The following is a 57671-nucleotide window of genomic DNA, read 5'->3' as shown; positions in this document are numbered from 1 at the left end:
AGAAAAAGAAGACAAAATTTTACAGCTAGAATACGAAAAAGACATAAACAAACTGCAGGCATCAGAAGAACACCAGCAAAAAATAATTTGGCGCTTAAGTGCATCAATTGCCTTTATTTTAGTCATCGTGTCGCTATTTTTATTTTACCGCCAAATGCGCCAACGTAAAAAATACCATGCTATAGCATTAACCGACTACCTAACTAACAGCTTAAATCGGCGTGGCATTTTGCAAAAAGCAAATGAGTGTTTATCCCAGCAGAGCCTAGCAATAGCCATCGTCGATTTAGATTACTTTAAAGCTATTAACGACAAATTTGGCCACGATATAGGAGATTTAGTACTTATAAAATTTGCTCAAGCAGCAAAAGACACACTAAGTACTAACGATAAGTTTGGGCGCTATGGCGGCGAAGAGTGGCTATTTGTTTTAAAAACGCAAAATCGCGATAAAATAAACAACTTTTTTGAAAGTCTTGAAAATAAGTTAGCGCAGTACTGTAGTCATATTGAGGCATTGCCAAGTAAAACACACGTTACCTTTAGTGCTGGCGTGGCAATAAGTGATGCTAAAAGCGACTCACTTAGCGAGCTAATTAAACGTGCAGACCAACAACTCTATAAAGCAAAAGAAAATGGCAGAAACCAAATAGCAATCGCGTAAATATACGTTATTAGTCACCTTCAATAATCATTTTTTTTATTTTTATCGCTTTTTCAAAGTGATCTAACTTATGGGTGTGTATCCACCACGTAGCGGCTTGCAACAGCAGCTCAGGATTGTCGTTTTTATTTGCAAAAAAAGCGTAAAAAGAAAGGCCTACGTTTTCGCCTTTGGCTGCTATTTTTTTATCGCATACAGCTATAATTTTTGCTTTTAGTTCTTCCTGCATACATACCTTATTTAATTGTATTTTAATTATCTAAATATACCGTTTAAAAAACTAACTATTAGCTGTAAAAGACTTCTATCAACAAAACTATGATCCTCAAACTCTTTATTAGGCGTATTTACTTTTGTAGCTTTACATTCTTTATCTAGCGGCTCATTTTTATGTATATTGGTTTCATAAGCTATATCAGCTTGCTCCATACATTGTGCAGAGCCCGCATAAGGCTTTGCCACACAGCCAGTTAAAAATATACACAATGAAAATACAATTAAAAACGCTTTCATATTCAATCCTATTTTACGCACCCTTGTGCTTTAAATTATAGCTGTAAGTTTGCTTACTTAGTCGGCTATTAAAACAAGTAGATCAATAAAAACACACCAACTTCATCAAAAAAAGTGTCGCCTTTAGCATCCTTTTTTATTTGAGCGCTTACACATTCATTGTAAACCTCTGAGCTTGTTTTAGCGCCATTTAGCTCAGTCATTTCTGCCTCTTGTATGCATACACGTCGTTCAGAATGCACGGCTGTACTACATGCACTTAATAACGCGCACAGTAATAATGCTGTAGTGGGGCTTTTTAAGTTCATCCTTAAACTATCCTAATATCTAAAGTTTTATAAAAATATAGGTAAGGCAAGTATGTACAACTTGTACCTAAATAATGCGCTACTTTACCATCTCAATAAAATACCCAACCAGTAAAAATATGTAAGCTTATGTAGCGTCAAAAGCAATCACCTCTTTTAATCTGAAAAAATTGCAGCTGTTTATGTGTAAAAGTTACAGAGCAACTCCATCCAAACCAGCCAAAAGTACATTAAAGTCAATTATATCAACATATTAAGATTTGGCACTGCGCTTGCTTTTAAAAGTTTATAAAGCAATTACAGCAAGGAAAGAGTTATGAATATTTTTGAAGCGCTACGTCACGACCACGATAAACAACGCGAGTTAGTAGATGCCCTTATTCAAACGCACGGCGATACGCAGCAGCGCCACAAGCTAATGGGCGAGCTAAAAACCGAATTAGAAGATCACGCAAAATTTGAAGAGCGTTATTTTTATAACCCACTTATGTTTGACGATCTAACGCACGAAAAAGCACGCCACAGCGTTGCTGAGCACCATGAAATTGACGAATTAATTGAACAACTTGAAGACACCGAAATGAGCTCATCGGCATGGTTAGTTGCTGCTAAAAAATTGCACCATTTAGTGCATCATCATTTAAGTGAAGAAGAACATGAAGTATTTCAATTAGCGGGTAAAGCCCTAACCGAAGGACAAAAAGAAAGCCTAGCTAAACAGTATAACGATGCCATGCATTAGTTATTAATTAAACCGACTTCCATACACTCCCTTGTGTACTTATTGGTTATAAGCCGTATGGCTTATAACCATTTTTTTTGCTGCGCTACTTAATGGTAAATTTAACGTCTTGCTCGCGTAACACATACAGTGCAAAACACGCTGCCCACATTGGCCACGCTGTAAAAAACAATAAGTTATTAAAGCCATCAATATACTGATTATAAGATGAAAGCGTAGAAAGGCCGTGCATTACAAATATAACGCCATAAGTAAGGCGCTTTTTAATACCCGCTAAAAAAGCCAACACTAAAATAAGCTGTAACGCCCCCAGTACATAAGCAACCACATCTGTAGAGCCGCCAATACCATAAAAATGCTCAAAAATTCGTGCGCTATGCCCAGGGTTAACAAACTTATCAAACGTCCACATAATCATTACAATAAACACGCCTAGGCGTAGCGAAAAAAGCGACCACTGCAAACGATTTTGAAAGTCAGTACCTGTTGTACCAGTCATAAAATTTCCTTAAAACTAAATAATTTAATGTTGAAACTAGCAAGACCGCTCAACACATATTTTATTTCATCTTAATGTATAATTTTTTAATAAATTCGGTGCCCTGCTTTTGGTTTGTTTGCGTATAAAACCGCTATTTATAAATTAAGACCTATTATGGCAATAACTAACTACAGTATTTGTAAAACAAAAACATAGTGGCTAAAACTGAATAACGCTTTTGAGCAATGTGCTAAACTTTTAACGTTTCATTCTAAAAAACAAAAAGAATTAATATTTACTGAAAGTTATTCACAAAGCTGCAGGTCTTTATTGCCACATTCACACTAACCAAAATGAGAACCCTTTTGAAACATTCATATTTGGCACTTTTTATAGCCGCTTCACTCACACCTAATTTTTATGCTCATGCGGCACAATCTACAGCTAATACCGACTCAATTGAACGTATTGAAGTAGCAGGCCAAACGATTAAATCTCAAGGGCTTTCTGTAAAAGATGCCACTATTAACGGCCCCTTCGGCGACAACCTTGCACTGCAAGACATAGCACGCTCAGTAACGCCTATTTCAAGCGAGTTGATAGAGCAACTAAATATTACTACCCTACAAGACGTACTAGCCGTAAGCCCAAACACATACTCTGCAAGTGGCTTTGGTGCACCCAGCTTACCTACTATTCGTGGCCAACTGGGTGAGCTTTTTCAAGATGGTACACGCCGCCAAGCAGGTAATAATGGCTTTGGCGTGCCGTTATCGTTCAACTCTATAGAACAAATAGACGTAGTAAAAGGCGCACCGCCGGTTTTATTTGGTTCAAGCCAACGTAACGGTGGTTTTGTAAATTTACACTCAAAGACTGCTTCTACAGATGAAAGTAAAGGTAAAGTTAAGATCTCAGCGGGGCGATGGGATCAATACAGTGCCCAAGTAGATTACACTGCCCCCATTATAAAAGATAAAGTGGGCCTTAGAGTAAGTTACGAGCACCTTGATGAAGGCAGCTACTACGATTACTCAGGCACTAAAAGCGACAGTTTATTTGCTGCGCTTAGAATTTTGCCGGATGATAAAAGCAGTTGGGATATTAACTTTGAGCTATACCAAGTTGAATTTACCGACAACGCAGGTATTAACCGCCCTACCCAAGCCTTAATTGATGATGGCCTTTATATTACTGGCCAAGGCGTGCAAGCCAATGGCAGTACCGTACCAGCAGCGGGTTCAATTGTTTCGCCTACTGGGCAAGTAAAAATAGATCGTAGCACCGTACTTACCGACCCTGATAACCAAAACGAAGCAACCACTTATTTAATTCACAGCATTTATAAGCGCGAGCTAAGTGCTAATGCCTCACTTAAAAACATTACATACTTTCAGCATTTACAGCATGAAGAAATAGCCCAAAACAGTTTTGTAGAAATTATAGACGGCGCCGATACAGCACAAAACCGTACTGAGCTTACTTACCGTTGGAATAGCGACCAACAAACAATTTTTGCTTTTGACGTACGCTACAACAAAGTACTTGGCTACAGCCAATTTACTACCGAGGCCGATTTACCTATTGATTTAACTGGCCCACTTTCAAACCGCCGCATTCCCTTAACCGATGCACAAAAAGCACGTTTAGTAGAGCTAAGACCAGGTGTATTTGTATCGCCTGGTGGTCAATACGATTTAGATAACGATGGCAGCGGTGACTTTAACTTATCAGACACCACCGACTCACGCTCATGGCAAACCGGGCTTGCTATTCAGCAAGACTCTGATTGGGGCGATAAACTTCATACCAGTGTGGGTTACCGCGTTGACTTTTACGATGTAGAAGCAAACGACCCTATTGCACCACAAGGTCAAGTTGCCGCAAGCGACAGCATTAACGAAACCCTTCATTCAGGCCAAGTTAGCTTTAATTACAAATTAAATAGTGATTACACCACCTATGGTGCAGCAAGTTATAACGAAGCCACATCAAACAGTATGGCTGGCGGCACATCGCTTGGCGGCGATAACACAATTAGCGCACAAAATTTTGCTACCGAAAACACCTTAGTTGAGTTTGGCTTAAAGTACGCCCCAACCGACAGAGACTGGTACGCTGATGGCGCGGTATTTAGCCAGCGCCGTAGTTTACGTAATCGCGACGGCAGCAATACAGGTATTCGTACCACAGGTTTTGAAAGCCAAGTATTTTACGATGCTTACCCATATTGGCTAAGTGCGGGCTACAGCTACATAGATGCTCGCTACGACAACTCTGCAAGCAGTCAAGATTCTGCTCAAGTAATCGATGCATTTGATAATTCGCGCCCAGATATTATTGCAGGTACGGGCGTTGGCGCGCCAAGTTTTACCGCATTTGCACCTTCAAACCGCCAAGTTCAGGGCATTCCTGAGCAATCATTCAGTTTTAATGGAAATTATTCAATTAATTCGAAATGGCAAACGGGTTTTTCAGGTCTATATACAAAGAGTTACCCATTAGACTTTTTGGCAACAGTTAAAATTCGTGATCAATACACGTTAAACGTTAATACTAGCTATGCTTTTACGCCTAGTACTAAGTTGCGATTAGATGTAAACAACGTCACTAATCAAAAAAACTGGCGCCCAGTATTTGAAGGTGGTTATTTTGGCGCAACATTGGCATTTCCTGAATTGCCGATAAACGCAAAATTAACACTAACCCATAATTTTTAGAGCGGTTTGAGAGAGAACATGATTAAAAAACTATTTTTGGTATTGATTGCAGCAGCGGCTATAGGCTTGTTCTTTCACTTTAATTTACACCAGTTACTTACGCTTGAAGGCTTAAAAGGGTCGATGGATCAATTTAGCCAATATAAAGAGCAATCACCATTGTTGGTTTTTGGTGGCTTCTTTTTATTATACGTAGTGGTAACGGCTCTCTCATTACCGGGGGCGGCTATATTAACACTGGCCGCAGGTGCATTATTTGGCTTAGTTGAAGGCTTATTAGTTGCCTCGTTTGCCTCTACTGTAGGTGCTACGCTTGCCTTTTTAGTATCGCGTTACTTACTGCGCGATACAATTAAACAACGTTTTCCTGAGCGCTTAGACGCTATTGACGCGGGCGTTGAAAAAGAAGGTGGCTTTTACTTATTTACGCTTAGATTAGTGCCCGTATTTCCGTTCTTTTTAATTAACTTATTGATGGGTGTTACCTCAATTAAAGCATGGACCTTTTACTGGGTAAGCCAAATAGGCATGCTGGCGGGTACATTTGTATTTGTAAACGCAGGTACGCAACTTGCGCAAATTGAGAGCTTATCAGGCATTTTATCGTTAGATCTTATTTTATCGTTCGCTTTATTGGGTGTGTTCCCATTCATTGCTAAAGGAATCCTAAACGTGTTTAAAAAACGTCGCGTATACAAAAATTACACTAAACCTAAAAAGTTCGACCGCAACATGATTGTTATTGGCGCAGGTGCTGGCGGCTTAGTTACAAGTTACATTGCAGCAGCAGTTAAAGCCAAAGTAACCCTAATTGAAGCCGGCGAAATGGGCGGCGATTGTTTAAACTACGGGTGTGTGCCAAGTAAAGCCGTTATTAAAAGCGCTAAAATTGCTGAGCAAATTCGCCACGGTGAACACTACGGCTTAGAAAACGCAACACCGCAGTTTTCGTTTAAAAAAGTAATGGCACGAGTACACCAAGTAATTGCCGACGTAGCACCACACGACAGCGTTGAGCGCTACACAAACCTAGGCGTAGATGTTGTAAAAGGCTACGGTAAATTATTAGACCCGTGGACTGTAGAAATTAAGCTTAACGATGGCGGCACACAAACATTAACAGCCCGTACTATTGTTATTGCCACTGGCGCACGCCCATTTGTACCGCCACTTCCTGGTATTGAAGAAACTGGCTATGTAACAAGCGATACGTTATGGACTAAATTTGCTGAGCTTGAAGAAGCCCCTAAAAAGCTTGTTGTACTTGGCGGTGGACCAATTGGTAGTGAACTTGCACAAAGCTTTGCACGCTTAGGCTCAAATGTTACGCAAATTGAGATGAGCGAACGCATCATGATCAAAGAGGACCTAGAGGTGTCTAAATTTGCACATGAAGCGCTAACCGAAAGCGGCGTAAACATTTTAACCTCGCATCAGGCACTACGCTGTGAAGAACGCGATGGCAAAAAGTTCATTGTGGTAAAACATAATGATACCGAAATCGATATTGAATACGATGAGCTACTATGTGCTGTGGGCCGAAGCGCTCGCCTTAAAGGTTACGGCCTTGAAGAACTCGGTATTGAAACTAATCGCACTGTAGTCACTAACGAATACTTAGAAACGCTATACCCAAATATTTTTGCCGCTGGCGATATTGTAGGTCCGTATCAGTTTACGCACGTAGCCGCTCATCAGGGTTGGTACGCAGCAGTAAATGGCTTATTTGGTAATCTTAAAAAGTTTAAAGTAGATTACCGTGTTATTCCGTGGACTACGTTTATTGACCCAGAAGTAGCACGTGTTGGCTTAAACGAGCAAGACGCTATTGATAAAGGCATTGACTATGAAATCACTCGCTTTGAATTTGAAGAGCTAGACCGCGCCATTACCGACAGCGCCACCAAAGGCTTTATTAAAGTAATTACACCCAAAGGCAAAGACAAAATACTCGGTGTTACTGTGGTTTCTGAGCACGCTGGCGATTTAATAGCAGAGTTTGTACTGGCAATGAAACACGGTTTAGGCCTTAACAAAATACTAGGCACTATTCACAGCTACCCTACTTGGGCTGAAGGTAACAAGTACGCAGCAGGCGAGTGGAAACGCGCTCATGCACCTGAGAAAGTACTTAACATGCTTGAAAAATACCACACATGGCGTAGAGGCTAATATGTTTAAAACACCTTTAAAAGCGCTATTGTTAGGGTCTGCTTTGCTTGCAACATCGTTTGCAAGCAAAGCTCAAAATATGCACGACAGCTGGAATACATTATTAAACAACCATGTTGTAGCTATTAATCATGGCCACAGCACAGAGGTTGATTATTCAGCAATAAAAGCTAAGCACAGCGAGCTTAAAACCTATTTAGATTCGCTATCGGCTGTTACGCAAAATGAGTTTGATACATGGGAAAAACCTAAGCAGCTGGCGTTTTTAATTAACGCATATAACGCCTTTACTGTTGAGCTTATATTAACAAAATACCCAGATATTAAGTCAATTAAAGATTTAGGCAGCTTTTTTAGCTCACCATGGAGCAAAGAGTTTGTGCCATTACTTGGTAAAACTCGCAGCCTTGATGATATAGAGCATGGTTTAATACGTGGCAGTGGTAAATACAACGACCCACGTATTCACTTTGCTGTAAATTGCGCGAGTATTGGTTGCCCTGCACTACGTGAAGAAGCGTATACTGCTGATACATTAGAAGCACAATTACAAGAGCAAACAGTCCGCTTTTTATCAGACATGACTCGTAATATAGTGCAAGATAACACGCTAAGTGTGTCTTCAATATTTAAGTGGTACGGCGATGATTTTGAACAAGGCTTTAAAGGTGCAAATACGCTGCAACAGTTTTTTATGCAATACCCTAAAGCACTAAAACTGATACCCGCTCAGCAAAAAGCGCTTAAAAATAACGACATGAAAGTTAAGTTTTTAGATTACGACTGGGATTTAAATGCTCGCCAATAAATTTTGGCAAACATTATCGCGATACAGCTTTTGCTGTGTCGCGTTTTGCATTTGCCTTGTTATTAGCTTCAAAAGCCTAGCAAGTACACAATTACAAAGCCGGTGGCAGCAAGTTGAAAGCTTAGGCAAAGACCAAAGCGTATATTTTTATGCGTGGGGCGGCGATGCGCAAATAAATGCGTATATTCAATGGGCTGCGCAGCAAGTAAAAGCCAAATACAACATAAACTTAGTACATGTAAAGCTAAGCGATACCAGTGAAGCAGTAAGCCGCGTACTTGCCGAAAAATCAGCAAACAATAACGATAAAGGCAGCGTAGATTTAATTTGGATAAACGGTGCTAACTTTGCCACCATGAGCGAGCACTCATTATTACTTAAACAATGGGCTAATAAGTTGCCTAATTTTAGCTACACCGACCCTAGCAATAATCCCGCTGTTAATTTTGATTTTGGAATACCCACTAATGGAATGGAAGCACCTTGGGGTCAAGCTTCACTCACCTTTTACTACGACAGTTTAGCAATTGACGGCACTGCAAATAACACACTACCAATAACCCTAAACCAATTACTTAGCTGGAGCGCACAAAACCCAGGGCGCTTTAGTTACCCAAAGCCACCTGATTTTTTAGGAATGAGCTTTTTAAAATACGCGCTTGTTATGCTACATCAACAAAGTGATGAAACACTTAAAGCGCAGTTAAATCAGCCTGCTACTGCACAAAACACAGCCCAAGTATTAAACCCATTATGGGACTTTTTAAATAAACTGCACCCAACACTTTGGCGCGATGGCAGCCATTTTATGCAAAGTGGGGCACAAATGCGCCGCTTAGTAGGCGACACAGAGCTAAGCATAGCGTTTACGTTTTCAGCGCCCGAAGTCCCCGCCGCCGTTAAACGTTATGATTTACCAAAAAGCATTCGTAGTTATGCAATGCAAGATGGCAGTTTAAGTAACACCCACTTTGTAGCCATACCTTATAATGCAAGCCATCAGCAAAGTGCGAAATTAGTGGCTAATTTTTTATTAAGTCCAGAGGCGCAAGCTCAAAAACAAAAAGCGCCTATATGGGGCGATAAAAGTGTACTTATTCAGTCAACGCTAACACCACAGCAACAAGCCTTATTTAAAACAACTCAGCCGCATCCAAGCGCGCTGCCTTTGAATAGTATTAAACGCACGCTAAGTGAGCCACACCCAAGCTGGGTAAACGCTATTATGCAAGGTTGGCAAACACGTTTTGGAATAAGCCAATGAGTGTTGTTTCAAATAAGTTAGCAGCAAGCCCAACGCTTAAACCACATAAAAGCGCCGATATGTTTAGTAAATTAGTTAAATTAAGTCCACGCTTTTTACTGGCATTACTAATTTTGCCGGTAATAGGCGGCCTAATTAGCGTGCTACTGCCCGCTTTTGGCTATGCGCCAGTACTTGAGCATACAACACTTGGCCTACATGGCTTTACTATGCTTTTGCAAACACCCGGCCTAACACACATGGTTATGCTAAGTGTTGGCACCGGATTAATAAGTACCTTACTTGCCTTTATCATTACGTTAATGATTTTAGCGGCATTTTTTAATAGCCCGTGGCTTAACCGTATTCAGCGTTTACTGAGCCCAATACTCGTAATACCCCACGCAGCAGCGGCTATTGCGGTTGGTTTTTTAATTGCTCCTTCGGGCATGATCTCGCGTTTAGTATCGCCTTGGTTTAGTGGATGGGAACTTGCGCCTAACGGCATGTTTCCGCATGACTCGTTTGGTATTAGTATAATTTTAGGCTTAACCCTTAAAGAGCTGCCTTTTTTACTGTTAATGGCGCTAGGTGTGCTTGCCCAACCTGAGCTTGGTAAAAAACTGCGCCAACAGCATAAAATAGCGCTTAATTTAGGCTACTGCCCTATGACTGCTTTTTTTAAAGTGATACTGCCAAGCCTTTACCCATTACTGCGCCTACCCATTTTAGCCGTATTGGCTTATGCCAGCGCAAGTGTAGAAATGCCACTTATTCTGGGGCCAAATACACCACCCACCTTGGCAGTCGCTATTATGCACTGGTTTAACGATGTAGATTTAAACCTGCGTATTAAAGCCTCTGCAGGGGCATTATTGCAGCTTGTACTTACTGGTGGTTTACTAGCTCTTTGGCTTGGAGGCGAAAAAACCATAAAAGCATTATTTAGTGATTTACTCACCAATGGCGAGCGAGAATATGGCGGTGTTTATTGGCAAAAAATAACGACCGTATTAACAGTATTTGTAATTGGCTTTATTTTGCTCTCGTTAATTGGCTTAATTATGTGGTCGGTTGCCGGATTTTGGCGTTTTCCGGCGGCACTGCCCGATCAGCTCACGCTACTTCACTTTAAAAGTGCGCTAATGCAAATGCAAAGCCCGCTTTATAATACCCTTGCTATAGGGCTAGTTACTACGTTATTTGCCATTATTATTACCCTTTTGTGCTTAGAGTCAGAGCAGTTAAGTGCAAAACCCATGTCGCGCTTTACCAGCTTAATTATTTATTTACCGTTGCTTGTACCAAGTATTGCGTTTTTATTTGGCCTAGTGTGGCTGCAACAACTAGTAAATAACCAAGCCGCGTTTTTTAATGTGGTATTTACCCATTTATTGTTTGTATTGCCGTATGTGTTTTTATCGCTTGCGAGCAGTTATAGGCGATTAGACCCTCGCTTTGCTCATGTAGCAGCAAGCCTTGGCGCAACACCCTGCAAAGTGTTTTTACAAGTAAAATTACCCCAGTTATTTGCCCCTATTTTAATTGCGGCCGCACTTGGTTTGGCCATTAGTTTTGGCCAATATTTGCCGACTCTTTTAGCCGGTGGCGGGCGCATAGCAACCATCACAACCGAAGCGGTTACCCTTGCAAATGGCGCAAGTAGGCGGACCAGTGCAGTGTATGCCATTATGCAAATGGCATTACCACTAATTGGCTTTATACTGGCGTGGGTTTTACCTAAGTACTTTTTTAAAAGCGCACATCGCTAACCTATAAATTAAAAGGTTTTTAATGCAGTCATCTTTAGAGATTAAAAATTGTGAGCTTTATCGTCAACACGAGCAATTACTAAGCTTAAACGAGCAGGTAAAAGGCGGCGAAATACTTACTATTATGGGGCCATCAGGCAGTGGTAAATCAAGTTTATTAAACTGGCTTACCGGCACATTACCCAACGGCTTTAGCGCAAATGGCGAAGTGTGGCTTAACGGTAAAAATATTAATAATTTACCCGCACATTTACGCCACATAGGTGTGCTTTATCAAGATGCGTTATTATTTTCGCATTTATCGGTAAGCGGTAACATTGCCTTTGCTATGCCTAAAGGCAATAAAAAACAGCGCCTTGAAAAAATAGAGCACGCCCTTGAACAAGTAGGATTAAAAGGCATGGCTAATCGCCACCCCGACAACCTCTCTGGTGGGCAACAAGCACGCGTAGCTTTACTGCGTATGCTATTAAGCGAGCCAAAAGCTATTTTGCTTGATGAGCCATTTAGCAAGCTCGATATCCAATTAAGAGTAGATACCCGCGAGCTGGTATTTAGCCAAATACGTGAGCATAAACTGCCCGCTATTATGGTAACCCACGATCATAGCGATGCAGAAGCCGCAAACGGCAAACTGATCACCTTAAATTTAGCCAAATAAATACACGCACAAAAAGCACAAGGCACTAAGCATGTTAGACAAATACATAACCCCGGTAATAAAGCCACTGTTAACCCCTGTTGTAGCGTTAATGCACAAGCGTGGTATAACGCCCGACCAACTCACTGTGGTCGGTTTTTTAATAGGGCTATTAGCTGTGCCATTAATTGCGTTTGAAATGTGGTACGCAGCGTTAACTGCTATTGCTTTAAATCGTATTTTAGATGGGCTTGATGGCGCATTGGCACGTCATGCAAATTTAAGTTCAAGCGCTGGCGGTTTTTTAGATATTACCCTCGACTTTTTATTTTACGCGGCAATTCCGCTTGGCTTTATTTTGGCAAACCCCGAGCAAAACGCCATTGCAGGTAGCATATTACTGGCCACTTTTATAGGCACAGGCTCAAGCTTTTTAGCCTTTGCCATAGCCGCCGAAAAATTTAAGCTCGAAAAACCCCAGTTTAAATACAAAAGCTTTTACTATTTAAATGGTTTAACCGAAGGCACAGAAACCATAGCGCTGTTTATCGCCTTTTGTATATGGCCGCAGCACTTTGCAATAATGGCAAGTATTTTTGCCACTGCGTGCGCTATTACTATTTTTACACGTATACATGGTGGTTATAACACGCTTAAACGCCAAGAGGCCGATGAGGTTACACAAGCCAATGAGTAATGAAATTTGGTGGCGTTTAGGGTTCTTTTTTAGCATTTTAGTTATTATGATGCTGCTAGAATCGCGTATGCCCGCACGTAAATCGCCTATAAAAAGTAACACCCGATGGTTTGCTAATTTTGGACTCGTGTTTACTTCATCACTAATTGCCCGCTTAAGTGTACCAATAGGCTTAACCGCCGTAGCGCTTTATAACCAAGAGCACGGTATTGGTTTATTTAATCAAATAGCCACACCAAGTATTGTTGCTATTATTTTAAGTATGCTACTGCTTGATATACTTATTTATTGGCAGCACCGGCTGTTTCATCAAGTGCCTATTTTGTGGCGTTTGCATCGCGTTCACCACGCCGATGCCCATGTAGATACCAGCACAGGTTTGCGTTTTCACCCTATCGAAATTGTACTCAGCATAGTTATAAAATTAATTGCCGTTACCGCTTTGGGCGTACCTGCTATTGCTGTATTAATATTTGAAATAGCACTTAATGGATTAGCGCTGTTTAACCACGCCAATATACGTTTACCCAATGCAATAGAAAAACCACTTCGGCTCATATTAATGACCCAAATACTGCACCGCATTCATCATAGCCAGCGCGTGAGCGAAACCAATTCAAACTATGGATTTAGCGTTATTTGGTGGGATAAACTGTTTGGTAGTTACAAAAATGAAGCGCAAAAAGCCGATAACGACATAGATATAGGCTTAAAAGAATACCCAAGCCAAAAACAAAATGCCTCACTTTGGGGTTTGCTAATAATGCCGTTTAAACGTAAATAAGCTGCCGTTTCAAGTGGCTACAATACTATTTAAATAAACAATAAATTAAGGGGTAAATGCGTATTAAATTTACACATTTACCTTATTAAACCCCGCCAAAGCCTTCCCCCCCTAAAATTTAATCTTAACAAGCTAAACACTTTAAAGGGTTTACTAACCTATTGAATGCTATACCACTTTCACTTTTTTTAACTTTCGTTTTTTGTAAAAAAGCAAAATTACACGCCATATAGTTAGCCTAATACGGGTAAATCATCGCAATTAGCGCTAAATGTAATTGCTGTAGGTCACTTTAATATTTACCGCTTAAGTAAAATATTAATAGATGTATTAAAAATGCAACATTTCAAATAATGTAAGCTGTTAAATTTATTAGCGATTTAGTTAATAACTCCAATTGGTAAACTGGTCTTACCGTAAACTAAATGTAAATAAAACACACAAATATGTTGACCATTTACGTAGTGCGCAATATTATTTGTAAGCGCTTACAAAAACACACGACAAATGTAAGCGCTTACAAAAATAAATATGGTTCTTTTTAATAAGTTTAAACACACATTCTGACAACAATCTGTGAAACCGGGGTTCAGCTATGAACATTGAAAAAACACACATTGCTCGCTTACTGGCTGCTATTTCGTTAGCGTCTTTAGCTGGCTGTGGTGGCGACTCAGCCACAACATCTAATTTTGAAAATATCGACGCTTCTGAGCCAGTTTCAGATTGGCAACTAGTATGGAGCGACGAGTTTGACGGCTCTGCCATTGATACTAATAAGTGGAACTTTGAATTAAACTGCGATGGCGGTGGTAACAACGAAAAACAATGTTACACCGATAACGAAGAAAACGCCTTTATACAAGACGGTGTGTTAAACATTGTTGCCCTACCCGCGACAGAAGGCGCTGAAAAGCCCTACACTTCTGCGCGTTTAAATACCCGTTACAATGCTGACTTTACTTATGGCCGCTTTGAAGTACGTGCAAAGCTCCCTTCGGGGCAAGGCAGCTGGCCTGCGTTTTGGATGCTACCAACCGATGAAGAATACGGTACATGGCCACGCTCAGGCGAAATTGATGTTTTAGAATCAGTAAACCTAAAAACCGCTGACGAAGATGGCGGTATTGAATCAAGCATTCATGGCACATTGCATTACGGCCGTGCATGGCCAGATAACAGCTACACAGGCCAAGAGTACAAATTTCCTGAAGATAGCAACCCAGCAGATGACTTTCATACTTACGCAGTAGAGTGGCAAGAAGGTGAAATACGCTGGTACGTTGATGGCTACCTATATGCCACACAGCGCCAATCAGAAGTATTATATAACTCCAAAGGCGAAGCAGCAGGTTTGAAACATCGCGGTTGGTTTGCAGAGTATTTTGAACAAGGTTCTGGCGAGCTAGAAACTCATTGGGATAGCGCTCCTTACGATAAAGACTTTCACTTACTGTTAAATTTAGCAGTAGGCGGCGACTGGCCTGAAAACGTAAATGAGTTAGGCGTAGATGCCAGCGCATTTGAAAACGGCCAAACATTTGCAATTGACTACGTACGTGTTTATCAATGTGCATCAAACCCAGATACCGGCAAAGGGTGTGAAACTATTCGCCCAGGTTACGATAGCCTAGACGATGCCCTGCTAGAGGGCGAAGCGCCTATTCCTAGCCCGCCATCTACAGGTATTGCTACACCGTTAACTATTTTTGGCGACAGCTTTAACCCTAACTGGCCAGCATGGGATTGTTGTGGTGGCTCTACACCTGCAATTGTAAGTGATGAAGAGCAAGGCGACGTTGTTGAATTTACAATAGGTAGCGAGCCTACAGTGGTTGGTTTTATTAGCCGCGATGCGTTTATTACTGATGAAAACGGCGCTGCAACGCCTTTTGATGCTTCACCTATGCTAGAAGAAGGCTACGTACGCTTTAAAATGAAAGTAACCAGCGCACCAAGCGTGCCAGACACACCTTGGTTTGTAAAACTTGAAAGCACAGAAGCCTCAACCGATGCTGATATGCCGCTTACAAGTAGCGTTGAAGGCCAAGCACCTGTAGTAGGTGAGTGGCAAACCTATACGTTTTTACTTTCTGACCTTGCTGACTTAGATTTAGATATCAGCGCAATTGACGTACTTATGGTATTTCCTGAGTGGGGCACGGGCGAAGGCGCAACCTTTTTAATTGACGACGTTGAAATTACACAAGACAACCTAGGCGCATCACCAGAGCTGACTATTTTTGAAGATGAGCAAAACCTAGCATGGCCAATGTGGGATTGTTGTGGTGGCTCAACACCTATCGAAGTGGTAGATGATGAAGCGCACGGTGTAACCGCTGAATTTAGTATTGGTGCAGAGCCTACAGTAATGGGCTTTAACAGCCGTACTGAAGTAGGTGGTGCAGGTGAGTCATTTGATGCAAGCAGCATTTTAGATGAAGGCGTTATACAGTTTGACTTAAAAGTAACGTCAACCCCAAGCGACCCGTCAACTGCGTGGTTATTTAAAGTAGAGGCAAATGGTGCAACTTCATTTGCAGAACTTGAACTAACGCAAAGTGTTGAAGGTGTAGCGCCAGTGACTGGCGAGTGGCAAACTTATACATTTAAGTTATCAGATCTCGCAGGTGCAGGCCTTGATGTAAGTGCAATTGATGTACTTATGATTTTTCCGGCATGGGGCGCAGGTGAAGGCGCGGTTTACCGTGTAGATAACGTTAAAATTTACAACCCTAATGCAGCGCCCGTTGCCTCTGGTGAGCTAAACGTATTTACAGATACAGTCGCCGATCAGTGGAGCATATGGGATTGCTGTGGTGGTTCAACACCTACTACAGAAACCGACGATGATCAGCACGGCGCAGTGGCTCAGTTTAGCATTGGTGCAACACCTACTGTAATGGGCTTCTTAGCCGATGAAGACGTATCGTTTGATGCATCAGCCCTGTTAGAAAATGGCGTTGTACAGTTTGATTTAAAAGTAATAACAGCACCTTCAAACGTGGATGCACAATGGTTATTTAAAATTGAATCAATTGGCGCTTCAAGCGCAGTAGAGCTGGCATTAACGCAAAGCAATGAAGGGCAAACACCTGTTACAGGCGAATGGCAAACATACACCTTCCCTATTCAGGAACTATTTGATGCGGGCTTAGATATTAGCGCTATAAACGTGCTCATGGTATTTCCTACGTGGGATATGGGCAACGGCGCATTATACCGCATAGATAACGTGATTATCGCGAATCCATAAAAACACACTACAATAGGCGCATGGCGCCTATTGCTACACAACAACATTTTATAAAGCAGAGCTATTATGAACACATTCAATTTTAAAAAGAGCCAACTTGCGGCTTCTGTGTCTCTTATCATTGCTGCAAGCACGTTAAATACGGCCATTGCTGCCGAAGCAGACACTGCAGCATCTCCTGATGTAGAAGTTATTGAAGTAAAAGGTATTCGTGGTTCACTTATTCGTTCTATGGATATGAAACGTGATTCATCGGGCGTGGTAGATGCCATTTCAGCAGAAGAAATGGGTAAATTTCCAGATACCAATTTAGCAGAATCATTACAACGCATTACCGGTGTATCGGTGAGCCGTGCAAACGGTGAAGGTAGCCAAATTACCGTACGTGGTTTTGGCCCAGAGTTTAACTTAATTACGTTAAACGGCCGCCAAATGCCAGGCACAGGTTATACGCGTTCGTACAACCTTGAAAACATTGCCTCAGAGGGCGTAAGTGCGCTAGAAGTATTTAAAACAGCGCGCGCCGATGTACCAAGCGGTGGTTTAGGTGCTACAGTTAATATTTCTACTGCGCGCCCTTTTCAAAAGCCAGGCCAAAATTTTTCAGCCACGGTTAAAGCAAATCACGACTCATCAAACGAAGCCGGTGATGATGTAACCCCGGAGCTTTCGGCTGTTTATAGCAACACATTTGCAGATGACAGATTTGGTTTTGGTTTTTCGTTTTCGCATCAAGAACGCGACTTTCAAAAACAACGCGCCAATATTCAAGGTTGGCAAGCCAATGTTGATTTACCTGAATTAGATAGCAGTAACGTTGTTGATAACCGTACTGACCCATCAGGTAACTACTACTTCCCTAAAGACATGAACTACTCTATTGAAGATGTAGAGCGTGAACGTACTAACGGCCAAGTTACTTTTCAATTTGAACCGGTTGATGGCTTTGTAGCCACCTTAGATTACACAGCAAGTAAAGCGGTTACGGGCTCTGAAAGTATTGGTTGGGGTATTTGGAACGACTTTGGTAGCAATATTAATGGCTACGAGCTTGATGAAAACGGCACCGCTGTTTATGCCGATATTAGCGGTAACGATGCCTCGTTTACAGCTAACAAAGGCACCACAGAAGTAAAAGCACGCTCTATTGGTTTAAACCTAGAGTGGGAAATTAACGACACGTGGCACGTTGAACTTGATTACCATGACTCTAAAAATGAAACCGATAACGGCGCCGATGACGGGCTAGGCAGTACCGGCCAAGTGATTTTAGGCTCTGATCAGCTAGCAAATAAAATTTACGATTACCGCACAGGCGAAATTCCAAGTGCTCAAGTTAACTGGTTAAACGGCACAAGCGAATTAACGCCAGGCGAAATTGACTCTAACTTTAGCCAATTTACGCACTCGCCAGGTGAATCAAACATTGAGCAATTACAATTACATACCACTTGGTACAATGAAAACTTTGATATTGGCCTAGTTAAAGTAAAATTTGGTGCATCGCGAACTGAGCAAAACACCGGTGGTTACACTGCATGGAGTGGTTTAGTGGGTGGCCCTGGTTTTAACCCATCGTACACAGAAATATTCCCAGATAGCATGTTTACTCGCCACGATACGTCGGGCCTTTTAGATCAATTTGATGGTGGCGGCAGCAACTTACAACCAGGTTACTACTACACCTACGATTTTGACGAAGCAGTGGCTCGCCAAATGGCTTACCTAACTTCTGATGTAACCGGTGGCGATGCATACGCAGCCAATGCTTACATGGATGGTATTGATAGCGAAAGCTACGTAGAAGAAATTACAAACAGCTTTTATATTCAATCAAGCTGGGAGTTTGATGTAAGCGATTACTACGTAAAAGTAAACGCAGGCCTGCGCTACGAGCAAACAGATGTAACCAGCACAGTACGCCAGCGTGTTGAAGAACAAGTAAACTGGATCAGCGCCTCAGAGTGGATAATGCAATATGCAGCCGGCGGCGATGATAACTTCTTAGAGCAGCAAGGCGATTACGACATATTATTACCGTCAATCGATGTAAGTGTTGATTTAACCGAAGACGTTGTAGCCCGCGTATCATGGGGTAAAACTATGTCGCGTGCACCACTGGGTGATTTAGCCGGTGGCCGTAGCTTAACAGGCAGCCCAAAACCTGGCTCGCGCACGGGTAGCCAAGGTAATACAAATTTATTGCCGTTTGAATCAACCAATCTCGACTTATCCTTAGAGTATTACTACGCAGAAGGCAGCTACGCCTCTATTGGTTACTTTAAAAAAGACGTAGATAACTTTATTCAAACCACCATTACGCAAACCACGATTGAAGGCCTATACGACATTTTAAACGGCCCACGTTACTTACAAGCAGTTAGCGATATTGAATCGCGCGGCGAGCAAGCAACCACCGATGCTATTTTTGCGCAAATGATTAGCAATGGTTATGGCAATGCGAATGGCGTCATTGAGCCAAATAGCGATGACCCACTTATGGTATGGAACATAAGCCAACCACAAAACACCGACAGCAAATCGGTAGATGGTTTTGAAGTGGCTGTTCAGCACTTAATTGGCGAAACTGGTTTTGGTGTAGGTGTTAACGCCACGTTTGTAGATGGCGATGTAGAATTTGATAGCGAAAGCCTAGACCAACAAGCTCCGCTTACAGGTTTAAGTGACTCTGCTAACTTTCAAGGCTTTTACGAAAAAGACGGCCTATCAATCAAAATTACTTACGCATGGCGCGACTCGTACTTAATTGGTGTAGGCCAAGCACAAGGCTCAGCCGATGCACCACCGCAATATGCTAAAGCCTACGGCCAATGGGATATGAGCGTTAACTACGATGTAAACGAAAACGTAACGGTATTTTTTGATGGCATAAACTTAAACAATGCCACCGAAGAAGGCTACGGCCGTTACGAAGAGCAATTTTTATTTGCTAATCAGTACGGCCCTCGTTACTCAGTGGGTGCTCGTTACACGTTTTAAACTATTCCCTAGTTAGAATAGTTAAGCCGCTTGTTTCAACAAGCGGCTTTTTTATAACGCTTTTATTTGCTCAAGCAATACATCAGTTGTCCAATCAATGCCTTTATATGCCACATCGGGTTGGTAAAAGTCTCCTGCCCCATGTAGCGCATAATACAGTGATTGTATTTTGTTTTAACCAAGCCTAATTGCAATTACCACAAAACAACTAGTCTATTTTTTAGGCAAAAATCTAATGCATATTTTACTAAACTGCAAAGTTAAGATGGGTGCTTCGTTTATTTTTACCTAAATGCCAGCTCTAGAGATTGCTTAATGCTTGAGTAGACGAATCCATTCATCGGGGTTTGCTAAAATAAAGTCATAAGTATCTTCATTATCTAAAGTGATTGTTATGGCATCGCTTGTTAGTGGTAAAATGCCTGCGCCTGTCCCTGCTGACTTTTCAATTTTTACGATTGCGCTTCGTGTAAAAGTATAAGGCCCTAAACCAGCACTTTCATTGTATGGCTCAAAACGTACTTCACCTTGCGTTACATAAAATTTACCATCGGCTTTTGCAACACCACTTTGATACGTAGCGGTAGATGATTTGAGTATTTTATTGTTCATTCGGCTTTCCTGCTAATTAATTTACGTCAATAAAATGTATACACTTAGTAAGTTATATAGCTTTATACTTTAAGGGAATTAATTTGTACCCAAAAAGCAAATTATGATAACACCCATTTTATTTAGCCTATTAGGATCTAGGCTTCGAAAAATACAAAGTTTGGATGGGTATCTTGTTAATTCTTTCTCTGAATTTTTTTAACTAAAGGTACTATCGCTAAAGCTAGCAATACGGCAAGAAACAAGCTCACAAGCGTATTACCAAACACCCATCTAAAAAAGATCCCTGAGAGAGACAAAACAAAAGCTGACCAAAGCCATGGATTTATATTCTGCATACTATCTAGAGCACCTAATAACACCCTACTTAGGGGCGGAAACACATGGGCTATAATTTGGATCGAAGCGACGCAGCCCATGTGTATGCATCCCAGCGAACGAAGTGAGTGTGTTGATTAGGTTGTTAGGTGCGTGCATATTTAAACCACTACTCTAGGGGCTTTACCATGAAAGCCCAAGTATAGTTTTTTGAGATTATCTGGCACGAGAGGCCAGCCACGCTCAATACCTTCTTTTGTACCTTTCCAGAATAAGTGCTCTGCATAATATACATCTATGTATTCGGATTCTGCTTTGGTTGCAGTATCTAGTTTTTCGCTCATGTACTGCAACTGTTCTAATGCCTCTTCTAAATTACCTTGGTTAAACAAAATGGTTGTCAAATTTGCGAACTCTTCCATTAGGAATGTGAGTGCCCATTTTCATATTTTTCCATAAGAGGCACAACGTCAGGAAATTTAGTGCGGATTTCTTTTAAGAACTGTCTTATCTTTGAACTGGCCATTGATTTCTCAGAAGCACCTAACGCCGTTTTAAGCGGCATATTACAGTTGGCTAAAATAAGTGAGGAACGAACAAAAAGCCAACTGTAATTTGTCCGACTTGAAAACCCATGTTAGGTGCGGACACTTTTCTTACTTTTATCCCAAACGATACGAAAATCTCGAAATGATGGTCTAGTTACCTTTACAATCACGCTTTTATTTTTGCTAGCGTAAGCGCCAACTATATCGGCAAAAACTAAATCTGATTTGCAACCTATATAAACTTCTTTAAGCAACATATCACTATCAAATTCTTTAAAGCGCAAACCTTGACTAGCTATTGAATCATTAGTGTTTTGGATTATTAAACGCCTTTCCTGCTCGTAACTCCAATGGCTAAACTTGGTAGTTAACAATTTCTCATTACAATCGGCTTGATTTAAGGTTTCTTTTACAAGGCGCTCTGAAACATATTTAACTTTCCGAAGCTTTTTTTCATCAATTTCGAATCCTAGACAAACACCTTTATGATTGTCAGCATAGTGAGCCCATTGAACAGGATTGTACTTATCTTCACTAAAACAGAGCAAACCATATTTTTCCGAAATTTTAGACTTTTCAAAATTCACGGCCTTGCGAACAACTTCATCTCGTAATTCAATGCCTAAAAGCTCAAATGGATCATTTACGTTTGAAAAATCGGATATTTTCAAACGCTCGTTTTTGAGGTTCTCAATTCCGTATTTTGCAGATGTGAAGTAATAAAATAGCATAGCTAATATCGGCACCTAACAACTTTGTCTACGACATTTGTCGTTTTATAAACCGACAAATGTCCCTATATTACGATGCTTTTATCTTAGCCAGCAAATAACCACCTGTAAACAATTAGTTAACTACAAAGAAATCTCCATTAATGCAGTAACACACTAAATTGGGGGAGATCAGTAATATCCGACAATGCATAAATCACTGCACATTTTTAGAGCAACTTTTATAAAAAGTTAATATCGTAAAATCGTTTTTTAACGCGGGTAATGGGTTATTAAAACGCTTAGGTTTTAACGTTTTGAATACGGCTGGTATGGCAGTTAAATATTACAACACGCTTAAAGTAGTGTTATGAGCACTGTGAAATAAAAAAAGCGCTACAAATATGCAGCGCCCTTATTACTTAATGGTTGTTGTGTTTAAGTTTGAATTGCTTTATTAAAAAAAGCCGAGTGGATCTTCGCTATAGCTCACTAATAAATTTTTAGTTTGTTGGTAGTGATCGAGTGCTAGTTTGTGTGTTTCGCGCCCTATACCTGATTTTTTATACCCACCAAATGCAGCATGTGCTGGGTACATGTGGTAACAGTTGGTCCACACTCGGCCAGCTTCAATTTTGCGCCCCATGGTATAAGCACGGTTCATGTTTCGGCTCCACACCCCTGCGCCTAAGCCAAATTCTGAGCTGTTGGCAAGTTCGAGTGCTTCGGCTTCATCTTTAAAGGTCGACATAGAAATAACAGGGCCAAAAATTTCTTCTTGGAACACACGCATGTCGTTTGTACCTTTAAGCAGTGTAGGTTGTATGTAATAACCACCGTTTAAATCGTCATTTAGCTGTTCTACGTTTCCGCCGGTGAGTACTTCAGCGCCTTCTTTTTTACCTATGTCTATGTAACTAAGTATTTTATCAAACTGTGCTTTTGAAGCTTGAGCGCCCACCATGGTTTCGCTGTCGAGTGGGTTACCACGTTTAATTTGTTGGGTACGTTCGAGTATGCGCTCAATAAATTGCTCGTATATATCTTCTTGAATAAACAATCTTGATGGACAGGTACATACTTCGCCCTGGTTAAAGTAAGCAAGTACGGCGCCTTCTATGGCTTTTGATAAAAACGCGTCGTCTTTTTCCATTACATCATTAAAAAATATATTGGGCGATTTACCGCCAAGCTCTACCGTTGACGGAATAATGTTTTCAGCAGCACATTTTAAAATATGTGAGCCGACAGGTGTAGAGCCTGTAAATGCAATTTTAGCAATGCGTTTACTTGTGGCCAGTGCTTCGCCTGCTTCTTTACCAAACCCATTTACAATATTGAGCACGCCTGCAGGCAGTAAATCACCAATAATTTCCATTAAAACTAAAATAGATGCTGGAGTTTGTTCGGCTGGTTTTAGTACCACACAGTTACCTGCAGCAAGAGCTGGTGCAAGTTTCCATGCGGCCATTAAAATAGGGAAGTTCCACGGGATAATTTGCCCAACCACACCTAACGGTTCGTGAAAATGATACGCCACCGTGGTTTCGTCAATTTCGCCAATACTGCCATCTTGCGAGCGCAGGCACCCTGCAAAGTAGCGAAAATGATCGGCCGCGAGCGGAATATCAGCCGCGAGTGTTTCGCGAATGGCTTTACCGTTATCCCATGTTTCGGCAACAGCTAGTAGCTCTAGGTTTTGCTCAATTCGGTCGGCTATTTTTAAAAGTATATTACTGCGCTCGGTCACCGAGGTTGTGCCCCACTGCTCTCGCACTGCATGCGCTTTGTCGAGTGCTAGGTTTATATCATCTTTGTCGGAGCGAGGTATTTGGCAAAATACCTTACCATTTACTGGGCTTATATTATCAAAGTATTGGCCGTTTACAGGTTTTACCCACTCCCCGCCAATGTAATTACCGTATTGTTGTTTAAAATTTACGAGTGCGCCGTCGCTACCTGGATTTGCGTATATCATGTGTGTGCTCTCTTTATTGTTGTTAGCTAAAGGTCGAACATTTATATAAAACAAAATGCTTTATATTTAATCAGTGTTGTTTGACATTAGCCTAACGAGCACCTAAAAACTTGATTAGCTGTCCACAAAAGTTGTCTGTGAGTCCACACTAATAAAAAACTAAAGGATTGATATGCACACATCTCAGTTAAACAAAAAACGCCAACAACTTGATGTTTTAATAGAAAATAAAGTGACATTTGCAGCAGATAACAGCGAGTTGAGCATTTACGACACGTACCAACGCGCACAAAAGGTGGCACTGCATTCAAAGGAGTTACTGTATTGTGCCATGCTCAGCGGTAAAAAAGTAATGCACGTAGAAAGTAGCCAATACCATAAAGCATTTTTACCCCACGAGTCGTTTGTATTAGCGCCAGAGCAAGGTGTATTAATTGATTTTCCACAGGCATCAATGCACGCCCCAACCACATGTTTAGCAATTGAAATAAGCAAAGATAAAATAAACGCTGTGGCAAATGCGCTTAACATGCAGCAAAGCTTTGCACACGATGGCGGCTTATTCGAGTATGTTCCGCAATTGGTGCATAGCCAACATAATAGCCAAACACAGCAATTATTAGAGCGCATGGTGCATTTATTTAGCGAACAAGGCGCACAGCGACATTACTTAATTGACTTATCGTTAAACGAATTGATCACCCGGTTGTTACAACAACAAAGTCGCGACTTATTACTCGCTAATAGCGATAAACCACGCCTTAAAACAAAAATAAGCGATGCACTGCTTTATATTGAAGAGCACTTAAACGAAACGCTCGACATAAATACCTTGTGCAAAATAGCCTGCATGAGCCGCAGTAAGTTTTATCAGCAGTTTAAATTGGCATTTGGCACTACCCCAGCCCTTTGGCAGCAACAATTAAGGCTTAAAAAAGCCCGCAATCAATTACTGCAAGGCCATGCAATTAGCCAAGTGTGCTTTGATGTTGGGTTTAATAGCGCGAGCCACTTTAGTCGTGTATTTAAACAAACCTTTGGCATTGCGCCTAAAGAGTGCCGGCATTAAGGCTAAAACCTTATTTTTTACTTTGCTAACGCCCTGAATATGTTAGTTTATTAACATGAGTATTGAGTAAAGAATTGGTATGAGTAAGCAAACCCGCTGGACCCTAAAAAGTATTGCTAAAGAGTTAGGTGTATCTAACGCAACAGTCTCTAATGCGTTTAACCGCCCTGATCAGCTATCGGCTAAACGCCGAGACGATATTCTTGCAGCGTGCAAAACCTTGGGCTATTACGGGCCCAATAAAGCCGCGCAATCGCTTCGCAGTGGTACATTTAACATTGTGGCGTTAGTGCTGCCCGATAGCGTCGAATATATGGTTTCAGACCCTGTCGCCAGTAGCTTTATGCGGGGTGTAACCTCGGTGCTTGAAAAAAACGGCATTAATGTTTTATTGTTTTCAGGTAATAGCGATAACCTTAACAGTGTGGTCGACTTTGTTGATGGCTTTATTTGTTATGGCCGCCCCCGTAATAACGCATTAGTAGAGCAGTTAAAAACGGTCTCTAAACATGTGGTAACTATTGATTTTGATATAGCCCGCAATGCCTCAGTAAATATTAATAACGAGCAAGCAAGTTACGAAATAGCCAAGCATGTTTTAAAAAATCAAAGCGATAAAGTCGCTATTTTAGGCTTAAGATTACTTGATGAAAACGTATTGTGCCGCGTATATGAGCACCACGAATTTGAAACGGGGCAATCTATTTCGCACCAACGCTTACGGGGTTATCAACGTGCTTTAAATGAGGCAAATATAACCGTAGCTGATGACCGCATTTGGAATATACCTGAGAGCAGCGAGCGTTTTGCTAACATTGCCGCTAAAGAGGTGTTAAGTGCCTACCCCCGCCCAAACGTTATCATTTGTATGAGTGATTTAATTGCCCTTGCCACCATGCGAGAAGCGATAAAACAAGGCATAAAAATAGGTGAAGAACTGCGTATTGTCGGCTTTGATGGAATAGACGAAGCCGCTCGTTTTGTGCCGCGCCTAACCACTATTCATCAAAACAGCCAAGAAAAAGGCGTAATGGCCGCCGAACTATTTATATCTAAAGAAGAAAAAATATGTGATGTAAGTTACGAGCTAGATATTGGCGCAAGTGGTTAATAGGTTATGTTAAAAAGGATTGGGTAAACAAAAGCCAAGCTTTTGAGCTTGGCTTTTGTTTTAATAGCCTGTTAGGCTAACAATGCGTTTAAACTTATCGTTGTTTCTTCATCACCATTTACTTGAGTAATAAGCGCGTCTCGCGTTTTAAGATTAACACTTAATGCAATAGACTTATCTTCTAGTTGCCACGTTAAACAACATATTCCCTGGGTGCCGTGAGCACTAAACTCTCCTGCAAAAGCGGGGTGTTCATTACGTAATTTAATGAGCTCTATTAAACCTTTTACTACAGGTTTATTGAGTGCGTGCTCAATTGTTTCAGTATTTAAATACGGACGATTAATGTCACGGCCCACATTGGTACGCGCAAGTAAATCCATATCGTTTTCGCAGGCAAATAAACCGCCGTAGTACACTTGCGGCACACCGGGGGCAAAAAACTGTATGGCACGCGAAATCAAATAATCTAAATCGTTAGCGCCTAATGCATTATAATACGTGCAATTTACTTGGTATAAATCAACGTTACTGGCAGCAGCACCTGTAGCTTGGCGGCTTTGGTTGTTACTGTTGGCATGCATGGTTTCTACAAGGGTGTCTATTTGCTGTGCATTTAATAGCCCTGGCTTGTCGCCCATTGGGCCAGCATCAATAATGCCTATGCCGTCGTGCGTATCAAGTACCGTTAAACAGTTGCGTGGTGAAATTTGTAACCATTTAAGTAATGCATCTACATCGTTATTAAATAAGCTATGTAAAATAAGCGGCGGTAATGCAAAGTCGTAAACCATGTTTACACGCTTTGCTACTTCTACTTGTGTTTGGTAGTGGCTATGAATTTCAGCAATGGTTTCCATGCCAAGCTCGTTTGCTTGCTTTGACAAGTTATCTAGGTAGCCAAAGGTTTCGTCTAGCATAAAACAGTTTGTACCGGCTTGTTTAATTGCGTAACCCGCTGCATCTAAACGAATAATATTTACGTTATTTTCAGAAAACTTAGTTAATACGTTATTTAAATACGCAATACCCGCTTCAACTTTTACGTTTATATCAATTTGGTTATCGGTAAACGTGGTCCAAAAGTCATACGTTTGACCATCGCCACACTGCATTGGCGTAAAACAGCTACCGGGGCGCGGGCGATAAATTGCTTGTTGCTCAGCTTCGCTCATACCATTTGGAAAAACGTCTTCTTTTGTTAAAAACAAATCCCAAAACTCTGATTGCTTACCTTTAGCTAGCACATCTTGAAACTGATAAGACTGCGCCGATACATGATTAACGATTAAATCAGCCATTAGATCATGGTTTTCACCCAGTGCTTGAATATCAGCCCATGTACCAATGCGAGAATCTACTTCGCTGTGATCAATCGGGTCAAAGCCCGCATCGCTTCCATCAATAGGATTATAAAAAGGTAAAAGGTGCACACCACCAAATACGCCCTTCAAAGGACCTTTTAACAATGTTGTAAGTGCGTTTATATCTTGACCTGTGATTCGATCAGCATATGTGATCAATTGAACTTTATTCTTCATCATGTGTGATTACCAAGTTGAAACTTAATCGATTAAGATATATCTTTAACTAGCACGTACAATTTTACAAGTAATTTTTAAATATTTTACATACAAAAGTTGTGGCAACGGTAATACTAACTAGAGTAAGTGATTGAGTTATTACTATAACTTGAGCCACAACGAGGAAAAATCACATGACGAATTTACACACACACTCGCAAAGCGACCCAATGCAGCGCATACGAATACTCACTTACATGATGTTTTTTATGTTTGCGATGACCTCAGATGCAGTAGGTATGATCATCCCTGAACTAATCACAGAGTTTGGTTTAAGTATGACCCAAGCCAGTGCTTTTCATTATGCACCTATGGCACTCATTGCCTTTAGTGGCTTGTTTTTAGGCTTCTTAGCCGACAGCCTAGGCCGTAAACAAACCATAATGCTGGGCTTACTTATTTTCTCGCTCAGCTGCTTTTTGTTTGCCTTTAGCAATAGCTTTTCGGTGTTTTTAATTTTGCTGTGCTGTATAGGGCTTGCCATTGGTTTATTTAAAACCGGCGCACTAGCGCTACTTGGCGATATATCTGCAAGTAACGCAGAGCACACTAAAACCATGAACAAAGTAGAAGGCTTTTTTGGTATTGGTGCCATCGTTGGCCCTGCGCTGGTAGGCGTACTGCTTACTCAAAACGTGAGCTGGACTTACCTGTACATTATTGCCGGCGTTATGTGTTTAATTTTAGCGTTAATGGCATGGCGCGCCGACTACCCAAGTGTTGTTAAAAGCACAGAAAAGCCCGCTTCACTTGCCACCACCATGAAAATGATTAAAAACCCGTACGCACTTGGTTTTTCGTTGGCTATTGCATTATATGTGGCTACCGAGGTTGCTATTTACGTGTGGATGCCAACACTTTTAAAAGATTACACAGGCTCGTGGCCTTTACTTGCAACCTACGCACTTACTATATTTTTTGTATTACGTGCTGCTGGGCGCTTTATTGCTGTATGGCTTTTAAATCACTTTAGCTGGCAAGGGGTCATGGCTTATTTAAGTTTAGGCATCGCGCTGTGTTATGTAGGCACTTTGGTAGGCGGTGTTGATTGGGCGGTAGGCTTGCTTCCGCTTTCGGGTTTATTTATGTCGATGGTTTACCCTACTTTAAACTCTAAAGGTATATCGTGCTTTCCTGTTGCACAACATGGTGCAGTAGCGGGTGTTATTTTATTTTTTACCGCGCTTTCGGCCGCACTTGCGCCTTTATTTATGGGCATGATAAGTGATTACTTTGGCCACGTACGCTACGGTTTTTACTTAGCTACCGGCTTTGCTGTGATCTTATTTTTAGCCATGCTTTATAACTTTTACCGCGACCCTGCGGCAAAAGCATTAACTAAAAATGCATAAATGGCTGCTCAAGCCAGAATAAAAATACCTTTAAAATCAATATAAAAACAAAAAAAGTGCAAATTACACACAAAAATAATTTGCATATTGTAAAAACTTTGTTATTTTTACTTAATCGATTAAGTAAAAATAACAAACTCACACAACACAATGAGGCGTTAACATGACAACACACCACACACCTTTATATTTAATCAGTGCCTTAGCACTTGCAGTAAGTCAAGGCGTTCATGCACAAGACGAGCAAGAAACCAAAGTGCAAGCTAAGCAAGGGCTTGAAACAATTGTTGTTACCGGTGTACCTCGCCGCACAACTATTATGGCATCGAGCTCATCAGTAAGCAGTTTATCGCTTGAGCAAGTTGAGGTATCAACGCCACGCTCAACGGCTGAAGCATTTAGAATTATTCCGGGTGTTCGCGCTGAATCAACAGGCGGTGAAGGTAATGCAAATATTGCAGTGCGTGGCTTACCTGTAGCATCGGGTGGCGCTAAGTTTTTACAACTGCAAGAAGATGGTCTGCCTGTAATGCAGTTTGGTGATGTTGCCTTTGGTAACGCCGATATTTTTATGCGCCTTGATAACACAGTGCAAACAATCGAATCAATTCGCGGTGGCTCAGCCTCTACATCAGCCAGTAATGCACCTGGCGGCATAATTAACTTTATTTCTAAAAACGGCGAAAACGAATCGGGTAGCGTATCTACTACTGTTGGCCTAGATTACGACAGTGTACGCACCGACTTTGAATACGGCACCTATTTAACCGACAGCGTGCGTTTTCATGTAGGTGGTTTTGTACGCCAAGGCGAAGGCCCGCGCGAAACAGGCTACACATCAAATAAAGGTGGCCAAATTAAAGCAAACCTTACTAAAGATTTTGAAAACGGCTACGTACGCCTTTATTACAAACACCTAGACGATAAGAGTGTTGGCTACCTTCCTATGCCAATGTACTCAAATGGTGATTCTATTGCCGGGTTTGATGCGCAATCAGATACACCGCATTCAGCATTATTTACCAAAACAGTGCGCCTAAATGGCGAAAACCAAATTAGCAGTGGCGATTTACGCGACGGCATGAACCCTAAAGTGGATGCGGTAGGTTTTGAAGCTGTATTTGATTTAGATAACGATTGGCGTATCGAAAACCGTTTTCGTAAATCGTCAATTAGCGGCAACTTTAACTCGCTTATTCCTGCTGAGGTTGGCAGCGCATCGTCTATTGCACAAAGTATTGGCGGTGTAGGCGCAACACTGAGTAACGCAAACACAGGCGAAGCATTTAATAATGAACTTGCCATGCGTATTCACACTTTTGATGTAACGCTTAATGACTTTGGCTCTATTGTTAATGATTTTAAACTAACTAAATCGTTTAGCGATGACACTAGCCTAACCTTTGGTTACTTTGCCTCAACGCAAAACATTGCTATGTCGTGGTTATGGAACTCGTACTTAATGGAGCTTAAAGGCGACAATGCGGCACTTTTAAATGTAACTGCAGCCGATGGCACTGAGTATTCAGAAAATGGTTTATATGCATACGGCACGCCTTATTGGGGTAACTGTTGTCAGCGCGATTACGACACCGAGTACGACACTCGCGCACCGTATGTTGCGTTTTCAACAAAACTTGGTGATGTAAGCATTGATGCAAGTGCCCGCTACGACAGCGGTGAAGCACGCGGTAACTACGCAGGTGCCGTAACCTCAACAGTAGATATGAACCGCGACGGTACTATTTCTATTCCTGAGCAAAACGTAGCAGGTATTGATATAGCTAATGCAAGCCCAGTAAATTACGACTGGAGCTACTCGTCTTATTCTGTAGGTGCTAACTATCAAATTGACCCAAGCCTAGCGACGTTTGCACGTATTAGTAAAGGCGGGCGCGCAAATGCAGACCGTTTATTATTTGGTAAAGTACGCAGCGACGGAAGCGTAGCTGATGAAGATGCAGTAGATGAAGTAAACCAATTTGAGATTGGTGTGAAAAAACGCTTTGATTCGTTCTCGGTATTTGCAACAGCCTTTTACGCAGAAACAGAAGAGCAAAACTTTGAAGCAACATCGCAAACCTTTTTCGACCGTGAATACGAAGCAAAAGGGATTGAGGTTGAATCAACTTACTTTATGGATGCATGGGACTTTAGAGGTAACTTTACTTGGACCGATGCTGAAATTGCAAAAGATGCGCTAACCCCTGAAGTTGTAGGTAACACTCCACGTCGCCAAGCGGATTTAATTTACTCACTAATGGCGCGTTACAGCTACGATAACGGCGCGGCAGGTGTAAGCTTTATTGGTACAACCGATGCTTATGCACAAGATAACAACGACCTTAAGTTTGACGGCTACACGCAAGTAAATGCGTTTGTAAGCTACGACTTATCAGAAAACTTAAACCTTGCGCTTAATGTAAACAACCTATTCGATACAGTAGGTATTACAGAAGCCGAAGAAGGCTCAGTACCAGAAAACGACATTATTCGTGCCCGTACTATTAACGGCCGCACTACGTCGGTTACTTTAAAATACGCTTTTAACTAAATGTGTGTATTGCGCTGCAGTGAGTCATCGCTGTAGCGCCTTTTAAAGTATGAATAAATAACACCCTTCATGTTTTAGCCCAGCTTTGCTGGGTTTTTTAGGATATTCCAAATGACCAAACTCCTGTGCTTAGGCGAGCTTTTAATTGATATGCTGCCACAAGATGCTCATAACTCAGCGTACTTACCCATCCCTGGTGGTGCACCTGCTAATGTTGCTGTTGGCTATGCAAAACTTGGCGGTGAGGCTGCATTTTGTGGTGGTAAAGGTGACGATCATTTTGCCAATCAATTAAGTAATGCACTGGCGCAATACAATGTAAATACAGACTATTTATTTACCATTGCTGGCTCACAAACCGCCATGGTAATAGTAAGCCTTGATGAAACAGGCGAGCGCAGTTTTGGCTTTTATCGCCATAACACAGCCGATGTACTTTTAACCCAAGCGCATTTAGCGCAAATAAATTGGCAAAGCATAAGCACCCTGCACTTTTGCTCAAACACCCTAACCGATCCAGCCATAGCTAGCACAACGGTTAAAGCGCTAGAACTTGCTAAAACACATAATAAGCTCGTTAGTTTTGATGTGAATTTACGCTACAGCTTGTGGGAAAACACCCATGATATAGCCAGCAATGTAAAGGCCTGCTTCGCTTATTGCGACATAGTTAAACTTTCGCGTGATGAACTTAAATTTTTAGCAAAGCATAGCGAAACAACGGGCGAAGATTACATTCAAATGCTATTAAATACCGGAGTTAAACTGGTGTTTTTAACCGACGGGCCTGAGCCTGCTACGGTTTACCACAGCGCATTTATACTTAACGAATCGGCACCAAAAATAAACGCAGTAGATACAACAAGCGCGGGCGATGCCTTTATAGCGGGGGTTTTATACTATTTAAATAACTTAGGGAGTAATTTATCACTAGCAGATAAGTTAAATGATGAAACCAGCATAAAAAACGCCCTGCACTTTGCCCTTCAATGTGGCTCTAAAGCCTGTTTAGCTAAAGGCGCTTTTCCGGCATTACCAGTGCTAGCTGATGTAATATAAACAGTTAAAGCCCCAAATAGCGGGGCTTAACCTAATTTATAATTATTGCTTAATAAAAGTAACGCCTTGAGGTGCTTCACCTTGTGGTAAACGGGTTGAGTGCATTTGCGATAATAGCCATTTGTCACCCACTTTTGATACAACCACGCTTTCTAACCAATAAATGTCACCGCTTTTATCGGCGTTTTTAAAGTTGGCTTTATTCCAGTAATTAATAAACGCAACATCTCCTTCTACACGCGAATTTATAACACTAAAATAATTAGTTCTTATGTAATCAGCGGGTTTAACAACATTTACAAAGTCATCAATAGTCCACACTTCACCGTGCTCTAAAAGCAAGAATGAATCGTCAACAGCCGCGCGCATTTTTGCGTGATCAAAGTTAGAAACAGCTAAAAATAAATCGCTCACGGGCGTAAATATGGTGTTGTCTTTTGCATGTATTGATGTAGAAAATATGAGTAATGCAAAAAGGGCAAGTACGTGTTTCATTGTTATTATAATGTATAGTTTTATTAGTACTAAGGAGTGTATTTTAATTAAGCAACATTAACAATTAAAATAAAGCAAATTCAAAAACTTATTAACGCTCCTATATAAAAAAGCACTCTATAAGAGTGCTTTAACTTAAACTTTTCAATCAAGCTATTCATCTAGCCAATCGATGGCGGCGGTGGCGTTTTCGTAGTATTGCACCTCACCCGATATAAACCAGTTGCCTATTTTAGCCATGCGGGCTTGCCACTCTTGATTGCCATAAATAGCAATTTTATTAAATTCTTTTGAGTGTCTTACGCCAAGCTTTAAATCATCCCACGCGGCGCGAAGCTCCCAACCTTCTAGCTCGCTGGCATCAATAAGCACGTTTGCTATAGGGTGTTTAACCTCGCCAAGCGCTGAGTCGATCATGGGGGTAATGACTTTATAGTCGTCGTGGGTTAGCGTTCCTACAGCTTTTAGTTTTAAAAAAAATTCTCGGCCTGCGCGTTCAATACCAATAGATAAACCATGTGTTGTGTGTACCATGTTGCTCTCCTTAATCGAGTGCGCTTATGTTATTTACAGCCTGTGTGAGTGGGTTTAATAGCGAAAGCTGGAGTTAATTAAAGCCTATAAAGTGAAATTATTCCCTTTAAAAAATAAAAACCCCAAAAATACCCATCACTTACTGAGTTAAACTATAAAACTACACCGTATTAAGTTAATTAGTACTGAACTAAATCAAACAATACTGCTAAATAATGCTATTTGCTAAGCGTTTTGTACGCGCTCTATTTGCTTATCTACATCTGTTAAGTGCCCTAATTTAAGCCACACTTTTGCACCTTGCTTACCTGCGGTTATATTAAGCTCACTATTAATAGGCAGCCTTAACCAACTGTGTTTTACTAATACATCTGTTTGCTCACTTATATCGCCTTCAAGCACGAGTAACTCAGCACCACCATTTGCACTAATTTGCATGTTGGCGTCTGCCTCAAAATGCAATAAGCTCACATCTTCAAAGTCATCTTTATAAAGTGGGGTTATGGCAAGGCCTTTAAATGTCTCGTGTTGCACGCTGCCCATATGCTGTGTTTGTAAGCGTACGTGGGTTCTATCTTGTGGCTGAAATTGCCAAAGCTTTACAAATATTATGCAGCCTTCATCGGAGCCTGGTTTGTGCTTCGATTGCGGTGGGTTACGAATATAAGAGCCTTGTGGAAAATCGCCATGCTCATCTTGAAATACGCCTTCTAGTACTATAAATTCTTCGCCGCCTGTATGCACATGAGGCGAAAACTCGCTCCCTGGTGCATAACGTACAATGCTTGTAGCACGGGCTACTTCTGCGCCTACTCTATCAAGTGGGCGCCTATCAACGCCCGCCATTGGCGAAGGGTTCCAATTAAGTTGCTCACTATGAACAACGACTCTCTGGGTAAAATCGGCGGCTATTTTCATTTTATTACCTTTAATATTGCATAGTGTGAGGGTAAATTTTATGCATAAAAAAAGCGAGCTTAATAAGCTCGCTTATTTAATTTTTAACGCTTTACGCTACATCTAGCTTTTTATGCTTAGAGTGTACAAACACTAAACCTACTAAGCCAATAACAACCACAGCGGCACCAATTGGTTTACCTAAGTCGGCCGATAAATTAAAGCCAATAGCAGCAGTCATAATGTACGAAAGTGTTACGCCAGTAGCGATAACGGCAGGTATACTGGTGATCCAGTGGAATGCACGTCTATCAAATAAGTACTTAGTTGCAAGCCATAGCACACTGGTTGAAAGCAGCATGTTTGAAAATGCAAAGTAGCGCCAAATAACCGAGAAATCTAATTTAGTCATAAAAAAGGCAATCGTTAAAATTGGCACAGCCAGTAATAAGCGATTACGTAAGCTTTGCGGAATATTAAACGCATCAACCACGGTTAAACGCAGTGAACGGAACGCCGTATCGCCAGAGGTAATAGGGAACACCGCAACAGCAATAATGGCCATAATACCGCCCATTACGCCTAAGTAACTATTTGCTACATGGTTAACCACTAAACCTGGGCCACCTTGATCAAGCAATGCTTTTAAGCCTGCGTAACCTTCTGGGAATGCAGCAATACCCGCAAGTGCCCATACACAACCTACAATGCCTTCACACATCATTGCGCCGTAATATACTGGGCGTACGTATTTTTCGTTTGTTAAACAGCGGGCAATAATAGGCGCTTGGGTAGAGTGAAAGCCACTAATAGCACCACAGGTAATGGTAATAAACAGTAACGGCCAGGTTGGCAGGCCATCAGGGTTTGGCTCTAAAAAGTCATGCGCGTGGTCGGCTTCAAAGTAGGCTAAAAAGTCGCCTGCAACTGGTAAGTGTGGCGCATCTAGTAATAACGCACCGGCTATTAATGTAGTCATTACAATCATTAATAAGCCAAATAGCGGGTAAAACTTAGTAATAATTTTATCAATAGGTAGCAGCGTTGCTAAAAAGTAGTACGCTAAAATAGCCAAAACCCAAAAAGTATTATTAGCAAAAAAAGTGCCTTCAAATACATCTAAATTACTTAATAAGCCTGCTGGGCTCATAATAAATACAACGCCCACAAAAAACAGCAGCATGGCTGTAAATATTAGCATAAAGCCTTTAAACACAACGTTGTAATAGTGCCCTGCTATTTCTGGTAAGCTTTTGCCATCTTCTTTAATGCTCATCACACCTGAGAAGAAGTCGTGTACTGCACCGCCTAATACGTTACCAAGCACAATCCACACAAGTGCTACCGGTCCGTACAGCGCACCTAAAATTGGGCCAAATATAGGGCCTACGCCCGCAATATTTAAAAACTGAATTAAAAATGCACGCACAGGGTGAATGGCTACATAGTCAACACCTTCGCTAAAGCGTTTTTGTGGTGTATCAACTGTTGTATCCATACCTGCTTGTTTTTCAACAAACGGGCTATAAAACTTATATCCCAGTATTAAGATTGTTATGCAGATAAAAAAGATGATCATAAAGCACGTTTCTCTTTTTGTATTTGGAGTATAGAGCGCCTAATTGCCGCCCCGCCTTTCAATCCATGAATAATCGACGAACATTAACAAAGTATTAATCCCCCCGCTATAAGACGAATAGCTAATACACAAGGGTCTGTAGACCTTTCAAGGTTAAATTTGCAGCAGCCAGTTTGGTATTTAGGCAAGGCAGAGCCTATGTGGTGTGGTTATTCCCCATAAGTAGGCGATAACGCAGCATTAATGCCAAACAGGCGCTGCCCTTCGGGTTCTGCCTAGGGGCTATTTACTCTTTGTTGCCTACATGGATGTAGGTAAGGGGTGTGAGCAGGACGCGGAAGCTTTGCTCGGTTTTGACTTATTCTTACATGGATGTAAGCCATTAGGATAACGCAGGAGCAGTTATCGAGCCCACTAGGTTACAAACCTCGCGCCGCGATTAAACCGCCCCTAGTTTGAACAAATTGCAAACTGCAAAGGTCAACAGACCCTATTTAAGCCACTTTTTATGCACCTTGCTCAACACTTAATCTAAACGGCTTCATTAATAAAAATTAAAGCAAAAAAAAGCGGCTTTACTATAAAAGTAAAACCGCTTACACACACAATGATTGGGTGTAACTGTGATTTTTTACGTTACGCTGGGCTCATAAACTCGTTAATTTGTTCATGAGTAAGTGTAGGTGTAGCACCGGCACTTTCGGCCACCATAGCACCTACTGCACACGCAAAATCAACAGCATGTTGTGCACAATCGCTACTACAAAGCTGATAAATTAACGACCCTAAAAACGAATCCCCCGCGCCTACTGTATCCACAACGCTAATTAAATAACCTGAGTTATAGTAATTTTCGCCTTTAATGGTTAGTAGTGCACCGTGGCTGCCTTTAGTTACACATAAGTATTCGGTGTTAGTTTGCTGTGCAATAAACGCTAAGTTTTGCTCAAGTGAATGGAACTTGCAGCCCATTGCTTTGGCAATTTCATAAAGCTCTTCATCGTTTAATTTGATGAAGTCGGCTTTATTCATTAAATCTACTAATGTGTCTAACGTGTAGTGTGGCGCACGTAAATTTACGTCAAACACTTTAAAGTTAGCTACATCAACTAATTGGTTTAATGTGGCAAGTGAGGCTTCGCTTCGGCCAATAAGGCTGCCAAATACAAATACATCACTGGCTTTTACTTTTTCAATAAGTGAGTCTGTAAGCTCAATGTTATCCCACGCAGTGTCGGCAACTATTTCGTAGCTGGCTGAGCCGCTTTTATCTAAGGTAACTTGTACTGTGCTGGTTTTTTTGTCGTTATTAACGCCAATGTATTCGCAGCTTACGCCTTTGCTTTTAATTTCGCCTAGTAGCTCAGTACCCAGTTCATCGTTACCTACAGCGCTTATCATGTCGGCTTTAATGCCCAGTGAGTTAATACGCACACACATGTTAAGCGGCGCGCCGCCTAAGCGTTTATCGTTTGCAAAACAATCCCATAGTACTTCGCCAAAGCAACTTACGCTTACGTCTTTACCTTGTTTAGAATCAATTAAAATGCTCATTATTAGTTACCTTTAGGCTCAAGCACGTTATTCATAATTGCTTTAATTTTGCTAGCCGGTGCGTATAGCGCTTCTACATTGTTTTTGTAGTGAGACGTAAAGGCACTTTGCGTATTTAAATCGCCAAATAAGCTTGTTAGCGATAAAAATGCAAGGTCATCAGTCGCCGTTTTAGCCGCGGCTTCATGTAACTCGCTTTGCATTGCATCGATGATTTCAAGCTTATTGCCTTGCTCATCTTCGCCTTTATCGCTGTAAAAACACCATGCAGCAATAACCAGGGTCGCAAGTGATACATCACGGCCATGGGCTAGATTTTCGTTAATAGTGGCAATTAAAAACTTAGGTAGCTTTGCTGCGCTTTCTGAACAAATGCGCGATAAGCTGTCTTTAATGTTTGGATTAGCAAAGCGCTCAATTAGCGTGTCTTTGTAGATTTCAAGATCAATGCCTTCTAATTTCTCTAGGTTAGGCGTTACTTCTCTATCCATAAACGCACGTAAGTACTTTGCAAATAAAGGATCTGATACTGTTTCGTCAATTGTGCCGTAGCCATGTACAGAGCCTAATAAACCCAGTACCGAATGGCCTGCATTTAATAAGCGTATTTTCATGGTCTCAAAAGGTGTTACGTCACTTACAAATTGTGCGCCAACGCTATCCCAATCTGGGCGTCCGCAGCAAAATGAGTCTTCAATTACCCATTGAGTAAACGACTCACAGGTAATTGGCCATTCATCGCTAACCCCGTACGCATCAACAACGTAGTCAATATCGCTCTTTTTAGACACTGGCGTAATACGGTCAACCATTGCATTTGGGAAAGTTACGTTAGTAGCAATCCACTCGCTTAGTTCTTTATCTTGCTCGGCCGCAAAGGCAAGTAGCATTTTACGCGTTACATTACCGTTGTGCTGAATGTTATCGCACGACTGTACTGTAAACGCATCAAGGCCTTGTTCTTTACGTAGTTTTAACGCAGCAGTAATGTAGCCAAACGCCGTAATTGGGTCGTTCGGGTTATTAATGTCGTTAATAATGTCTGGGTTTGAGTAGTCAAACTCACCCGTAACTGGGTTAAAGTTATAGCCGCCTTCGGTAATGGTTAACGACACAATATGCGTATCGCTGTGCGCAAGCTTATTAATAACCGCTTGCTTGTCCTCTGGAGCAAACAAAAAGTCAATCATAGAGCCAATAACTTTGTTATCTATTTGCCCATTTGGGTGTCTTACCGTTAGCGTGTAAAGGTAGTCTTGCTGCTTTAAAATATCGCGCAGACCACGGTTACCTTCTAATAAGCCAACACCACAAATACCCCACTGTTCAGCACCTGGCGTTTTTAATAGCTCGTTAATGTACACCGCTTGGTGAGCACGGTGAAAGCCGCCCACACCAATATGAACTATACCCGCTTTTAGCTTACTACGGTCGTAGTTTGGTGTATCTACATGGCTTGGCATATCTGCCAAGCTTTGTTGGTTTAGCCCTTTAACAAGAGCGTCAGTGTGCTGGTGTTGCGTCATGGTGCGGCCTTACTAAAACAATATTAAAAATTTAAATTAAGATGCAGTATTGAGTGCTTTATGGCGCAATAGCGACCAGTAAGCGGTTGCAAAATAAATAATGGTGCAAATAAAACATGCAATTTCAAACTGAGATTTATTTCCTGCGTAAATGCTCATGCTGTCACTAAAAAACATTACTTGGCTGGCAAAGCCAAAAATAATAAGTAACGAAACAGTCGACACGCCATTTAACACTTTGGTTAGCATTGAGTTATCAACAACTGGAGCTTGAACGTTTTCTGCCAGTCCTGCTTGGTACTCTTTAATGTCTTGCTGCTCTTGCTCTTCTGCTGCAATTTCTTTGCTGTAGTCTTCACCTGCGCCGTATTTTTTAGCCAGTAGCGTGTAAATAACAATGGTGAAAATCCAAGTAGGAATAAATAAGTAGTAAAACGACATTACATCAATCGCATTTAAACCAAAGCCAAACACAAGTGCTAATGCCCAAGAGGCAATGGCCGGTACGCTACGTGTAATGTTTTTGTATTTAGCCCAGTAGCGGGTTAAACCAATTTTAGGAAATAAAACATGCTCGGCAAATACAATGCCGCCTACAGGTACTACTAATAAGCCTGCGTAAGTTAAAAGCGGTAACATTTGCGAAAATACAAACGGGAAACACGCAATTATAACGGTTACAACACCGACAATTGCGGTAGTGCGCTCGCGCGATTGGTCAACAAAAATAGATTGTGCTGCAAGGCCTGCGCGGTAAAGGTTGGCGTTAGCTGTAGTCCAGCCGGCAATAATTACAATAACAAAGCCTGTCCAGCCTAATGCGTGGTAAGCAACGTCACCTGGGTCAAGTGATGAAATAGTTGTTTTAAGTAATACCGCAACACCTGCGCCCATAATACCGGCCGAGATCCATGCTAAGTAATGGCCAAAAAACATACCTACGCCCGAAAACAAACCGTAGCTTTTGCGTTTAGCAAATCTAAAAATTGCCATATCAATTAAGCCAAAGTGGGTAATAGAGTTTGCAGCCCATGCAAAACCAATAACCTCTAATAAGCCAATACCTTTTTCGCCATCAGCGGTGGTACCGGTCCAAATAGAAGAATCCCCTATCGCCATAAAGTCATCAAACCCTGTTAGCGTGGTTACTCCTAATACATGATTAGAAAGCTCAGGGAACAATGCAAACGAGCCTGCTATAAAAATAACAAATAACCATGGCGCACAAATTTTAGAAAAATCAGCAACGGTTGAAAAACCATACATAGCCACAAATACAACAATAGAGCCAACCGATAATACAATGGCCACAAATGCTAAGCTGTTAGGGTACCAATCGAGTTGCGCGGGTATATCAAACAAAAACCGCACTGCGGTTGCCGATACCGTGATCATGGCGGCGGATATCACACTAAATATGACCACGTTTGCCCAGTTATAGAGCTTGGTCATTGAGTTACCCGCAATTTTATTTAGGTAGTTGTATAAACTTAAGCGTGTTTCTACCGCAATTGGAGAGGTAATTAACCACCACGAACACATAGCTAATAGGTTACCAATTAATAAACCTAATAAAATGTCGATGGTCGATGCGCCTAATGCAACAAAGGTTGCACCAATAACAAACTCGGTTGCAGCAACGTGTTCACCAGCGTATAAACCGGCAAAGTGCTTCCAACCATGAAGCTTATGATTAGCAACGGGCAATTGCTCTTCGTTAACATCGTTAAATGTTTGTGTGTGTGGACTTGATGCCATGGTATTTTCCTATTGTTTTAAGCACAGCCCTAACTAACCTGAACTCTGGATAATAAATCTATCTCAAGCAGCTATTTCCAGCGCTAACTACGTTAAATTTACTTGCAATAGGCTAGCTATTGACGCGTAATTTCGCCTTGTTTTCACTGTAAATCTCTGGCTAGAGAAAATAAACATAGATATCACTTTTGATTTAATATGTTAGTAAATCTCTTAACCAAAGTTCAGGTTAACTATTAATTTAAATAAGTGTTTTTTATTTAAATTAATAGTGAGTAAATCACCGTGCCTTTTTATAATGCTACTACTATAACTAATTAATAATTAATGCATTTTTACGTTAAGCTTTGTCAGTGTCATAAAGCTCAACGTTGATATTCTATTACTGTGTTTGTAATGTTGGGTACTGCTTATAAAAGTCATCCCAATGCGTTAAATGCGCTACCTCTGGGTAAGCTTGGTGAACAAAGTTCACTGCATCTTGCATATGCCCCCCCCCGCTGTAATGCAAAACCTGCATATTGGCGGCAAGTGCGGCGCACACGCCAGCTTTTGAATCTTCAATCACTAAACAATTTTGTGGCTTCACGCCCATTTGCTCAGCGGCATGTAAAAATAAATCGGGTGCGGGCTTACCATTTTTTACCTCACTTGAGGTAAATACCTTATTAAAGTGTTGCGATAAATTAACCACATTAAGCGCTTTAGCGGTGCGTTTAGGGCTACTGCTTGTTGCAATACAACAAGGTACAGATAATTGCTCTAGCACGTGTTTAATGCCGTTAGTTGGCATTAATGCAGTTTCGAACTCGTTTAATAATGCTTCTCGGTAATCGGCTTCAAAGCTCTCAGCTAAGGTCACGTTAAAGGTATTGAATAAGTTTTGGGTAACTGTTTTAAAATTACAGCCCAAAAAATATTGTTGTACATAGGCTCGGTCAATATTAACGCCAATCTCTGCAAGCATGTTTATTAACACTTGCGCGCTTAATATTTCGCTATCTATAACAACGCCATCACAATCAAAAATAACTAATTCTATTTTAGTATTCATATTGCCCCTTTTTATGCACCTAGTTTGGTGCAACCTCACCTTGAGCATAAGCCCAGCAAGTGAGCATATTCTCTTTATTGTTATAATAAGTCAACATTTTGTTAGTGAAAAACGCACCACAGTGGTGAATATTTATTCATTAAATATGAAATTGTCTGTATTTTCATTGATTTCAAAATTGCAATTACGACTAAGGTCGAACATTGCAAAACTGCTATTTAGAAAATAAAAGGCAGCACACAAACAGCAATCTAAATTTATGATTACTCCAATCTAGACAATCAATTTTACCGAACTCACTTTTGTTAATACACTCGTTAACAGTTAAACAGCCAGCAACACTGCCGGCACTTTTATACAGATGAGGTCGACAATGAATACTCAAAAAAACACGATTAATAATAAATCTACGTTAACGCTAAGCGCATTAGCTTTAGCAATGGCATTACCTGCAAGTGCCGCAACTACCCTTACTAAAGACAACGGCGCAGCTGTTGGCGACAACCAAAACTCTATTACCGCAGGTGAGCGCGGAAGTGTATTACTTGAAGACGTACACCTAATTCAAAAGCTACAACGTTTTGCACGTGAGCGTATTCCTGAGCGTGTAGTGCATGCGCGTGGTACAGGTGCACACGGTGTGTTTGTAGCGTCTAAAGAATTAGATGACTTAACAATTGCTGCACCGTTTGCAGAAGCGGGCAAAGAAACAGATGTATTTGTACGTTTTTCATCAGTAATTCACTCAAAAGGTAGCCCAGAAACACTGCGTGACCCACGTGGTTTTGCTACTAAGTTTTACACCGACCAAGGTAACTGGGATTTAGTAGGTAACAACTTACCGGTATTCTTTATTCGCGATGCGATTAAATTTCCAGACATGGTTCACTCGTTAAAGCCATCACCGGTAGATAACATTCAAGATCCTAACCGCTTTTTTGACTTTTTCTCATACGAGCCAGGTTCTACTCACATGTTAACGTGGGTATACAGCGACTACGGTACACCTGCAAGCCTACGTAAAATGGACGGTTGGGGCGTACATGCTTACAAAATGATTAATAAGTCTGGCGATGTTAAATACGTTAAGTTTCACTGGGTAAGCCAACAAGGTATAGACAACCTTGATGCTAAAGAAGTAAACGAAGTGCAAGGTAAAGACTTCCAACACTTAACACGCGACCTATACAGTGAGATTGGTAAAGGCAACTTCCCTAAGTGGGATCTTTACATTAAAACCCTTGATCCGTCGCAGTTAGATGACTTTGACTACAACCCATTAGATGCAACAAAAATGTGGTTAGACGTTAAAGAAACTAAAGTAGGCACCATGACCCTAAACCGTATGCCAACTAACTTCTTCCAATCTACAGAACAAGTTGCAATGGCACCGGCAAATGTAATTCCGGGTATTGAGCCATCTGAAGACAGACTATTACAAGGGCGTGTTTTCTCTTACGCCGATACGCAAATGTACCGCTTAGGTGCTAACCACCAACAATTGCCAATTAACCGTGCAAAAGTTGAAGTGGTTAACTACAACCAAGACGGCGCAATGAACTACGGTAATACAACAAGTAACGTGAACTACCAACCAAGTCACGAAAACGTTGCAGAAAACCCAATTGCACGCAGAAGTAACACAGAGCTTAAAGGCTACGTACAACAAGCAGCAATTAAAAAGCAGCAAAACTTTGCTCAAGCGGGTGTACTTTACCGCAGCTTTAGCAAGCAAGAGCGCACTAACTTAGTTAACAACTTAGCCGGCGATTTAGGCAAAGTGAAAGACAGCAAAGTTATGCACAAAATGCTTAGCCACTTCTACAAAGCAGATAGCGAATACGGTACACGCTTAACTAACGCTGTAAACGGTGACATGAAACAAGTTAAGCAACTAGCCGCTAAGCTTTAATATTTTACCCAACCTGTAAGTTATTGAGGAAAGCCTAGCTTTCCTCTTTTTTAAAAAGGTAAACAGTATGCGTAAATTACTTATTATATTTACTTTAGTGATGAGCTTTTCAAGCTTTGCCAATGAGCCACAAAGCCCTGTAACAGAACAAAGCACCGCCCAGTCGCAATATGACAGCTTACTTGCTTATTACTTTGCAGCCGCACGTACCGACGACACCGCCGTTATAACGCAATTTGTAGATGCTGGCATTCCTATTAATAGTTACAACAACAAAGGTTACACCGCGCTAATGATTGCCACCTACCACGGCAATAAAAATACGGTAAATACCTTATTGCAATTAGGCGCTAATGCCTGCCTTGAAGACAACCGCGGTAACACAGCCCTAATGGCTGCCATATTTAGAGGCGAATTTAGCATAGCTAAAACACTTGTAGGCCTTGATTGCGATAACGCACATCAAAACAAAGCTGGTCAAACAGCCGAGCAATTTGCACAAAAATTTGGCCAACAAAAAGTGCTCGACTTATTAGCACAGGTAAACAGTAAATCTAATTAACCAACTTTTCATATACCCATTAGCCCGTTATTGTTAGTGACAATAAGGCTACATTAGCAGCCAATAACACGGCTTTGGTAAAATAAGTAGTACCCTTTAGTTATTTAAACCTTCCTCTCGCCCCATTTTATCTGGGGCGTGGTTTAATACCAACGCCAATAAATAGCTGATCTATTTTACTTGCTTAAACAACGCATTTTTTTGTTGTAATTTTCGTTAAGGGAACAACCATTTACATCAATTTACGCCTAAACTGAATTGTTTTTCTGCGTAAATTTAGAACACATACTTAATGGGGTTGGTATAAACAACGCACTCCCCTCTTGTCGAAACTGGTCTAACCAGCTATTATTTTTACCTGTGTACTTTATATGGGAAATAATAATTCTAATGACCGCACCACACTTTGAGCACACCACTATTACCTGTAATAACAGGCAAACCCTAAGCGCCCGTGTATTTACACCCACTAGCGCTATTAAAGGTGCGGTGATGATTGCCCCTGCAACCGGTATAAAGCAGCAGTTTTATGCAAACTTTGCTACTTACTTACAGCAACATGGCTTTGGCGTTATTACGTTTGATAACAGTGGCATTGGCCAATCGCTTAACCGCAGCATTAAAAAAAGCAAAGCCAGTTTACAAAGTTGGGGTGAGCAAGACATGCCTGCGGTGCTTGAGCATTTGCAAAGGGTATTTCCTAATACGCAGTATCATTTAGTGGGTCATAGCGCCGGTGGGCAATTAGTGGGGCTAATGCATAACGCCAACGAGCTAAGCTCCGCGTTTAATTTTGCTTGCTCGTCGGGTAAATTAACTAATATGAGCTTAGCGTATCAGGTTAAAGCGCACTTTTTTATGAATGGGGTTATTCCTCTTAGTAATGCCTTGTTTGGTCATACTAAATCGCAGTGGTTTGGCATGGGCGAGCCCCTACCTAAAGGCGTAGCTAAACAATGGCGAAAATGGTGTAACGCCCAAGGGTATGTGCAATCAGCATTTGGTGATACCGTATTTCAACACTGTTACAACACGCTTTCTATGCCCTCAATATGGGTTAATGCTACCGATGACGATATTGCTAACAATGCAAATGTTGCCGATATGCTCTCGGTTTTTCCTAAATTAAAAGCACAAACCCTAACCTTAAACCCACACGACTATGGTTTGAAGGAAATTGGCCATATGAAATTTTTTAGTAAAAAATCTGACGGATTATGGCCACTTGCGCTTAACTGGCTAAACAAACACAGTTAAAAAAGGATGCGTTTACTCCGTACATTTGCACCGTTAATTTACGGCGTTGATTTGCTTTTTAACTGGTTTTTCACGCGTTACGAAATAGCATACGAGTGAGCCGCCAGTTACCATTATTACTCCTTGCCAAAACGTGGCACTAAGGGTAATAGACAAATAAAGCGCCGAAATAATCGCCGAAAAAACCGGCGTAAAATACGAAAGCGTACCAAGCAACATTAAGTTACCGCCAATAATAGCTTGGTTCCAAAGAGCATACCCGCTGCCAACAACCACACCAGCTAACACAAGCGTTACGGTCGCGTGCAGTGTAAAGGTCATTTTTGGCTCGTCACTTAATCCATACAACACCCATAAGCTTAGTGCCGTGGCGATAAAAAACAGCACAATGGCATTTTGCCCATTGCTATTTTTTTGAGTAATTACACAGTAAACAGACCAAATAAAAGGTGCTACAAACGCCAACAAGTAGGCCGTTGGGTTACTGGCAAAATTGCCCATTATACTATTAAGTGATAACCCACTATCGCCACCAACGCACCAAGCCACACCAAAAAAAGCGAGTAGCATGCCGGGGTAAATCCAAACACTTACTTTACTACGGTTAACTATAATACTGAGCAAAATGGTAAGTGTGGGCCATAAATAATTTATAACTGCCATTTCTACCGCTTGGTGGCGATTATTAGCAAGCCCTACAAACAGCGCTAAACACACCTCGTAAAGTGCAAATAAAGCAGTACCCCAAATAATATAGCGCTTATTAAACCCAGCAAACTTAGGCCGCCCCATTACCAAAATTAAAAACAGCGCGCTTACACTGTACATAAGTGCCGCCCCACCTATGGGGCCAAATAACTCCGAAACATCCCTGAGCAGAGCCACTAAACAACTCCATAATAAAATAGCGGCAATGCCATAAAGCGTGTATTTATGATTAGAAAAAAAGTCCATTAACTACCTAAAAGTACTACTTATGTTTGACGTTACGCTAACAGTAATTAGTGGGTTAAACAATTGTTGCTCATCATTTATTGTTATAAAGATGTTTTTGGCCTGCACTTAAGTGTTTGACCTTTTGGTCAGTAAAGTTACAATCATTCAACACGTTAAAAACAGCATCGCCATAATGAGCACACAAACAAAGCCAAATAAAAAAGAACTCACCCGAGTAAAAAACCAAACATTAATACTCGATGCCGCCGAGCAATTGTTTTCTCAGCTTGGTTACGATGGCACCAGTATGAGTATGGTTGCCAAAGAAGCAGGCGTTCCTAAGGCCAATATTTTATATTATTTTAAAAGCAAAGACGGCCTATACGAAAACGTAATAGACCGCATTATTGCACACTGGAACTTAGGCTTAGATAACGTAACCCCTGAGGACGACCCTGCGCATGTGTTGTATCACTATATTAAAAGCAAAGTCATACTTGCCGTAAACCAGCCGCTGCAATCACGTTTATTTGCCAGTGAAATACTGCGCGGCGCTCCTTATTTGCAAAACTACTTTAGAACCAACACACGCCCGTGGGTAAAACAAAAGGTAGACGTGTTTCAGGCCTGGATAGATGCAAACAAAATGGATAATGTTGACCCTTACCATTTATTATTTACCATTTGGTCAACTACGCAGTACTACGCCGATTTTCAGGCCGAAGTGCTACTGGTAATGAACAAGTTAGAATACGACGAAACCGATGTGGCACAAATAACGCAATCAACTGCCCACATAATTTTAAAAGGTATTGGTTTAAAAATACCTGAGCACAGTGAGGCTTAACCCATGGATAATTTTACCACCCCAGACTTATTTGACGATCACCGCAATAGCGTACAAGTCGCCGACAGCGGCCTGCGCCACTTTGGAAAAAAAACCACGTTTAGTGGCCAAGCAGTTACCGTTACCTGCCCAGACGATAACTCGTTTGCCGCCGACATACTGCATGAAAACGGCAAGGGTAAAGTACTGATTATTGATGGTTTTGCTAGCAAACGCTTTGCTTTTATAGGCGATATTATGGCGGAGCGCGCGTTAAAAAACGGCTGGGAAGGCGTGATTATTAACGGCTGTTGTCGCGACATTGAAATACTTGCCACTATGGATTTACCGGTTATGGCACTGGGCTCAACCCCGCGCAGTACATTAAAGCGTGGCTTTGGAGATAAAAATCAAACAGTGACCATGCTTAGTACCACAATTAACCCTAACGATTGGCTATACGCCGATGTAAATGGCTTAATTATTAGCCCTAACGCATTACTATAAACGTCACACTTGCAACCAAGTTGGTGCAATCACGCACCAACTTGGTGTGTTTTCACCTCTAAATTACACCTCCTTTAATACTTATATTTTTATAAATATCTGCTAAACCCCATACAAACCAAACAAAACCTGACCAAACGGACAACTTTATTGCATTTGGCATTGCTTTTGCTTAGCTTTTAGGCAATATAATAGCTAACCGATTAAAAAGCGGATCAGGCTCTGTAAAATAAAAATAAGATGTTACGCGGTGGGCTGAAAAATAATAATAACTAATTCGTCTTTTTAATCACTCTAAATCTGATTATAACCAGTTGGTCAGATTTACTTTATAACGAGTGGTGATATGAGTACCAAAACACATAATAATTTTACCGGTATTTTTTGTGACCATGGCCCTAACGCATGGCAAATACAAACCCACGGCATACTTGTAAATAAGCGCCTTGCAGTAAAAGATGTATTTGCTATTAAAGGCGAGCGTAACAGCGCTGGTAACCCAAGCTGGTTTAAAGCAGCAAAACCTGCACAGCAAACAGCAAGTGCCGTAAATAAACTAATGAATGAGGGTTGTCGCTTTACAGGCTTTACCCATACCGATGAGCTGGCCTACAGCTTAGAGGGCAATAACATTCACTATGGTGCAGCACAAAACCCAAAACTTAAAGGCCATGCAAGTGGCGGCTCAAGTATGGGCTCGGCTGCAGCTGTAGCGGCTAACTTAGCCGATATTGGCTTAGGCACTGATACTGGTGGCTCTATTAGAATACCGGCAAGTTATTGTGGGTTATTTGGTATAAGGCCAAGCCATAACGTAATTGAAAAAGATGGCCTAATTCCGCTAGCGTCCCCATTTGATACCATTGGCTGGCTTACGCAAAATGCAGAGCTGCTAAGCGATGTAGGCAATGTACTGTTACCAAATCAAGCTATTAATAACGTTGATACCTTAGTTATTTGCGAGCCATTATTTGAGCTGGTTAACCCTGCTTTACAAGCCCCACTTAAACAATTGCTTGAAAAAACCAAACCTTATTTTAAACACCATAAAGAATTTGAACTGCCTAACAGCAGCTTATTAAGCGAACTGGCTGACAGCTTTAGAATACTGCAAGGGCGAGCAATCGCAAAAACGCATAAAGATTGGCTTCAATTGCCAGGGCAACTTCCCCAGTTTGCTCCGGCAATTGCGGCACGTTTTAACATGGCGCTTGCCCTAACCGCTCAAGAAGAGCAAGAAGCACTAAATGTACAAACCCAATGGCAAACACTAATCGCTAAAAACCTAAACACAAACAGTTGTTTATTTTTGCCAACCACACCCACAACTGCACCTAAATTGGGCGCCGACACAAGCGCCTTACGCATGCAAATAATCACCTTATCGGCCATTGCGGGCTTGAGCCGCTCGGCGCAAGTACACTTACCATTGGCTAATTTAGAAAATGGCCACCCGTATGGGTTTTCATTAATGATGAGCCACGGCAACGATAAAAGCCTACTTGCCTGCGTACAACAATTAGCTGCCCACTTTAAACAGGACACACTTGCATGAGCACAAACAACATTGCCTTTACTGCCCCGCATTTTGCAGCAACCGAGGCAGGCACCTTAATACTAAAACAAGGCGGTACAGCCACCGAAGCCATGGTAGCGGCAGCGGCTGCGATTAGCGTGGTATATCCGCATATGAACTCAATTGGCGGCGACAGTTTTTGGCTTATTGATAACCCAAACCAAAGTATACCCACTGCCATTGATGCCTGCGGGCGCGCACCAAACGATATAAGCGCCTATAGCAATGAGCCACACATACCAGAGCGCGGCGGTTTAAGCGCGCTTACTCAGGCTGCAACACTTCGCGGCTGGCAAAAAGCCCTTGCGGTAGATGAGCACGCAGCTCTTTCACTAAGTACTATTTTAGCCCCAGCCATAAAGCTCGCGCGCGAAGGCTTTACAGTATCTAAAAGCTTGCAAGCAGGCTGCGAAAAGCTTGCTACCGCTTCAAACACTAACGCTGCCTTTAAAGAACTTTACATACCTAATGGTAAACCGTTGCAAGCGGGCCAACATTTTAAAAACCCAAAACTTGCCAGTACCTTTGAGCACTTAGCCGAGCATGGCTTAAACGCCTTTTACCAAGGCCCTTTAGCAGAGTCGTTTGCAAACGATTTAGCTGCCGCAGGCAGTGCAATTACACGCGCTGATATTGCCAATACGCAGGCCGATTTAGTAACGCCGCTCAGTGCTAATTTATCGGGCATACAGTGTTATAACTTACCCGCCCCCACGCAAGGCGTGCATTCTCTGCAAATAATTGGCGCTGTTAATAAACTAAAACATTTAGCCAAAACAGAGGCCGATTGGATGCACTTAATTGTTGAGGCAACCAAACAAAGCTTTACTCACCGCCCTACACTGTGGGCCGACCCAGATGCGCTAGGCGATGATTATAAAAACGCATTAACTGATGAGCGCTTAAATGCGCTTGCCAGCAATATAGATATGAGCCAAGCCAAGCAATGGCCATTTAATGCAGAGCCAGGCGATACCGTTTGGATGGCCGCACGTGATAAAAACGGCCAACTAGTAAGCTTTATTCAAAGTGTTTACTGGGAATTTGGTAGCGGCATTTTGATGAGCGAAGGCGGCTTTGTGTGGAATAACCGCGGTTTAAGTTTTAGTTTAAATAGCAACGATGCCAATGCCTTAAAAGCACATAAAAAACCGGCTCATACACTCAACCCTGCTTTAGCAAAATTTGACGATGGTAGGCGCCTTGCCTACGGCACCATGGGCGGCGAAGGCCAGCCACAAACACAAGCTGCAGTATTTAGTGGTTACGCATGGCGTAATAAATCAATTACCCAAGCAGTAAGCGATCCGCGTTGGTTATTAGGGCGCACCTGGGGCGATACAAGCACAAATTTAAAGGTAGAGCAAAGCTTAGTAATTCAAGTTAAACATGAATTAAATCAACGTGACCACGACTGGGTAAGCGTTGATAATAACAATGAAATGATGGGTCATGCAGGTGCCATTTTAGATACGCCTACCAGCCTTGAAGCAGCCACCGATCCTCGTTCAGATGGTCGCGCAACAGTAACTACAGCAGGAACACAATGACAGAAATAATAAATCAATGGCCGATTATAGCGGCCTTAATAGCAACCGGTATTTTTGCAGGTATTTTAGCAGGCCTATTTGGTGTAGGCGGCGGCATAGTAATTGTGCCTGTGCTGTACTTTTTACTGCAAGGCTTTGGCGTAAGCCCTGAGTCGGCCATGATGATAGCCACAGCTACATCGCTTGCCACCATAGTGCCTACTTCTATTTCGTCGATTCGCTCGCACCATGCAAAAGGCAATATCGACCTTGCTTTAATTAAATACTGGGCCCCGTTTATTTTGGTAATGGCCGTTATATGTAGCTACTTAGCTCATTCTATACGCGGTAATGCGCTGGTACTTATGTTTGCCTGTATTGCCATTTTAGTAAGTTTAAACATGTTATTTAGAGCCGGCGCGCCTGCCCTTGTTAGTAAATTACCAGGTAAATTTGGCCAAGGCATTATGGCCAGTATTGTCGGTGGTTTATCGGTAATGATTGGCATAGGTGGCGGCACTATTGGCGTACCCATGCTAAACGCGTTTAACGTACGTGCTCATGTTGCCGTTGGCACCGCTGCTGTATTTGGCTTATTAATCGCGTTACCGGGCGTTATTACTTTATTAAGTATTGGTACTACACCCACCGATGCGCCGCTAGGCACGTGGGGCCTTGTAAACCTACCTGCTTTTATACTTATTATTCCGCTTACTATTTTGTTTGCCCCTATTGGCGTAAAAATTGGTAGCAAGCTAGATCAAAAACAATTAAAACGCGCCTTTGCCGTTGTATTAATGATAACGGGCATTCGTATGCTTATTCAGACTCTGGGAGCCTAAAACATGTTTAGCGACACGCAAATTCAAACTTTAAATCCGCCACAGCGATTACTCATGGGCCCAGGCCCAATAAACGCAGATCCACGCGTGCTACGTGCTATGTCGGCGCAGCTAATTGGCCAATACGACCCAGTAATGACCGGTTTTATGAACGAAACCATGGCTCGCTATCGCGAAATTTTTAAAACCAAAAACGAATGGACCATGTTAGTTGATGGCACATCACGCGCAGGCATAGAAGCCGTTTTATGCTCTATTTTACGCCCAGGCGATAAAGTACTGGTGCCCATTATGGGCCGCTTTGGCCACTTGCTTGCTGAAATAGCCGAGCGCGTAGGCGCAAAAGTACACACCATAGAAGTCCCATGGGGCGAGGTATTTACCCCCGAACAAATAGAAAAAGCCATTGTTGATGTAAAACCCCATGTACTTGCTATGGTACAGGGCGATACCTCTACAACTATGAACCAACCACTTGAACACATTGGCGATATTTGCCAAAAGCACGACGTATTATTTTACTGCGATGCCACCGCATCAATTGTAGGTAACGATTTACCCGCCGATGAGTGGAAACTCGACGCGCTTTCGGTTGGTTTGCAAAAATGTTTAGGTGGCCCGTCTGGCTCTGCCCCTTTAACACTGAGCGATAAATGCGCCGATTGGATCCAAAAACGCAAAAAAGTAGAAGCGGGTATTCGTACCGCGCAGCATACCGACGGCACCGAGCCATTTGTACGCTCAAACTACTTTGATTTAGGCATGATCATGAATTACTGGGGCGAAGAGCGCCTTAACCACCACACCGAAGCCACCAGTATGCTGTATTGCGCATCAGAATGTGCTCGCATTGTTATTGAAGAAGGCGTTGATAACTGCGTTGCCCGCCACAAGTTACACGGCGATGCCATGCTAACGGGTATTCAAGCGCTGGGCTTAAACGTATTTGGCGACTTAAACCATAAAATGAACAACGTAGTGGGTGTTTATATACCCGAGGGCATTAATGCTGACCACGTACGCGGACAAATGCTAACCGACTTTGGTATTGAAATTGGCACCTCGTTTGGGCCGCTGCATGGCAAAATTTGGCGTATTGGCACCATGGGTTACAACGCCCGTAAAGATGCCGTATTACAAACATTGGCAAGCCTAGATGCCTGCTTACACGCCAACGGCTATAAAGGCCCTAAAGGCGAAGCCGCTATTGCCGCCCTAGCCCATTATAAATAAAAAAAGGATTTAGCATGACGATTGCAAGCCCCCTCCATGAGCCATTATTAAACAGTGAGCTGGCTAATAAATTTGCCGCGCGCGCGTTATTGCGCTGTAAAACGCTCAGCGGCCTATCGCAAATGCAAGGTGGCATTCACCGTGTGTATTTATCTAAAGAGCACAAAGAGTGTAACCGTGTAACTGCTGCGTGGATGGCTGAGGCGGGCATGCAATCGTGGCAAGACGAAGTCGGCAATTTATGGGGGCGCTTAGCATCATCTAATCCAAACGCTAAACGTTTAATTATTGGCTCACACCTAGACACCGTACCAAACGCCGGTGCATTTGATGGTATTTTAGGGGTGTTACTAGGTATTGAAGTAGCCGCCATTGCACACACGCTTAAGCTTGATTTACCATTTCATTTAGATGTAGTGGGCTTTTGTGATGAAGAAGGCACTCGCTTTGCCACCACTCTAATTGGCTCAAAAGCACTGGCGAACGAGTTTGACCCCCAGTGGTTAAATATACAAGATACAAACGGCATTAGCATGCGCCAAGCCATGCTTGATTTTGGCCTAAACCCTGATGATTACGCTAAAGCCGCCCTTAACAAAAACGAATTACTCGGTTATTGGGAAACCCACATAGAGCAAGGCCCAGTGCTTGAATCGGTAAACCAGGCGCTAGGGGTAGTAACCGCTATTGCTGGCGCCAAACGCGCTATGATCACCCTATCAGGCCTAAGCGGCCATGCAGGCACTACGCCAATGAACTTACGCCAAGATTCGTTAGTTGGCTGCGCCGAGCTTACCCTTGCCATAGAGCAACTAGCAAAAAACGCGAGTAATGGTGAAGTAGCCACCGTAGGGCAAATTCATGCTCGCCCAGGCGCTACAAATGTTATTGCCGGTAAAACGACTATAAGCCTAGATGCACGCGCACAAAATGATGCCGACCTAGCAGTATTACTTAATGCAATACATACCCGCGCCGATCAAATTGCTACATCGCGTAATTTAACGCTTGATTGGCAATGGACACATGCGGCCGACGCCGTAGCGTGCGACACTCAAATTCAACAATTGTTTAGCAGTGCCTGTAAATTGAATAACCAAGCCTCGCCTTCACTTGCCTCTGGCGCTGGGCACGATGCCATGGCTATAGCCCCTATTTGCCCTGTGGGGATGCTATTTATACGCAGCCCAGGCGGGATAAGCCATCACCCCGCAGAAGCTGTTATTGATGAGGATGTAACAAAAGCCCTTAGCGTAATGTACAGCGCACTCATGCTGTATGTAAAAGAGTTAGAAAAGTAACTAACGGTTATTAAGCGCAGGGTAGGCTATGTGCTGTTAGCTTAGCCCTGCGTATTAAACTGGGCTGTGGTTATTAATTAAAGCCAGTATTTAAAGTCGGAGTTTAAAACTTAATTAAGGCTTAAGCCAAGCTCATTTAAACTCGCTTCAAAGCGCTGCCATTTTCTATTTATTTTACGCTTAGCCGATGAGCTCACGTAATTACTAATAGGAAAAAACTCAGTATTACCAATATCATCAACAACAACACACCGCTCAATGGTGCCGTTATTATTAACACACGCTATGTTGCGTGGTTTTATTTCTTTGGTGATCACTAAATTGTGCAATAAATAATCTTTTAAATTTAATAGTGGCTCGGCTAAGGCTTCACTATTTGGCTGATTTAAATAATGTTCCAACGTTTTAGCCGGCTGATTATTTGCATCAATTACTAGGTCAAACACGTACCCTGTGCCAATATTGGTGTGTACCGTACCATGGTATCGCGCTAACAACTGCCACTGAATATTTCGGTTACTAAGTCGCTTATAATAAGCCAGCTCTTGATCTTGCTCCTGCGAAAACCCTTCACGGCTTACTTTTATACATAAATTATGTGCCTCAGGGTGCCTGTAACACGTTCTATGCGCCCCTTTACCTACAATTAAATCGTCGTTCAATGAGATCAAACCAATTTTCGTCCTAACGTAAATTTACAAATACCAATTCGCTTAATTAAGTAACCTATTTTGAGGATTGGTATAAAACGAGGTAAATAACACGCCTTAAAATTGCACGCTTAGTATTTACATCTATTAATGCAGCTTTTATTACTACGTCAGTAATAAAGTAGGTACATTCGTTAAATAAGCCGGCCATTTTAACTATAAATTAGGGTTTATCAAGGTAAATTAAGAAAGCAGTGGGTATACAAGCGACTAAAATAACCTTACGAAATAAGTATCACACTAGGCTGGGTTATAATTAAATAAACCAAAAGTGTATGCAGCCATACATTTGTTAATTAGCGCGCTTCGACCTAATAATAAGCATTCATAATTAGCTTAATAAAAAACGAATACGTATACTTTGATATTTTGGAAATGGAGAACATAGGATGTTAAAAAACATTTTATTTTTAATAGGTTGCATACTAATAACTATTGCAGCATGGCTTGTTTTTCAAGCTTTTGGTCAACACACTTTTTCAATAATGCTAATAATTTCTGCTGTAGTAATTATCAAAATTGGCTGGACTAAACTTAAGCATCGAAAGTAATCTCTCGTCTATTTGGCCATTCAACATACTTACTAAGGTTTGAATGTTGATGGCTATATACCGCACAACTATATAGCCATTTGTTTTACTTAAGCCTATTAAACCTTAGCTTAGTTACTCAATCGTTACCTTTGCATCACTTACCCATGTTTCGGTTATCGCCTCTTCGTTTTTATCAACCAAATACGCGCGTATGCTTACGGGGTCGTTATTGCTCTGTTTGTAGTCAAATGCTAATCGCCATTGGTTGGTCCCCACTATTGGGTAAGCACCAATTGGCTCCAGTATTTCGCCGTTACTGGCTTCAACAATAGGCTTTATGCCACTTTCTCTATCTAGGCCTTTAAATACTGGGCCTTCAAAATCAATCACCATTTTGTTTACGCCCTCAGGAATAGGCTGGCCAGGAATTCCGCCCTGCCCTTGGCGAGTATTAACAACACTTGCTAGGTTTTTTGATTTTGGATCGAGTGGACGCCACTCAATATCATAAGAAAAGGTAAACTCATCGCCTTTACGTACCTCTTTTTCAGGCACCCAATAAGCAACAATGTTATCAAACGTTTCATCTTTAGTTGGGATTTCGATTAGCTGCACAGCGCCTCTCCCCCAGTCGCCCGTAGGCTTGATCCACGCTGATGAACGCTTATTGTAAAACACGCCGTCGTCTTGGTAGTTATTAAAGTCACGGTCTCTTTGGATTAAGCCAAAGCCTTTAGGGTTTTCATCAATAAAGCTATTGGTCGACACCGACTGCGGATTATTTAACGGTCGCCAAATATACTGGCCCGACCCAGTATGAATAGCTAAGCCATCGCTGTCGTGAATTTCTGGGCGCCAGTCTTTCGCTACCGTTTTATCTTTTTCTGAGTACCAATACATACTGGTTAGCGGCGCTATACCTAAGCGCTCTACATCGGCGCGCATATACAAATTAGCACTTACAGAGGTAACATGCCCTTTGGCCTCTTTGTTGTCTTTACTCAAACCAAACCGATAAGCACCTGTAACAGAGGGCCCCTCAAGTAATGCCCACACAGACATACTCTCACCTTTATTTTCTGCAGGGCCTAGCCAAAATGCCGAAAAGCGTGGAAATTCTTCTGGCTCACTCATACCGGTATTAATTGCAATACCGCGAGCCGACAACCCATATTGCCCCTGAGGGCCATCAGTTCTAAAATAAGACGCCCCTAAAAACGATATCCAATCTGGTTTTATATCGGGGCGCATAATTCTAAAGCCTGCAAACCCAAACCCTTCTGGCAGGTCGTGAGCAGGGCTATCGTCAGGCATATCAAAAAGCGCATTATTAAAAGGCAGCTCTTTAACGTTGTTTTTATCATCTCTGATGAAAATACTTACCGGCTCAGGAAAATATCGCCCAGGGTAAAATAATTGCACCGGTGCCTTTTCGCCATTTGGGTAGAGGGTTTCATCTTCTTTAAAGCGTATTTTCCAATGTTCGTCATAGGTAATTTTATCAATAAGCTCAGGTGCTGGCACTTCCACAGGCGTATAGGGCTTTTTGGCAGAGGCTTTTGCCATTGCTTTTAAATCTTCAAAAGTAAACTTAGCACTTGCTTGTGCTTGCGCCGCGTGTAACGACACAGAGGAGGCAATAATAGCGGCAATAAATAACTTTAACTTCATAAAAAGTATCTCTAATAAAGGGAGTCTAAAAATAAGCGCCCAGTACGAACGCCTAACTTAAAATGCTTGTAAAGATATTACACACCGCAATATGAACTCGCGTTTACTAAAAAAACGTTATTTGGCGAAGCTTTTATGCTTAGCTGTGTTTAGGGGAGATTGTATTTGAATAGTTGCGTTTGAAT

The 57671-nt window shown here is 41.7% G+C and carries 46 protein-coding genes and 1 pseudogene (1 of these 47 running past the window's edge); 27 read left to right on the top strand and 20 right to left on the bottom strand.

What is annotated here, in order from left to right:
- Nucleotides 1-664: the 3' end of a tetratricopeptide repeat-containing diguanylate cyclase gene (locus tag CWB60_RS09630; protein WP_138576748.1), read on the top strand. Its footprint begins 1244 nt before the window's first position; 664 of the gene's 1908 nt are visible here — the last part of the coding sequence; its start codon lies beyond the left edge, outside the window; the stop codon is at nucleotides 662-664.
- Nucleotides 665-674: 10 nt separating this feature from the next.
- On the opposite strand, the gene CWB60_RS09625 is transcribed toward CWB60_RS09630, so the two are convergent.
- The 3 genes from CWB60_RS09625 to CWB60_RS09615 all read right to left on the bottom strand — a co-directional run bounded on the left by CWB60_RS09625 (nucleotide 675) and on the right by CWB60_RS09615 (nucleotide 1485).
- Nucleotides 675-893: a DUF6500 family protein gene (locus CWB60_RS09625; protein ID WP_138576746.1), complete on the bottom strand. Its 219-nt coding sequence runs from the start codon at nucleotides 891-893 to the stop codon at nucleotides 675-677.
- 26 nt (nucleotides 894-919) lie between these two features.
- The gene (locus CWB60_RS09620; RefSeq protein ID WP_138576744.1) at nucleotides 920-1177 is read right to left on the bottom strand and encodes a hypothetical protein; all 258 of its coding nucleotides are present in this window, start codon (nucleotides 1175-1177) and stop codon (nucleotides 920-922) included.
- 68 nt (nucleotides 1178-1245) lie between these two features.
- Nucleotides 1246-1485: a hypothetical protein gene (locus CWB60_RS09615; RefSeq protein ID WP_138576742.1), complete on the bottom strand. Its 240-nt coding sequence runs from the start codon at nucleotides 1483-1485 to the stop codon at nucleotides 1246-1248.
- A 316-nt stretch (nucleotides 1486-1801) separates the two neighbouring features.
- Between CWB60_RS09615 and CWB60_RS09610 the strand changes: the two genes are divergently transcribed.
- Entirely contained in the window at nucleotides 1802-2227 is a 426-nt protein-coding gene (locus CWB60_RS09610; protein WP_138576740.1) for a hemerythrin domain-containing protein, read from the top strand.
- 85 nt (nucleotides 2228-2312) lie between these two features.
- Here CWB60_RS09610 and CWB60_RS09605 read toward each other — a convergent pair whose 3' ends face one another.
- The gene (locus CWB60_RS09605) at nucleotides 2313-2726 is read right to left on the bottom strand and encodes a hypothetical protein (protein ID WP_138576738.1); all 414 of its coding nucleotides are present in this window, start codon (nucleotides 2724-2726) and stop codon (nucleotides 2313-2315) included.
- A 347-nt stretch (nucleotides 2727-3073) separates the two neighbouring features.
- On the opposite strand from CWB60_RS09605, the gene CWB60_RS09600 reads away from it, so the two are divergent.
- The 10 genes from CWB60_RS09600 (at nucleotide 3074) to CWB60_RS09555 (ending at nucleotide 19800) form a co-directional block, all read left to right on the top strand.
- The gene (locus tag CWB60_RS09600) at nucleotides 3074-5428 is read left to right on the top strand and encodes a TonB-dependent receptor (RefSeq protein WP_138576736.1); all 2355 of its coding nucleotides are present in this window, start codon (nucleotides 3074-3076) and stop codon (nucleotides 5426-5428) included.
- Nucleotides 5429-5446: 18 nt separating this feature from the next.
- A complete protein-coding gene (locus CWB60_RS09595; RefSeq protein ID WP_058549945.1) occupies nucleotides 5447-7600 on the top strand; it encodes a dihydrolipoyl dehydrogenase family protein in 2154 nt (717 codons plus the stop codon).
- 1 nt (nucleotide 7601) lies between these two features.
- Nucleotides 7602-8408 (top strand): DUF547 domain-containing protein, encoded by an 807-nt coding sequence (locus CWB60_RS09590; RefSeq protein ID WP_138576734.1) that lies wholly within the window; start codon nucleotides 7602-7604, stop codon nucleotides 8406-8408.
- The gene (locus CWB60_RS09585; RefSeq protein WP_104643948.1) at nucleotides 8395-9672 is read left to right on the top strand and encodes an ABC transporter substrate-binding protein; all 1278 of its coding nucleotides are present in this window, start codon (nucleotides 8395-8397) and stop codon (nucleotides 9670-9672) included. The genes CWB60_RS09590 and CWB60_RS09585 overlap by 14 nt, the downstream gene beginning before the upstream one ends.
- On the top strand, nucleotides 9669-11423 hold the full coding sequence (locus CWB60_RS09580) for an ABC transporter permease (protein ID WP_138576732.1): 1755 nt from the start codon (nucleotides 9669-9671) through the stop codon (nucleotides 11421-11423). Before CWB60_RS09585 ends, CWB60_RS09580 begins: the two co-directional genes overlap by 4 nt.
- Before the next feature lie 22 nt (nucleotides 11424-11445).
- Nucleotides 11446-12084 (top strand): ATP-binding cassette domain-containing protein, encoded by a 639-nt coding sequence (locus tag CWB60_RS09575; protein ID WP_138576730.1) that lies wholly within the window; start codon nucleotides 11446-11448, stop codon nucleotides 12082-12084.
- A 31-nt stretch (nucleotides 12085-12115) separates the two neighbouring features.
- Nucleotides 12116-12760: a CDP-alcohol phosphatidyltransferase family protein gene (locus CWB60_RS09570; RefSeq protein WP_138576728.1), complete on the top strand. Its 645-nt coding sequence runs from the start codon at nucleotides 12116-12118 to the stop codon at nucleotides 12758-12760.
- Entirely contained in the window at nucleotides 12753-13544 is a 792-nt protein-coding gene (locus CWB60_RS09565; protein WP_138576726.1) for a sterol desaturase family protein, read from the top strand. The genes CWB60_RS09570 and CWB60_RS09565 overlap by 8 nt, the downstream gene beginning before the upstream one ends.
- 595 nt (nucleotides 13545-14139) lie before the next feature.
- Nucleotides 14140-16800, top strand: a complete 2661-nt coding sequence (locus CWB60_RS09560) for a glycoside hydrolase family 16 protein (RefSeq protein ID WP_138576724.1) — start codon at nucleotides 14140-14142, stop codon at nucleotides 16798-16800.
- Nucleotides 16801-16866: 66 nt separating this feature from the next.
- Nucleotides 16867-19800, top strand: coding sequence for a TonB-dependent receptor (locus CWB60_RS09555; protein WP_138576722.1), 2934 nt, complete (start codon nucleotides 16867-16869; stop codon nucleotides 19798-19800).
- A gap of 312 nt (nucleotides 19801-20112) precedes the next feature.
- Here the strand turns inward: CWB60_RS09555 and CWB60_RS09550 are convergent, their stop codons facing one another.
- From CWB60_RS09550 to exaC, 4 genes and pseudogenes are all read right to left on the bottom strand, one after another.
- A complete protein-coding gene (locus tag CWB60_RS09550) occupies nucleotides 20113-20412 on the bottom strand; it encodes a hypothetical protein (protein ID WP_024596978.1) in 300 nt (99 codons plus the stop codon).
- A gap of 479 nt (nucleotides 20413-20891) precedes the next feature.
- A pseudogene (locus CWB60_RS09545) lies at nucleotides 20892-21256 on the bottom strand (DUF7674 family protein).
- Nucleotides 21257-21367: 111 nt separating this feature from the next.
- The gene (locus CWB60_RS09540) at nucleotides 21368-22024 is read right to left on the bottom strand and encodes a DUF2971 domain-containing protein (RefSeq protein ID WP_138576720.1); all 657 of its coding nucleotides are present in this window, start codon (nucleotides 22022-22024) and stop codon (nucleotides 21368-21370) included.
- Between the two features lie 421 nt (nucleotides 22025-22445).
- Nucleotides 22446-23966, bottom strand: coding sequence for an acetaldehyde dehydrogenase ExaC (gene exaC, locus CWB60_RS09535; RefSeq protein ID WP_004589543.1), 1521 nt, complete (start codon nucleotides 23964-23966; stop codon nucleotides 22446-22448).
- Between the two features lie 172 nt (nucleotides 23967-24138).
- Here exaC and CWB60_RS09530 point away from each other — a divergent pair, with 172 nt between their 5' ends.
- Both CWB60_RS09530 and CWB60_RS09525 read left to right on the top strand, forming a co-directional pair.
- Nucleotides 24139-25035: an AraC family transcriptional regulator gene (locus CWB60_RS09530; protein ID WP_138576718.1), complete on the top strand. Its 897-nt coding sequence runs from the start codon at nucleotides 24139-24141 to the stop codon at nucleotides 25033-25035.
- Nucleotides 25036-25114: 79 nt separating this feature from the next.
- Nucleotides 25115-26146, top strand: a complete 1032-nt coding sequence (locus CWB60_RS09525) for a LacI family DNA-binding transcriptional regulator (protein WP_138576716.1) — start codon at nucleotides 25115-25117, stop codon at nucleotides 26144-26146.
- A 71-nt stretch (nucleotides 26147-26217) separates the two neighbouring features.
- On the opposite strand, the gene gtfA is transcribed toward CWB60_RS09525, so the two are convergent.
- Nucleotides 26218-27690 (bottom strand): sucrose phosphorylase, encoded by a 1473-nt coding sequence (gene gtfA, locus CWB60_RS09520; RefSeq protein ID WP_024032779.1) that lies wholly within the window; start codon nucleotides 27688-27690, stop codon nucleotides 26218-26220.
- 173 nt (nucleotides 27691-27863) lie between these two features.
- Here gtfA and CWB60_RS09515 point away from each other — a divergent pair, with 173 nt between their 5' ends.
- From CWB60_RS09515 to CWB60_RS09505, 3 genes are all read left to right on the top strand, one after another.
- On the top strand, nucleotides 27864-29081 hold the full coding sequence (locus CWB60_RS09515) for an MFS transporter (protein ID WP_121638347.1): 1218 nt from the start codon (nucleotides 27864-27866) through the stop codon (nucleotides 29079-29081).
- Nucleotides 29082-29244: 163 nt separating this feature from the next.
- Nucleotides 29245-31635, top strand: a complete 2391-nt coding sequence (locus CWB60_RS09510) for a TonB-dependent receptor domain-containing protein (RefSeq protein ID WP_138576714.1) — start codon at nucleotides 29245-29247, stop codon at nucleotides 31633-31635.
- A 111-nt stretch (nucleotides 31636-31746) separates the two neighbouring features.
- A complete protein-coding gene (locus CWB60_RS09505; RefSeq protein WP_138576712.1) occupies nucleotides 31747-32694 on the top strand; it encodes a carbohydrate kinase family protein in 948 nt (315 codons plus the stop codon).
- A gap of 42 nt (nucleotides 32695-32736) precedes the next feature.
- On the opposite strand, the gene CWB60_RS09500 is transcribed toward CWB60_RS09505, so the two are convergent.
- The 8 genes from CWB60_RS09500 to CWB60_RS09465 all read right to left on the bottom strand — a co-directional run bounded on the left by CWB60_RS09500 (nucleotide 32737) and on the right by CWB60_RS09465 (nucleotide 42091).
- Nucleotides 32737-33189 (bottom strand): nuclear transport factor 2 family protein, encoded by a 453-nt coding sequence (locus CWB60_RS09500; protein ID WP_138576710.1) that lies wholly within the window; start codon nucleotides 33187-33189, stop codon nucleotides 32737-32739.
- A 153-nt stretch (nucleotides 33190-33342) separates the two neighbouring features.
- Complete coding sequence (locus CWB60_RS09495) at nucleotides 33343-33723, bottom strand: SpoIIAA family protein (RefSeq protein WP_004589535.1); 381 nt, start codon at nucleotides 33721-33723, stop codon at nucleotides 33343-33345.
- Nucleotides 33724-33948: 225 nt separating this feature from the next.
- The gene (locus CWB60_RS09490) at nucleotides 33949-34641 is read right to left on the bottom strand and encodes a cupin domain-containing protein (RefSeq protein ID WP_138576708.1); all 693 of its coding nucleotides are present in this window, start codon (nucleotides 34639-34641) and stop codon (nucleotides 33949-33951) included.
- A gap of 91 nt (nucleotides 34642-34732) precedes the next feature.
- Nucleotides 34733-36199, bottom strand: coding sequence for a carbon starvation CstA family protein (locus CWB60_RS09485; protein WP_004589533.1), 1467 nt, complete (start codon nucleotides 36197-36199; stop codon nucleotides 34733-34735).
- 636 nt (nucleotides 36200-36835) lie between these two features.
- Nucleotides 36836-37753 (bottom strand): carbohydrate kinase family protein, encoded by a 918-nt coding sequence (locus CWB60_RS09480; RefSeq protein WP_024032786.1) that lies wholly within the window; start codon nucleotides 37751-37753, stop codon nucleotides 36836-36838.
- 2 nt (nucleotides 37754-37755) lie between these two features.
- Nucleotides 37756-39279 (bottom strand): mannitol dehydrogenase family protein, encoded by a 1524-nt coding sequence (locus CWB60_RS09475; RefSeq protein WP_024032787.1) that lies wholly within the window; start codon nucleotides 39277-39279, stop codon nucleotides 37756-37758.
- Between the two features lie 36 nt (nucleotides 39280-39315).
- Nucleotides 39316-41037, bottom strand: coding sequence for a purine-cytosine permease family protein (locus CWB60_RS09470; RefSeq protein WP_029772305.1), 1722 nt, complete (start codon nucleotides 41035-41037; stop codon nucleotides 39316-39318).
- Between the two features lie 382 nt (nucleotides 41038-41419).
- Nucleotides 41420-42091, bottom strand: a complete 672-nt coding sequence (locus tag CWB60_RS09465; RefSeq protein WP_024032789.1) for an HAD family hydrolase — start codon at nucleotides 42089-42091, stop codon at nucleotides 41420-41422.
- A gap of 373 nt (nucleotides 42092-42464) precedes the next feature.
- Between CWB60_RS09465 and CWB60_RS09460 the strand changes: the two genes are divergently transcribed.
- The 3 genes from CWB60_RS09460 (at nucleotide 42465) to CWB60_RS09450 (ending at nucleotide 45822) form a co-directional block, all read left to right on the top strand.
- Complete coding sequence (locus CWB60_RS09460; protein WP_004587093.1) at nucleotides 42465-44003, top strand: catalase; 1539 nt, start codon at nucleotides 42465-42467, stop codon at nucleotides 44001-44003.
- A 67-nt stretch (nucleotides 44004-44070) separates the two neighbouring features.
- Entirely contained in the window at nucleotides 44071-44565 is a 495-nt protein-coding gene (locus CWB60_RS09455) for an ankyrin repeat domain-containing protein (protein WP_064387079.1), read from the top strand.
- Between the two features lie 390 nt (nucleotides 44566-44955).
- Complete coding sequence (locus tag CWB60_RS09450; RefSeq protein ID WP_138579794.1) at nucleotides 44956-45822, top strand: alpha/beta hydrolase family protein; 867 nt, start codon at nucleotides 44956-44958, stop codon at nucleotides 45820-45822.
- Nucleotides 45823-45855: 33 nt separating this feature from the next.
- On the opposite strand, the gene yddG is transcribed toward CWB60_RS09450, so the two are convergent.
- Entirely contained in the window at nucleotides 45856-46776 is a 921-nt protein-coding gene (gene yddG / locus CWB60_RS09445; RefSeq protein WP_138579795.1) for an aromatic amino acid DMT transporter YddG, read from the bottom strand.
- Between the two features lie 175 nt (nucleotides 46777-46951).
- Here yddG and CWB60_RS09440 point away from each other — a divergent pair, with 175 nt between their 5' ends.
- The 7 genes from CWB60_RS09440 to CWB60_RS09410 all read left to right on the top strand — a co-directional run bounded on the left by CWB60_RS09440 (nucleotide 46952) and on the right by CWB60_RS09410 (nucleotide 54572).
- On the top strand, nucleotides 46952-47605 hold the full coding sequence (locus CWB60_RS09440; RefSeq protein WP_024032802.1) for a TetR/AcrR family transcriptional regulator: 654 nt from the start codon (nucleotides 46952-46954) through the stop codon (nucleotides 47603-47605).
- Nucleotides 47606-47608: 3 nt separating this feature from the next.
- Complete coding sequence (locus CWB60_RS09435) at nucleotides 47609-48091, top strand: putative 4-hydroxy-4-methyl-2-oxoglutarate aldolase (RefSeq protein ID WP_138579796.1); 483 nt, start codon at nucleotides 47609-47611, stop codon at nucleotides 48089-48091.
- A gap of 346 nt (nucleotides 48092-48437) precedes the next feature.
- A complete protein-coding gene (locus CWB60_RS09430; RefSeq protein ID WP_138579797.1) occupies nucleotides 48438-49646 on the top strand; it encodes an amidase family protein in 1209 nt (402 codons plus the stop codon).
- Entirely contained in the window at nucleotides 49643-51217 is a 1575-nt protein-coding gene (locus CWB60_RS09425; protein ID WP_138579798.1) for a gamma-glutamyltransferase family protein, read from the top strand. The genes CWB60_RS09430 and CWB60_RS09425 overlap by 4 nt, the downstream gene beginning before the upstream one ends.
- Nucleotides 51214-52038, top strand: a complete 825-nt coding sequence (locus tag CWB60_RS09420; RefSeq protein WP_004587085.1) for a sulfite exporter TauE/SafE family protein — start codon at nucleotides 51214-51216, stop codon at nucleotides 52036-52038. The genes CWB60_RS09425 and CWB60_RS09420 overlap by 4 nt, the downstream gene beginning before the upstream one ends.
- A 3-nt stretch (nucleotides 52039-52041) precedes the next feature.
- Nucleotides 52042-53271, top strand: a complete 1230-nt coding sequence (locus CWB60_RS09415) for a pyridoxal-phosphate-dependent aminotransferase family protein (protein WP_004587084.1) — start codon at nucleotides 52042-52044, stop codon at nucleotides 53269-53271.
- Nucleotides 53272-53285: 14 nt separating this feature from the next.
- Entirely contained in the window at nucleotides 53286-54572 is a 1287-nt protein-coding gene (locus tag CWB60_RS09410; RefSeq protein ID WP_138579799.1) for an allantoate amidohydrolase, read from the top strand.
- 110 nt (nucleotides 54573-54682) lie between these two features.
- Here the strand turns inward: CWB60_RS09410 and CWB60_RS09405 are convergent, their stop codons facing one another.
- On the bottom strand, nucleotides 54683-55243 hold the full coding sequence (locus CWB60_RS09405; protein WP_171036139.1) for a YrbL family protein: 561 nt from the start codon (nucleotides 55241-55243) through the stop codon (nucleotides 54683-54685).
- Between the two features lie 704 nt (nucleotides 55244-55947).
- The gene (locus CWB60_RS09400) at nucleotides 55948-57486 is read right to left on the bottom strand and encodes an OpgD/OpgG family glucan biosynthesis protein (RefSeq protein ID WP_138579801.1); all 1539 of its coding nucleotides are present in this window, start codon (nucleotides 57484-57486) and stop codon (nucleotides 55948-55950) included.
- Between the last annotated feature and the right edge of the window lie 185 nt (nucleotides 57487-57671).

Origin of the sequence: Pseudoalteromonas sp. S327 (assembly GCF_005886415.1) — a bacterium.
GTDB lineage: Bacteria > Pseudomonadota > Gammaproteobacteria > Enterobacterales > Alteromonadaceae > Pseudoalteromonas > Pseudoalteromonas atlantica.
Note: the sequence above shows the minus strand (reverse complement) of the source record. Positions and strands in the feature narration are given on the sequence as shown.

Coding starts and splice junctions, on each gene's coding strand:
- CWB60_RS09425 (WP_138579798.1), top strand. CDS start 49,643: ATGAGCACAAACAACATTGCCTTTACTGCCCCGCATTTTGCAGCAACC.
- CWB60_RS09590 (WP_138576734.1), top strand. CDS start 7,602: ATGTTTAAAACACCTTTAAAAGCGCTATTGTTAGGGTCTGCTTTGCTT.
- CWB60_RS09555 (WP_138576722.1), top strand. CDS start 16,867: ATGAACACATTCAATTTTAAAAAGAGCCAACTTGCGGCTTCTGTGTCT.
- CWB60_RS09450 (WP_138579794.1), top strand. CDS start 44,956: ATGACCGCACCACACTTTGAGCACACCACTATTACCTGTAATAACAGG.
- CWB60_RS09570 (WP_138576728.1), top strand. CDS start 12,116: ATGTTAGACAAATACATAACCCCGGTAATAAAGCCACTGTTAACCCCT.
- CWB60_RS09500 (WP_138576710.1), bottom strand. CDS start 33,189: ATGAAACACGTACTTGCCCTTTTTGCATTACTCATATTTTCTACATCA.
- CWB60_RS09575 (WP_138576730.1), top strand. CDS start 11,446: ATGCAGTCATCTTTAGAGATTAAAAATTGTGAGCTTTATCGTCAACAC.
- CWB60_RS09410 (WP_138579799.1), top strand. CDS start 53,286: ATGACGATTGCAAGCCCCCTCCATGAGCCATTATTAAACAGTGAGCTG.
- CWB60_RS09455 (WP_064387079.1), top strand. CDS start 44,071: ATGCGTAAATTACTTATTATATTTACTTTAGTGATGAGCTTTTCAAGC.
- CWB60_RS09495 (WP_004589535.1), bottom strand. CDS start 33,723: ATGGTACACACAACACATGGTTTATCTATTGGTATTGAACGCGCAGGC.
- CWB60_RS09430 (WP_138579797.1), top strand. CDS start 48,438: ATGAGTACCAAAACACATAATAATTTTACCGGTATTTTTTGTGACCAT.
- CWB60_RS09615 (WP_138576742.1), bottom strand. CDS start 1,485: ATGAACTTAAAAAGCCCCACTACAGCATTATTACTGTGCGCGTTATTA.
- CWB60_RS09505 (WP_138576712.1), top strand. CDS start 31,747: ATGACCAAACTCCTGTGCTTAGGCGAGCTTTTAATTGATATGCTGCCA.
- CWB60_RS09435 (WP_138579796.1), top strand. CDS start 47,609: ATGGATAATTTTACCACCCCAGACTTATTTGACGATCACCGCAATAGC.
- CWB60_RS09620 (WP_138576744.1), bottom strand. CDS start 1,177: ATGAAAGCGTTTTTAATTGTATTTTCATTGTGTATATTTTTAACTGGC.
- CWB60_RS09625 (WP_138576746.1), bottom strand. CDS start 893: ATGCAGGAAGAACTAAAAGCAAAAATTATAGCTGTATGCGATAAAAAA.
- gtfA (WP_024032779.1), bottom strand. CDS start 27,690: ATGATGAAGAATAAAGTTCAATTGATCACATATGCTGATCGAATCACA.
- CWB60_RS09460 (WP_004587093.1), top strand. CDS start 42,465: ATGAATACTCAAAAAAACACGATTAATAATAAATCTACGTTAACGCTA.
- CWB60_RS09465 (WP_024032789.1), bottom strand. CDS start 42,091: ATGAATACTAAAATAGAATTAGTTATTTTTGATTGTGATGGCGTTGTT.
- CWB60_RS09470 (WP_029772305.1), bottom strand. CDS start 41,037: ATGGCATCAAGTCCACACACACAAACATTTAACGATGTTAACGAAGAG.
- CWB60_RS09510 (WP_138576714.1), top strand. CDS start 29,245: ATGACAACACACCACACACCTTTATATTTAATCAGTGCCTTAGCACTT.
- CWB60_RS09420 (WP_004587085.1), top strand. CDS start 51,214: ATGACAGAAATAATAAATCAATGGCCGATTATAGCGGCCTTAATAGCA.
- exaC (WP_004589543.1), bottom strand. CDS start 23,966: ATGATATACGCAAATCCAGGTAGCGACGGCGCACTCGTAAATTTTAAA.
- CWB60_RS09565 (WP_138576726.1), top strand. CDS start 12,753: ATGAGTAATGAAATTTGGTGGCGTTTAGGGTTCTTTTTTAGCATTTTA.
- CWB60_RS09475 (WP_024032787.1), bottom strand. CDS start 39,279: ATGACGCAACACCAGCACACTGACGCTCTTGTTAAAGGGCTAAACCAA.
- CWB60_RS09580 (WP_138576732.1), top strand. CDS start 9,669: ATGAGTGTTGTTTCAAATAAGTTAGCAGCAAGCCCAACGCTTAAACCA.
- CWB60_RS09480 (WP_024032786.1), bottom strand. CDS start 37,753: ATGAGCATTTTAATTGATTCTAAACAAGGTAAAGACGTAAGCGTAAGT.
- CWB60_RS09560 (WP_138576724.1), top strand. CDS start 14,140: ATGAACATTGAAAAAACACACATTGCTCGCTTACTGGCTGCTATTTCG.
- CWB60_RS09440 (WP_024032802.1), top strand. CDS start 46,952: ATGAGCACACAAACAAAGCCAAATAAAAAAGAACTCACCCGAGTAAAA.
- yddG (WP_138579795.1), bottom strand. CDS start 46,776: ATGGACTTTTTTTCTAATCATAAATACACGCTTTATGGCATTGCCGCT.
- CWB60_RS09595 (WP_058549945.1), top strand. CDS start 5,447: ATGATTAAAAAACTATTTTTGGTATTGATTGCAGCAGCGGCTATAGGC.
- CWB60_RS09530 (WP_138576718.1), top strand. CDS start 24,139: ATGCACACATCTCAGTTAAACAAAAAACGCCAACAACTTGATGTTTTA.
- CWB60_RS09415 (WP_004587084.1), top strand. CDS start 52,042: ATGTTTAGCGACACGCAAATTCAAACTTTAAATCCGCCACAGCGATTA.
- CWB60_RS09525 (WP_138576716.1), top strand. CDS start 25,115: ATGAGTAAGCAAACCCGCTGGACCCTAAAAAGTATTGCTAAAGAGTTA.
- CWB60_RS09605 (WP_138576738.1), bottom strand. CDS start 2,726: ATGACTGGTACAACAGGTACTGACTTTCAAAATCGTTTGCAGTGGTCG.
- CWB60_RS09400 (WP_138579801.1), bottom strand. CDS start 57,486: ATGAAGTTAAAGTTATTTATTGCCGCTATTATTGCCTCCTCTGTGTCG.
- CWB60_RS09490 (WP_138576708.1), bottom strand. CDS start 34,641: ATGAAAATAGCCGCCGATTTTACCCAGAGAGTCGTTGTTCATAGTGAG.
- CWB60_RS09550 (WP_024596978.1), bottom strand. CDS start 20,412: ATGAACAATAAAATACTCAAATCATCTACCGCTACGTATCAAAGTGGT.
- CWB60_RS09515 (WP_121638347.1), top strand. CDS start 27,864: ATGACGAATTTACACACACACTCGCAAAGCGACCCAATGCAGCGCATA.
- CWB60_RS09585 (WP_104643948.1), top strand. CDS start 8,395: ATGCTCGCCAATAAATTTTGGCAAACATTATCGCGATACAGCTTTTGC.
- CWB60_RS09610 (WP_138576740.1), top strand. CDS start 1,802: ATGAATATTTTTGAAGCGCTACGTCACGACCACGATAAACAACGCGAG.
- CWB60_RS09485 (WP_004589533.1), bottom strand. CDS start 36,199: ATGATCATCTTTTTTATCTGCATAACAATCTTAATACTGGGATATAAG.